Raw genomic sequence first — 45,547 nt, 5'->3', positions numbered from 1 at the left:
GGCCTGCCGCGCGGCACCCCGCTGCGGGCGAGACGGTGCAGAACCCGAGCCGTGCGGCCGAGGAGTCGGGCGATCATGCTCACCGGGTAGACGGCCGTGTCGTCGGCGGGGCCGGACCACGCCGCGGCGCTTCGCAGGCTCGGCGGGGTGAGTCCGGAAACAAGCGTGAGCGCGACACGCAGTTCCTCGGCCGCGCGGCACAGGCAGCCGGCGCGGGCAGGGTCTGCGCGCCAGGACTCCACCGCGCGCAGCGCCACCTTGAGCGATCGCGCCGCAGCGGCCAGGCCTTGTCCCGTGGTGGCGGCCACGGCCAAGTCGTCGTCGAGATCGGCCAGGGCGACGGCGTTGTGGGCGCGAACCGGGATCATGACGGGCTCCCTTCAAGGGCGGCCGCCGAACGACGGTCGGACGCCGCCCGGTTGCCTGACTGAACGACGCCGGTGTGACGCCATGACCCCACGATCGCTCACCCGGCACCGCGGTCTGAACCACATCACCCGGTTCTGTGGACAACCCGACAGACAACCCTCGTTCGAGTGACGGAGCTTCGACGTTCTCCACAGGAACCGAGGCGTAGCGAGCACGGAGCCACGGATTTGCGGTACGTTCCCGCGCCACGACGACTCCCCGGCGCCACCGCGTCGGGTCCGTCAGCCCACCGCCGGCTGCCCGTCCTGTGATGCCAGCACAAGGAGTTCGTCGACCGACCACTGGTCGTAGACGTGCTCGCCGAATTTGCAGGCCACGACGGTCCCGGTCGGATCGATGAGGAAGTCGGCCGGCAAACCGAGCCGCCCTTGCGGCTGCTTCGACTCGGGCAAGCGGTCGAGCCCCCGCAACACACGAACGACGCTGCGCCCCAAGGACGCCAAAATCGGCCCCCAGGCCCGCGGGCTGAGCAACGCGCGCGGTGAGGACTCGACACCGAATTCGCGATACAGGAGCTTGTCCGGGTCCGCGACCACGGCGAACGGCAACGCGTGGACGTGCTCCCTCAGTTCGGCGGCCGGGGAGTGGAAGACGACGACCTCGGTCACACCCGCCGCACGAATCTCGTCGTGCCGTCGCTCGATCGAGCGCAGATGCAGATTGCACACGGGACACCCCGCGAATCGCCGGAACTGAAGATGAATCAGGCGTCCCGGTTCCGGAACGGACACGGCAGCGGCGGTACCACCCACAGCGGCCAACTCGCGTGCGGAGACTCGGCTGCCGACCTCTATCGGGCGTTTTGCGGTGGGCATGGCGAAATAACCCCCTCAGTTAAGCGTGCAGCGTACGCCTACGAAGCTATTGGCGTACGTTGTACGCTGTCAACCCATGCCACGACCACGTTCCCTCACGCACCCGCAGATCGCCGCCGCCGCACTCCGCGTCCTGGACCGGGACGGCCTCGACGCCCTCACCATGCGGGCCGTCGCGAACGAACTGGACATGGGCACCATGTCCGTCTACCGCTACGTCACCGACAGGGCGCAACTGGAAGCTCTGTTGGTCGATCACGTCCTGAGCGCTGTCGACACCGACGTCGCGGACACCGAAACCGCAGGCACCCACACGAACGCCGGAGCGGGCACCGACTGGATCACGCACATCGAGACCCTGGTGAACCGCGTCCGTGCCACCGTCGGTGCCCACACCGCGGTGATCCCCCTGCTGCTGACCCACCGCCACACGTCGCGGCATTCGATGCGGTGGGGCGACGCGGTCCTCGGTGTTCTCGCGTCGGCGGGTTTCGACGCACGGCAGCGCGTCGTCGCGTTCCGAGCACTGCTCGCGTACGTCTTCGGCGCACTGCAAGTGGAGTATTACGGCCCGCTCCCCGGCCCCGGCACCGCCGCACTGGCCGCCCTCGATCCGGACCAGTTCCCGCATCTGGCCCACACCGCGCAGGAAGCCCGAGACATGGGCGTCGACGAGGAGTTCGGCGGCGGACTGCGCCTTCTCCTGAGCGGACTCGCCGCCGACGCCCGTGCCGCGCAAGCGGACTGACCGCGCAGCGGGGCTGTCAGGCGGCCGAGCCGCCCGTCAGCGCTGCTTCGGTGCCTTCGGTGCGGGCTCCAGCACCGCGATGCACTCCACGTGATGCGTTTGCGGGAAGAGATCGAATGCGCGCAACGCCCGCAAGCGGTAACCGCGTTGGGCAAAATATCCGACGTCGCGGGCGAGGGCCGCGGGATCGCAGGCCACGTAGACGATCCGACGCGGCGTCAGACGGGCGATGCGCTCGACGACCGTCTTGCCGGCGCCCGCGCGCGGCGGGTCGAGAACGACGATGTCGGCACGCCGCAGGAAACCGGGACGGGTCAGCACGCGCTCGACCCGTCCCGCCTCGAAGCGCGCCCCTGGGACCGCCCGCAGATTGTGCCGGGCGTCTTCGACCGCGTCGCGCGACGACTCGACACCGATGACGGTGTCCGAATCGGCGAGCCGGTCGGCGATCGCGCCCGCGAACAAGCCGACGCCGCAGTACAGATCGAGTGCGACGTCCCCCGGTCGCGGCTCCAGGCCGTCCAGCACCGCGGCGACCAACGTGTCCGCCGCCGCCGGATGCACCTGCCAGAAGCCGGCTCCGGACACCCGCCACGTGCGCCCCGCCGCGACCTCGCGAACACCCGCCCGCCCGTGCACGCGCTTGGCACGGCCGCGCTCGTCGCCGCGGAACACCGCCACCGGGCGGTCGAGTTCGACGATCGGCATGCGCCCCTCGTGCTCCGCGGGCGTCACCACCACCGCTCGGTCGAGAGAACCACTTGCCGCGACCGCCTCGATCGAGGCCACACCGCGCCAATCGCGCCGCTCGATCCCCAGTTCCTCCACGCCCGGTGCCGCGATCGCGCACGCGTCGATCGGCTGCACATCGTGCGAGCGGTGTTTGCGCAGCCCCACCGCTCCGCTGTCCGGATCGACCGCGAACTGCACCCGCGTACGCCACCCCAGTCCTTCGGGCAGCCCCGGAGGCCCGTCCACGGCCTCGACCTGCACGTCCAGGTCCAGCCCCGCCAGTCGGCGCAACTGCTCGGCCACCACCGCCGCCTTGAGCGCCCGCTGCGCGGCCGGCGTCGCGTGCTGCCAGTCGCAGCCGCCACAGCGCCCGGGACCCGCGTACGGGCACGGCGGCTGCACGCGGTCGGGCGACGGCGTCAGCACCTCGACCACGTCGGTTCGCAGGAACCGCGAGGTCTCGGCACCCTCGGTCACCTCGACCACGACGCGCTCCCCGGGCAGTCCGTGGCGCACGAACAACACCCGGCCCTCGTGGCGTGCGACGCAGTGGCCGCCGTGCGCGACGGGCCCGACCTCCACCTCGTACCGCGTGCCGACCAGCGACTCGGCCGCGTCATCGGCAGTGGACGGCGGCGATCCGGCGGATCGGAACGTGGGCACGGAACTCCTCGGAGACGACAATTTGCACGCGACACGAGTCACGATCGGAACGAGACCGGCGGGAAGGCGACACGGACAACGCACCCGATCACCGCACGACCTCCCAGCCTAGGGGGTCGCGGCCACACCCGAGACCGCCGCCGTCCCCGGCGGCGCGCATGCGGTCTGCTCGGCCGTCAGCCGCTTCGGCGCGTGTCGATGATCGCCACAATCCGACGCGGGCTCCGACGGGCACGTCGCCGCGCGGGACGACAAGGGCACACCGCCGAGTCGATCCGGAGCCCACGCGAAGGCCCGAAACGCCGCCCCAGGACCGTCAGGATCCCGACCGATCCCCGTCGTCCTCACCCGCGCGCGGGTTGACGCGCGGCGCCGGCTCACCGCGACGGACCGCGCCCGGCGCGTTGTAACCCTTGGCGTGCTTGACCCGGTCCGACGACGCAAGCTGCCACGGCACCGACGCGACGACGACGCCCGGCGTGAAGAGCAACCGCCCCTTGAGCCGCAGCGCGCTCTGGTTGTGCAGGATGTGCTCCCACCAGTGCCCGACGACGTACTCGGGGATGTACACCGTCACCACATCGCGCGGGCTCGACCGCCGCACGTTCTTGACGTAGTCCACGATCGGCCGGGTGATCTCCCGGTACGGCGAATCCAGCACCTTGAGCGGCACCTCGATCCCCCGGTCGTCCCAGTCCTGCCGCAACGCCTCGGTCTCCGCCGCGTCCACCCCGACGGTGACCGCCTCCAGCACACTCGGCCGCGCCGCCCGCGCGTACGACAGCGCCCGCAGAGTCGGCTTGTGCAGCTTGGAGACCAACACGATGCCGTGCACACGCGAGGGCAGCTTCATGTCCTCGTCCGGGTCGGCCACAAGCTCGTCGGACACCCGGTCGTAATGCCGCCGAATGCCCTTCATCATCACGAACAGCACGACCATCGCCAGGATCGCGATCCACGCGCCGTGCAGGAACTTGGTGAGCAAGACGATCACCAGCACGCTTCCGGTCATGCACAGGCCGAACGCGTTGATCGCCCGACTGCGGACCATGTGCCGCCGCGCGGCCTGGCCGTCCTCGGTCCGCAGCAGCCGCGTCCAGTGCCGGATCATGCCCGCCTGGCTCATCGTGAACGACACGAAGACACCGACGACGTAGAGCTGGATCAGCTTCGTCGGCTCCGCGTTGAACGCGACGATCAGCAGAATCGCGGCACCCGCCAGCATCATGATGCCGTTGCTGAACGCCAGCCGGTCACCGCGCGTGTGCAACTGCCGCGGCAGGTAGCGGTCCTGCGCCAGGATCGAGCCGAGCACCGGGAAGCCGTTGAAGGCCGTATTGGCCGCGAGCACGAGGATCAACCCGGTCACCGCGAGGACCAGGTAGAACATCGGCGACGCGAAGGTCCCGCCGAACACCGCGTCGGCAACCTGCGCGACGACGGTCTTCTGCTCGTAGTCGTCCGGCGCCCCCACGAGCTGGTGGTCCGGATCCTCCGCGAAATGCACCTTGGTGATGTTCGCCAGCGCCAGCATGCCCATGAGCATCGTGACGGCGACCGTCCCCATGAGCAGCAGCGTCGTGGCCGCGTTCCGGCTCTTGGGCTTGCGGAACGCCGGAACGCCGTTGCTGATCGCCTCGACACCGGTCAGCGCCGCACATCCCGAGGAGAAGGTGCGCAGCAGCAGGAAGAACAGGGCTATCCCGGTGAAGGCGTCCTCTTCCTTGATGTCGAACCCGGCGCTCTCCGCACGCATCTCGGCACCCGTGAAGTACCGGAGGAAACCGAATATGGTCATGCCGATCACGGCGAACATGAACAGATACGTCGGCACCGCGAAAGCCGACCCGGACTCGCGCACCCCGCGCAGGTTCATCCCCATCAGCAGCAGCACGAGCAGTACGGCGTACAACACCCTGTGCTCGCCTATGGCCGGGATCGCCGACGCGATGTTGGCCACACCCGACGAGATCGACACCGCGACGGTCAGCACGTAGTCGACCAGCAGCGCGCTGCCCACGGTCAGGCCCGCGTTGGGCCCGAGGTTGACGGTCGCCACCTCGTAGTCGCCGCCACCGCTGGGGTACGCGCGGACGTTCTGCCGGTACGACGCCACCACCGTCAGCATGACCACGACCACCGCGAGGCCCACTTGCCAGCTGAAGTGGTACGCCGCCAACCCGGCCAGGGACAGCGTCAGCAGAATCTCGTCGGGCGCGTACGCCACGGAAGACAAGGCGTCCGACGCGAACACGGGCAACGCGAGCCGCTTGGGCAGCAGCGTCTCGTGCAGCCTGTCGCTGCGCAGCGCGCGCCCGACAAGAATCCGCTTGGACAGTCCACCGAGTCTTGACACGCGGGCGATCGTACGCCGTGGCGGTCCGGCGCCACGCCGGGCGGGCGGCCACTATCCGCTCGGCGCCGACGCCGACCGCACCACCGACACCGCCCACGTGTAACGTCGCGCGAACGTCTGTCACCCTGGTGACAGGCCGTGAGGGCCGACGGGCCGCAGCCACGACGGCGGCCCGGACAAGCCGGGCAATACCAGCCGAACGCCGGAAGGACGGCCGTGCACATCGTCATCATGGGGTGCGGGCGCGTGGGGTCCACGCTTGCCCATACCCTGGAGGAACAGGGACATTCCGTTGCGGTGGTCGACCGCGACGCCTCGTCGTTCCGCCGACTCGGCGCCCACTTCTCCGGACGCCGCGTCACCGGTGTCGGCTACGACCAGGACACCCTGCGTGCCGCGGGCATCGAGGAGGCGGGCGCGTTCGCGGCGGTCAGCAGCGGCGACAACTCCAACATCATCGCCGCCCGGGTGGCTCGCGAGACCTTCGGCGTCGAGAACGTCGTCGCCCGCATCTACGACCCGCGCCGCGCAGAGGTCTACCAGCGCCTGGGCATCCCGACCGTGGCCACGGTCCGCTGGACCGCCGACCAGATGCTGCGGCGGCTGCTGCCCAGCGGCGCCGAGCCGCTGTGGCGCGACCCCAGCGGCAGCGTGCAGCTCGCCGAGATCCACGTGAACCCCGAGTGGGTCGGACACCGGATCTCCCGGCTGGAGGAGGCGTCCGGAGCGCGTATCGCGTTCCTCACACGCCTGGGCGAAGGCATCCTGCCCGGCGTCGACACCGTCCTCCAGGAAGGCGACCTCGTGCACGTCGTCATGCACTCGGCCGACGTGGTCGCCGTCGAGGCGGCCTTCGAGAAGGCTCCGGAGGAACACTGATGCGTGTCGCGATCGCGGGAGCCGGCGCGGTGGGCCGGTCCATCGCCGGCGAGCTCCTGGAAAACGGCCACGAAGTCCTGCTCATCGACAAGGCCCCCGAGGCCATCCAGGTCGAGAGTGTGCCGCAGGCCGAATGGCTGCTGGCCGACGCCTGCGAGATCTCCTCGCTCGACGAGGCGGCGCTCCAGCGCTGCAACGTGGTCATCGCGGCGACCGGCGACGACAAGGTCAACCTCGTCGTTTCGCTGCTCGCCAAGACCGAGTACGGCGTGCCGCGCGTGGTCGCCCGGGTCAACAATCCGAAGAACGAATGGCTGTTCAACGAGGCCTGGGGCGTCGACGTCGCCGTCTCGACGCCGCGCCTGATGTCGGCGCTGGTCGAGGAGGCGGTCAGTGTCGGCGACCTGGTCCGCCTCATGCGGTTCAGCCAGGGCGACGCCAACCTCGTCGAGCTGACGCTGCCGGACGACACGCTGCTGGTCGGCACGCGCGTCGGGGATGTCGCGTGGCCGCAGGACACCGCACTGGTGACGATCATCCGCGAGGGCCGCGTGCTGGTGCCGAGCAAGGACGACTCGCTGGAGGCCGGCGACGAACTGCTGTTCGTGGCCGCGCCCGATCGCGAAGAGGAACTGGAGGACCTGCTCTCCCCGCCCGTGGACCGGGCGCGGGACCTTCGCGGCACCGGGCCCGGCTAGCGGAATCCCGGCCACGCGGCCCCTGGCGCCCGTCGCCACGCCCGTCGCGGTGCCCGTCACACCGCCATCCCCGCGTACAGCTCCTCGGCATGCTCATTGAACTCGCGGACGACGCGTTCGCCCGCGTACGGCCTCAGTTGTGCGCGAAATGCGCGCAGAAAGTCGTTGCACTGCGACGAGTTGAGCCGGCTGGCGATGTCCAGCGCCTCCCCGGCCTTCGCGCACGCCTGGTCGAGCTCCCGCTCCACCAGGTGCGCGGCGGCCATGAAGGTCGTGTCCTGTGCGCAGCGGCGCGTGTAGCCGTCGGCGCGAATCCCTATGGCCTCGTGAGCGAACCGCTGGGTGGCCTGGGGCAGCCCGAGGTCGCGGTGGCAGTGCGCGAACTCGTGGGCGAGCTCGGCCTTGTCGAAGTACTGGCACCACGCCGGGTCGTCGTCGCCGTCCGCCGCCTCCAGACTGCGCTCGGCGGCCCGCAGCGCCTCCGAACACGCGCGCTCGTTCTTCATCGCCGCGTGCCCGCGGGCCTCCATCGCCAGCACGAGCGCCTGCCCCCGGTGCGTGAGCGAACCGCGAGCGCCCTGCTGCGCTGCACGGGCAAGTTGCACGGCCTCCCACCCGTGCCCGAGGTAGACGGCCTGGCACGCCATGTTGGCCATGACGTACGCGCCGTACGCCCGGTCGTCGGCGGCCTGCGCGAGCCGCAGCGCCTGGATGTGGTAACGCTGCGCAAGCGCGTGGCGGCCGGAGTCGAAGGACAGCCAGCCGGCCAGCTCGGTGAGCTCGGCGACCGCGCGGAACAGGCCGCGGCCGACGTCCTCGCCGTACGAGCCCGAGAGTTTCGTGCAGGCGATCTTGTTCAGGTGGTTCACCACGGTGTCGCGCAGATCGCCGCCGCCCTGCGCGCGGTCGAGCTTGCGGAACATCACGACGGTCTGGCGGATGCGCTCGACGTCCGCCTCCCGCACACGGCCGTTGCCGCCGTGCTCGACCGGCTCGGGCTCCGCCCCGCTCGCGGTCGACCAGAAGAGCGCGGGACTGGAGAAGGCCGCGGCCCCGAAAGTCGACCCGAGCAGGAAATTACGGCGGTTCATGTCTCTCCCCGTCAGCTCGACCACGGCCCGCCGAATATCGGACACCGTGCGAGCGACGCTCAATCCGTCGAACGGATCCGCCGCAGGCGGGCGCCGGTCGCGCAAACCCAGGTCGCTGACCGTCAGTTCGTAGCCCAATTTGCGGCCGAGCACCTCGGCCAACAGATCGGGAATGGGCCAACGCGGTTGGGCGCCGTCGAGCCAGCGGGCGACCGAGGTGTGGGTGCACCCCAGGTGTTGCCCGCGTCGCTCGGCCACCACGTTGACCCAACGGGCGATTTCACGCCTCGTCAGGCCGGCCTCTTCGACCAGCGCGCGAAGGTCACCGTTTCCGGCCACCGTCCCCGCCTCCTTTCACACGAGGCATAACCGGGACGCTAGTTGCCGGGATACGGCCGAACGGGGAAATAGTCAGCAAATAACCACTGTGGTCGACAAAGTGAACGGCCGCTTGCGAAAGCGGCCGTTTGGGTGCTCCTGTTGATCAGCGGGCGGTCGTTTCTTCACTCGATGAGCGGCACGTCACCGGCGCGGCCCAGTGTCCGATCTCCGACCGTCGCCCGGTCCCGAGGCACCGTCGCCCACGACGGCTCCACTGTCCGCGGCCCCGTCGTCGGCCCCGTCCTCGGCGGCGTCGTTGTGATGGGCCTTCGTCGGGGGTGGCGCCTTGGACATGATGAGCCACGTCAGGTAGATCGCCACGAGCCACGGCGGCACACCGAGCGCCACCTTCGCCGCGCCGAGCCACGTCACCTTGTCCGCGAGATACAGCGGCACCTGCACGACGATGCGCAGCACGAACAGCGCGACCCACACCCACGTCGCCTTCGTGTACGCCGCCGCCCGCTCGGGGTTCTTCCGCCACGTGAAGTTCTCGCCGAGGATCGGTCCGAGCACGACGCCGATGATCGGCCAGCGCACCAGGATCGAGACGATGTACGCCAGCGCGTACCCGCCGGAGATGAACACGCCCAGCAGGTAGAAGTTCTCCGCTTTCCCGGACTTGACCGCGACGTAGGCCGCGATGGCCACGCCGAGGAAGCCACCGAGAGCGTGCATCAGGGTCTCGCGGCGGACCAGCCGCACGACGGCCAGTACCCCCGCGACGGCCACCGCCGCGTACGAGGACGTGGTGGTCTCCCGCGAAATGGTGAACGCGATGACGAACACCAGTCCGGGGACCGTCATGTCGATCATGCCGCGGACCCCGCCGAACGCAGCGATCAGCGACATCGCGCTGTCGGGGCCACCCTCCGCGGCGACCGGCTTGCCGGTGGGCGCAGAGCCGGCGTCGGGGCCGACCGCCCGCGAACCCGTCCCGCCGCCGGCGGGGCGCGGCCGCTCCTCCCCCGCAGTCACAAGCTCATCCATTCCCGACCGGCCGCAGTTCGTATTTGGGGTTGAACAGCACCGGGCGGCCGTAAGCGGTGGAGACACGGCCCTGCGCGACGAGTTGGCGGCCCGGCTCGATGCCGGCGATCCTGCGGCGGCCCAGCCACACCACCGAGAGGGCACCCGATCCGTCGTACAGCTCCGCCTCCAGCGCCGGCACTCCCGCGCGCGGGCGGAACGTGACGGTGCGCAGCGTGCCGCCGACCGTGACGAGGTCGCGCTCGACGACGGTCCCTATCGCCGTACACCCGAGCTGCCGGCAGTCCTGCTGAAGCTCTTCTGCCTCCAGCTCCTCGTGTGTCGAGGTCAACCGGTTGATCATCCGGCGGAAGCGGCCGGGCTCGCGCTCGACTCCGGTGGTACCACTCATGCACGCGAGGGTACCCGCTCGGGCGCGCACCCGGGACCCGCGCCGAACACGGTGATGGCCGGTCCGCGACGCCCCTCACGGCCGGTCACGACCGGTCACGGCACGAAGGGCGTTCACGGCTCGAAGCGGTAGCCCATCCCCGGCTCGGTGCGCAGGTGCCGGGGGTGCGAGGGGTCGGGTTCCAGTTTGCGGCGCAGTTGTGCCATGTAGACGCGCAGATAGTTGGTCTCGGTGCTGTATTGCGGCCCCCAGACCTCCTGGAGCAGGGCGCGCTGGCTGACGAGGCGCCCGGCGTGCCGGACGAGCACTTCGAGCAGGTGCCACTCGGTCGGGGTGAGACGTACGTCGCGGCCGTCGCGGTGGGCCTTCTTCGCCGCGAGGTCGACGGTGAAGGCGTCGGTGACGACGACCGGCGCCTCGTCGGCCGGTGCGGCTCTGCGGACGGCGGCGCGCAGGCGGGCGAGCAGTTCGTCCATGCCGAAGGGCTTGGTGACGTAGTCGTCCGCCCCGGCGTCGAGGGCCGCGACCTTTTCGTCGGAGGCCTGGCGCGCGCTCAGGACGATGATGGGCACCTTGGTCCAGCCGCGCAGGCCGCGGATCACCTCGACACCGTCCAGGTCGGGGAGGCCGAGGTCGAGGAGGACGACGTCGGGGTGGCGTTCGGCGGCTGCGGCGAGCGCACGGGTGCCGTCGGCGGCGGTGTCGACGTCGTAGCCGCGTGCCTTGAGGTTGATGGCAAGGGCCCGGACGATCTGGGGCTCGTCGTCCACGACGAGCACGCGTGTCATCGCACAGCCTCCCTGTGTTCGGCTTCCGTTCGCTCGGCAGCCGAACGCCGGCAGCCACCGAAGTGTTCACTCGATCGTGGGGTTCCTGCGGCGTGGCGTCGACACACACTTCGAACTTGTATTCGAATATGGAGTGTGAGCATTCGGCCCTCTTCCACGGTTCCCCCTCTCGCGGACACCACTGCCGCGGACCCGTTGTCCCCGAACCCGTCTCCCGCCGCCCCCGGCGAACCTCCGGCGCGTGCCGCCGCCCCCGCGGCGTGGCCCGTCCTGCTGCGGTATCCGGCCCGGCGGATACGCCGCATCATGGCGCCGCCGACACGGACGTCCCTGCGCCGATCCCGGGCGGCGGACCCGGCACGGGCGGACGGCCGCCGGACATCGGGAGCGCCAACACCATCGTGAGCCCCCCGCCGGGGGTGTCCTCGGCGACCAGCGAGCCGCCCAGCGCCTCGGCGAACCCGCGCGCGACGGCCAGGCCCAGGCCGACGCCGGTGCCCGCGGGTGCGTCGCCGTGGCGCTGGAACGGTTCGAATATGCGCTCCTTCGCCTCGTCCGGTACGCCCGGCCCCCGGTCGACGACGCGCAGCTCGACACGGTCGCGGACCAACTCGGCCCGCACATGGACACGCCGGTCCGGCGGATTGTGCTTGACGGCGTTCTCTATGACGTTGGCCAGCACCCGGTCGAGCAGCCCCGGATCCGTCCACACCGTCGGCAGCGTCTCGGGCACGTCCAGCACCACCGCCGACTCCGGCACGCCGAGCAGCGCGCCGGGCACGACCTCGTCGAGCGCGACCTCGCCGAGCAGCGGCGTGACGGTGCCGGTCTGCAGCCGACTCATGTCCAAGAGGTTGCCGATCAGCGCGTCCAGCCGGTCGACGCCCTCCTCGATGGCCGCCAGCAGCTCCGCCTCGTCCTCGGGTGACCAGCTCACGTCCTGCGACCGCAGCGACGACACGCTCGCCTTGATCGCGGCCAGGGGTGTGCGCAGGTCGTGCGACACGGCCGCGAGCAGCGCCGTGCGGATCCGGTTGCCCTCGGCGAGGCGACGGGCCTCGGCGGCCTCGGCGACGAGTTGCCGGCGTTCCAGCACGACGGCGGCCTGGGCCGCGAAGGCGCCGAGCACGCGGCGGTCGGCGGCCGGCAGCACGCGCCCCGACAACGCGAGGGCCACCGTCTCGGAGACCGGCACCTCGACGTCGGCGTCCTCGGGCCGGTGCACGGGACGGGGGCCGGCCGCGCCGACGACGGCCCACGGACTGTGCGGCGCGGGGCGCTGCAGCAGGGCGACCGACTCCATGCCGAACGCCTCGCGCACGCGTTCCAACAGGGCGGGAAGGGCTTGTTCACCGCGCAGCACGCTTCCGGCCAGGAAGCTCAGCGTCTCCGACTCCGACCGACTGCGGGCCGCCTGGTGGGTGCGGCGGGCCGCGATGTCGACCACGGTCGCGATCGACAGCGCCACCACGACGAAGACGGCCAGCGCGAAGATGTTCTCCGGATCGCGGATGGTCAGCGTGTACAGGGGCGGCGTGAAGTAGTAGTTCAGCAGCAGCGACGCCAGGACCGCGGTGACCGCGGACGCCCACAGCCCGCCGAGCAGCCCCACGACCACGGTGAGCAGCAGGTAGAGCAGCATTTCGGTGGGCACGGTCAGGTGGCCGCGGAAGTTGACCATGACCGAGGTCAGCAGCACCGGCCCGGTCAGGGCGACGAACCACGAGGTCAGCAGCCGCCGGCGGCCCAGCACCGAGCGCGGTACGGGCACCGTGCGCCCGACGCCGGCGTGCTCGTGGGTGACGATGTGCACGTCGATGTCGCCCGACGACGCAGCGACCGTCGCGCCGACCCCGGGGCCGAGGATGTACTGCCACGGCCTGCGGCGGCTGGAGCCGAGCACTATCTGCGTCGCGTTGACGCCGCGTGCGAAGTCCAGCAGCGCGGTGGGCACGTCCTCGCCGATCACGGAGTGGAACGTCCCGCCCAGGCGTTCGACGAGGCTGCGCTGCTGTTCGAGGGCCTCGGGGGACGCCCCGGTCAGGCCGTCGCTCTTGGACACGTAGACCGCGAGCAGCTCGCCGCCGGACCCGCGCGTCGCGATGCGCGCAGCCCGGCGGATCAGCGTGTCGCCCTCCGGGCCGCCGGTGAGGCCGACGACGATGCGCTCGCGGGCCGGCCAGGTGGCGCTTATGCCGTGGTCGGCGCGGTACTGCCGCAGGTATTCGTCGACGCGGTCGGCGACCCACAGCAGCGCCAGTTCACGCAGGGCCGTCAGGTTGCCGACGCGGAAGTAGTTGGCGAGGGCCGCGTCGACCTTCTCGGGGGCGTACACGTTCCCGTGGGCCATGCGCCGCCGAAGGGCCTCGGGCGACATGTCGACGAGCTCTATCTGGTCGGCGCGGCGCACGACGGCGTCGGGGACCGTCTCGCGCTGCGGCACCCCGGTGATCGACTCGACGACGTCGTGCAGCGATTCCAAGTGCTGGATGTTGACGGTCGAGATGACGTCGATCCCGGCGTCGAGGATCTCCTCGATGTCCTGCCAGCGCTTCGCGTTGCGCGAGCCGGGCACGTTGGTGTGGGCCAGTTCGTCGACGAGGGCGACCTTGGGACGCCGGGCGATCACCGCGTCGACGTCCATCTCGGTGAACGACGACCCCCGGTGCACCATCACGCGGCGCGGAACGGCCTCCAGGCCGTCGAGCATTTCCTCGGTGCGGGGCCGCCCGTGGCACTCGATCAGCCCGACCACCACGTCGGCACCCCGGTCGCGACGGCGCCGGCCCTCGCCGAGCATGGCGTACGTCTTGCCGACGCCGGGGGCGGCTCCCAGGTAGATGCGCAGCCTTCCGCGTCCCATGGCGTCCATTGTCGTCTGTGGTCCTCGGTCGTCCTCTGCGGAGCGCGCGGCACTAGCCGCGAGCCTGTCGGTCCAACGCGATGTTCAGTTCCAGGACGTTGACGCGCTCGTCGCCGAGGAAGCCGACGACGCGGCCTTCCACGTGGTCCTCGACCAGCTTCCGGACGAGCGCCGGGTCGAGTCCGCGGGCGCGGGCGACGCGGTCCACCTGGATGAGCGCGTACGCCTCGGAGATGTGCGGATCCAGCCCCGATCCGGACGCGGTGACCGCGTCGGCCGGGACCCGGTCCTCCGGCACGTCGTTGAACGCGGCGACGGCGGCCTTGCGGTCCTTCACCAACTCGATGAACTCGGGGTTCTCCGGCCCGTAGTTGGACGCGCCGGAGGCGAGGGGGTCGTACGCGCCGGCCGACGGCCGCGGCTGGAACCATTTCGGGTCGGGCTGCCTCGACACGCCTGCCGCCTGCTCGTCGGTGAGCGCGGCTCCCCCGTCGAGGTACGTGTAGGCCGTCGTGCCGTCCGCCGCCTCGTGGGCGGCCACCTCCCGTCCCGCGGCGTCGAACAGCCGAGGGCGGCCGTCCGCGTCGACCAGGTCGAAGTTCTGGCCGATCAGGCTGGAGCCGACCTCCCGGCCGTCGACGGTGGCCTTCGAGCCGTTCGCCTGGTCGGGGAACGCGGCCTGGGCGAGCCCGGTCATGGCCAGCGGATACGCGGCGCCGAGGAGGACCGTGAGGACCAGCAGGGCGCGCAGTCCCGCCAGGAGCACGCGGATGCGGGTGCTTGTGTGGGTGGCCATGTGATCAACCGATTCCTGGGATGAGCGAGACGAGAAGGTCGATGAGCTTGATCCCGACGAAAGGCGCGACGAGCCCGCCCAGGCCGTAGACGCCCAGGTTGCGCGACAGCATCTGGTCGGCGGACATGGGCCGGTAGCGCACCCCGCGCAGTGCCAGCGGGATCAGCGCGACGATGACGAGGGCGTTGAAGACCACCGCGGAGACGATCGCGGATTCCGGCGTCGCCAGGTGCATGATGTTGAGCTTGTCCAGCGGCTGGAGTGCCGCCGGGCCGCTGGCGACCGCGAACATGGCCGGGATGATCGCGAAGTACTTCGCGACGTCGTTGGCGATCGAGAATGTGGTGAGCGCGCCGCGCGTGATCAGCAGCTGCTTGCCGATCTCGACGATCTCGATGAGCTTGGTCGGGTCGGAGTCTAGGTCGACCATGTTGCCGGCCTCCTTCGCGGCCGACGTGCCGGTGTTCATGGCCACCCCGACGTCGGCCTGCGCGAGCGCGGGCGCGTCGTTGGTGCCGTCGCCGGTCATCGCGACAAGTTTGCCGCCGGCCTGCTCGCGCTTGATGAGCGCCATCTTGTCCTCGGGCGTGGCCTCGGCGAGGAAGTCGTCGACCCCGGCTTCGTCCGCGATCGCCTTGGCGGTCAGCGGGTTGTCGCCGGTGATCATGACGGTCCGTATGCCCATGCGGCGAAGCTCGTCGAAGCGTTCGCGCATGCCGTCCTTGACGACGTCCTTGAGATGGACCACGCCGAGGACGCGGGCGCCGCCGACGTCCTCGACCGCAACGAGCAGCGGCGTACCGCCTGTCGCGGAGATGGCGTCGACGATTTGGCCGGCCTGCGCCGGCACGGTGCCGCCCCGCTCGGCGACCCACGCGGTGACCGCGGACGACGCGCCCTTGCGCACGCGACGGACCGTGCCGCCGTCGTCGACGTCCACGCCGGACATGCGGCTCTGCGCGGAGAAGGCGATCCAGTCCGCGTTCGCAAGCTCGCCGTCGCGGCGTTCGGGCCGGCCGTACGCCGACTGTGCGAGCACGACGATCGAGCGCCCTTCGGGTGTCTCGTCGGCGAGCGACGAGAGCTGCGCCGCCTCGGCGAGTTCCGCCGGCGCCACACCCGCGACGGCGACGAACTCGGCGGCTTGGCGGTTTCCGTACGTGATCGTCCCGGTCTTGTCGAGCAGCAACGTGCTGACGTCACCCGCCGCCTCGACCGCGCGGCCGGACATCGCCAGCACGTTGCGCTGCACGAGCCGGTCCATGCCGGCGATGCCGATCGCGGACAGCAGTGCCCCGATCGTCGTCGGGATCAGGCACACGAGCAGCGCCACGAGGACGACGATCGACTGCTCCGCACCCGAGTAGACCGCCAGCGGCTGCAGCGTCACCACCGCGAACAAGAAGATGATCGTGAGCGACGCGAGGAGGATGTTGAGGGCGATCTCGTTCGGGGTCTTCTGCCGGGCCGCGCCTTCGACCAGGCCGATCATGCGGTCGATGAACGTCTCGCCGGGCTTCGTGGTGATCTTGACGACGATGCGGTCGGACAGCACCTTCGTGCCGCCGGTGACCGCGGACCGGTCTCCGCCGGACTCGCGGATCACCGGGGCGGACTCCCCCGTGATGGCCGACTCGTCGACGCTGGCGACCCCCTCGACGACGTCTCCGTCACCGGGGATGACGTCGCCGGCCTCGCACACCACCAGGTCGCCGATCCCCAGATCGGTGCCGGGTACGCGCTCCTCGCGCCCGTCGACCAGCCGCCGCGCGACGGTGTCGGTCTTGGCCCGGCGCAGCGTGTCGGCCTGCGCCTTGCCGCGGCCTTCCGCGACGGCCTCGGCGAGGTTCGCGAACAAGACCGTGAGCCACAGCCAGACCGTGGTGACCCATGCGAAGACGCCGGGGTCCTTGACCGCCAGGTATGTGGTGAGGACGGAGCCGATCTCGACCACGAACATGACGGGCGTACGCACCATCACACGCGGATCGAGCTTGCGGAACGCCTCCGGCAGCGATGCGACGAGCCGCCGCGGCTCGAACAGGCCCGCTGCCACACGCCCTGGGGCCGGCGCGTGTTCGGACGGCGGAGCGGGAGGCCGGGAAGGAACTCGGGTTGTCGTGGACATGGTCAGCGCCCCTCCGCGAGCGGGCCGGGTATCGAGCCGATGGTCAGGTGGCCGGCTTCGGCGGCCGTCGGGGTTGCACGCACGTGGGTCACGCCAGTCCCTCCGCGAGTGGGCCGAGCGCCAGCGATGGGAAGAACGTCAGGCCGGTGACGATCACGATCACGCCGACGAGGGTTCCGACGAAGAGCGGCCGGTGGGTCCGCAGCGTGCCGACGGTTTCGGGAACCGGCCGCTGCGCGGCCAGCCGGCCGGCCAGGGCGAGCACGAGGGCGATGGTGAGGAACCGCCCGATCAACATCGCCATGCCGATGGTCGTGTTGTAGTACTCGGTGTTCGCCGACAGGCCCGCGAAGGCGGAGCCGTTGTTGTTGGCGCCCGAGGTGTACGCGTACAGCACCTCGGTCAACCCGTGCGGCGAATCGGAGTTGAGGATCGACGCGCGCTCGCCTGGCAGAGCCAGCGCGATGCCGGTCATCGTCAGGATCGTGGCCGGGACGACGAGGATGTACAGCGCGACGATCTTCATCTCGCCGGTGCCGATCTTCTTGCCCAGGTACTCCGGCGTGCGGCCGACCATGAGCCCCGCGACGAACACCGCGAGGATCGCCATGATCAACATCCCGTAGAGGCCGGAGCCGACCCCGCCGGGCGCGATCTCGCCGAGCATCATGCCGCCCAGCGCGATCCCGCCGCCGAGGCCGGTGTACGACGAATGGAACGAGTTCACGGCACCTGTCGACGTCATCGTGGTCGAGACCGCGAAGAGCGACGAGCCGGGGACGCCGAAGCGCTGTTCCTTGCCCTCCGTCGCGCCGCCGGCGATCTCCAGGGCGGTCCCGCTGTGGTGCATCTCGGTCCAGGTCATCAGGACCACAGCGACGAACCAGATCGCGAACATCGCGGCGAGAATCGCGCGGCCCTGCCGGGCCGAGCCGACCATGACGCCGAAAGCGCGGGGCAGCGAGAACGGGATCACCAGGATCAGGAAGATCTGGAACAAGTTCGAGAACGCGTTCGGGTTCTCGAACGGGTGCGCGGAGTTGGCGTTGTAGAACCCGCCGCCGTTCGTGCCCAGCTCCTTGATCACCTCTTGCGAGGCGACCGGACCGCCGGTGATCGTCTGGGTGCCGCCGTTGAGCGTGGTGACCGTGTGCGGGTCGGCGAGGTTCTGGATCGTGCCGGACGCCACCAACACGATCGTGCCGACTACCGCGACCGGCAGCAGGATGCGGACGGAGCCGCGGGCCAAGTCGACCCAGAAATTGCCGATTTCGCCCGAGCGCACCCGGATGAACCCACGGATCAACGCCACGGCGACGGCCATGCCCACTGCGGCGGAGACGAAGTTCTGCACGGTCAGGCCGGCCATTTGCACCGTGTGGCCCACGGCCGACTCGCCCGAGTACGACTGCCAGTTGGTGTTCGACGCGAACGACGCCGCGGTGTTGAACGCCTGGTCGGCCTTCATCGGCTCGAAGCCAAGGCTCCACGGCAGCTTGTCCTGCAGCCGCAGCAGCGCGTAGAGGCCGAGCACCGAGAACATCGAGAAGGCGAGGACGCTGCGCAGGTAGATGCCCCACCGCTGACCCGAATCCGGGTTCGCGCCTATGGCCTTGTAGATCCACCGCTCGGCGCGCAGGTGCCGGTTCGAGGTGTAGACCTCGGCCATGTAGTCGCCGAACGGGCGGTGCACGGCGGCGAGTACGGCGATCAGCGCGGAGGCCTGGAGTATCGCCGCGACCGTGGCGCTCACTGGAACTTCTCAGGGAAGACCAGGGCGAGCACCAGGTAGCCCAGCAGGGCGACGGCGACGCAGAGGCCGACCACGGTATCGGCGCTCATGCAGCCGCCTCGCTTCGCTCGGCACCACATTCGCGAAACTCGGTTCGCTCGCTCGGCGCGCTCACAGTTTCGCCACCCCCTTGGCGAAGGCCACGACGAGCGCGAAGAACGCGACTGTCACGAGTACGAAGGCCACATCAGCCATCGCTGCTCTCCTCGGATGGGAATCGGGACGATTGCGTGTCCTTGGTAGCAGTCCCGAGCTCCACGAAATCCCATCAAAAAGGGCAAATCACTAGGCGCTAGCGGGCCCTTGACGCGCACCGGCGTGATCTTGACGCGTCCCTGACGGTCCGGTTCCGGGCGTTCCGGGCAACGCGAAGGGGCCCGGTCCCACCTCTCGGTGGATCCGGGCCCCGCGGAGCAGAAGCCGTACCGCAGCCGCTCGCGGCTACCGCACTTCGGTGATCTCCGGGCCGCGCTGGAACGGGCTCAGCGTGCCGCTGTAGCGGCTCTTCGGCGGCGCTGCGGCCTCCTCGGGAGCCGCCGGCGCGACACCGCTCGCCGGGTCGATCTGGGCGTTGTCCGGCAGACGGAGCAGGATCGGGTCGCGCGGTGCCATCGGGTCCGACCCGCGCACCACGACCGTGTCGCGGAAGATCTGCTCCAGTTGCGCACCGGTCTCCGGATCGACCGCGGCCCGCCCGGAGATCACCCCGCGCAGGAACCAGCGCGGACCGTCGCAGCCCACGAAGCGCACCAACTGCGCGCCCTGCTTCCCGTCCGGCAGTTGCACCGGGACCTGCGCCCGCAGCTCCCAGCCGAGCCCGCCGTCGAGCTCGTCGACGAGGCCGCCCTGCTGCGTGATCCCGCCGGCGATCTCCTTGCGGATCTCGTGCCAGAGGCCCTCGCTGCGCGGTGCCGCGAAGGCCTGCACCTGCACCGCACTGTCACCGAGGACCACGGTGGCGGCGATGATCATCTCGTTGGCGACCTCGACGCGCAGCTCCATGCCCTCGACCGCGGGCACCAACAGGCCCCCCAGGTCGATACGGCCCTCGCGCGGCTCGTCGAGCTCGTCCTCGTCCCACGGACCGTCGGGGCGTGGCGCGGGCGGCAGTGGGCGGTTCATCGCCTCGTCGTCCGTGATCTCGTCCGACGCGGCCTCGTCTTCGTCGAGCTCGTCGAGGTCGTCGAGCTCGTCGACGGGCTGGTCGGCTTCTTCGTTGCGTCGGCGACGTCGGAACACGTCAGATCCCTTCCCTGTCGGAAGCCGAGTTCTCCACTGTGTCGGCGCCGCTCACGGCGCCGTTTGCCTGTGCGGCCACGACGGCGGCGTGGCCCCCGGTCGACCCGAAGCCGCCCTCGGCCCGGTCCGATCCCGGCAGGACGCCGACCTCGTGGAACTTCGCCCGCTCGACGCGTTGGATGACGAGCTGGGCGATCCGGTCGCCGCGGCGGAACGAGACGCTCTCACGGGCATCCAGGTTCACCACGATGACCCTGATCTCGCCACGGTATCCCGCATCGATCGTGCCCGGGGCGTTGACCAACGACACTCCGCAACGTGCCGCGATCCCGGAGCGCGGATGAACGAACGCGGCGAAGCCGTCGGGCAGGGCGATCGCCACCCCTGTCGGCAACACCGCGCGCTCCCCCGGGCCCAGCTCCGCGTCGACCGCCGTGACCAGATCGGCCCCCGCATCGCCGGGGTGGGCGTACGACGGCATCGGCAGACCGGGGTCGAGGCGCCGGACAAGGATGTCCACCGGAGCCGTCACGAGTGCACCTCGTAACCGCGCACAACCTTCATGGTCGCGGGGTCCGCCTTGGCCCGCTCGACGTCCTCGGCGCGGCCGTGGGTCGTGAAATGGTCCAGATCGACTCGCACGAACAGCGCCGCCGCCTCGACCGCGATCGGCCCGTCGGGCGCGTCGACGCGCCCGGTCGCCCGGGCGAAGACCTTGCGCCCGTCGACGCCCGTACACCGCGCGTGGATGAACAGCGTCGCGCCGACCGGCACCGGTCGGCGGAAGTCCGTCTCCAGCCGCGCCGTCACCACCGGTCGGTGCAGCAGGAAGGAAAGCGCGCCCAGGGCCTCGTCGAACGCGCAGGTCAGCAGGCCGCCGTGCGCCAGCCCAGGAGCGCCTTGGTGGCCTTCGCCCACCACGAACTCCGTGTGCACACTGACGCCCTCGCCGACCCGGCTGCGCACTCTCAGGCCGTTGTCCTGTACGTCACCGCAGGCGAAGCAGCCGTCGTAGTGCTCTCCGATCGCCGCGCCGACGGCCGGGGCGCCGGGACGCGGCTCCGGAACCACGGCACCGGCGGGCGGGCTCAGGGAAGTAGGTCGACTCACCGGGTGGACATTACTGCCTTTTGGCGGGTCGGCCGCGCCGGGGCCACCCACCCCGGGCCGCCTGCCTGTTGCACACCTCACGGGCCCGGCCACTACGGTCGTGGCGGAGCATCCGGGCGGGCGCGGATGACGCGAGGGGCGCGGACGCGCGCGGACGAAAGGACGCACATGACCAAGAGCGTGGTCGTGACCGGCGCGACCAGCGGAATCGGCCTCGCCACCGCCCTGGAGCTGGCCCGCGCGGGCCTCGACGTGATCGGCACGGCGCGCACCGAGGACAAGGCGCAGCGGCTGCGGGAGGCCGCCGAGCACGAAGGCCTCGGCGTACGAACGGTCCTGCTGGACGTTTGCGACGCCACCTCGACCGTGCGCGCCTTCACCGAGATCGCGACCATGACCGGCGGCGGCCCATGGGCGGTCGTCAACAACGCGGGTCTCGCCCAGCCCGGCGCCGTCGAGGACGTCGACGACGAGCAGGCGCGCCTGCAACTGGAGACCAATCTCGTCGCGCCCGCACGCATCGCACGCTTGGTCCTGCCGCAGATGCGGCAGCGCCGCAGCGGACGCATCGTGAACATCTCGTCGGTTTCCGGCCGGGTCGCGGCGCCCTTTCTCGGCTGGTACTGCGCCAGCAAACACGGGCTCGGCGCGATCACGGACGCCCTGCGGATCGAGGTCGCGCAGTTCGGCGTCAAGGTGGTGTTGATCGAGCCCGGCAGCTACGGCACGGACATCTGGGAACGGAGCATGGAACGCCTGCCGCCGCGCAAGCACTCCGCATACCGGGACTCCTACGAGCGTGCCGACGACATCCTGCGCCGCTCCGCGTCGCTGCCCGCGCCCGCGCCGGTTGCCGCGGCCGTCCGCCACGCACTGCTGACCGCCCGGCCGCGGCCCCGCTACCTCGTGGGTTCGGACGCCAAGGCGGGTGCCGTGCTCGACGCGCTGGCCCCTCGGGCACTGTCCGATTACGCGAAGGGCGTCGCGACCGGCCTGCGGACGCCTCCGGAACGCGTCGTGCGGCTGCTCGAAAAAGCGACCCGGCGCCGAGCCGCGCGGTGACCCGGGAGTCTGCCGGCTTCCCCTGAGATGACAGGCTGTTCCCATGCAGGCTTATAACGAGCGGCTCTCCGTTCCGACTTCATGGTGGTGGCTCGCGGCCGGCTCCGGCCTCGTGGGCGCGATCATGCTGCTGCCGGTCGGTCCGGCGGCGGCCGGTGTCGCATTCGTGGTGGCCGCCGCACTCGCGGCCTGGATGCTGTCCTCGTACGGCTCCGCCCGCCTGCGCGTCACCGAGGCGCATCTGGAGGCCGGCCGCGCGCGTCTTCCGCTGGCGGCTCTGGGGGACGCCACCGCGCTCGACCGGGAGGCCGCGCGGGCGCTCCGCATGGAGGACGCCGATCCGCGCGCGTTCATGCTGCTGCGCAGCTACGTGCCCACAGCCGTCCGCGTCGACGTCACCGACCCCGACGATCCGACGCCGTATTTGTACCTCTCGACCCGGAACCCGGCGCGGCTGGCCGAGGTCCTGGACGCGCTGCGGCGCCGCGATGCGCACCGGACGTGAGCGGCGGCCGGGACGAGCGCCGAGTCACGGGCCCGGACATGCGAGAACGCCCGCGTCTTGGGCGGACGTCCTGGGTGTGGCGGAGGTGGGTGTGACCGAGTCGGCTGTGACTGAGTCGGGTGTGGCGAAAAGCCGCGTCCGCACCGCGGCAACGGTTTCGGAACGCACCGGCAGATCTGCCGGGACGCCGTGGTACCTCGTGGGGGGCGAGGTACCGGAGCGGCGAGTGCTCGTATCGATCATCGGCAGGGGCGGTCCGCTCCTGCCAGACCCGGTCGCGTGCGCAGGGTTCCGCTTGCCGATGATCGATCCTGAGCCGGCCCGACGGCCTCAAAGGATCGGACGTCAGGCGCAGTCGACGCAGATGGCCTGGCCGTCCTTCTCGCCGGCCAGTTGGCTGCGGTGATGCACGAGGAAGCAGCGCGAGCAGGTGAACTCGTCCGCCTGCCGGGGCAGCACGCGCACGGACAGCTCTTCGTTCGAGAGGTCCGCACCGGGCAGCTCCAGGCTCTCGGCCTGGTCGAACTCGTCGACGTCGACCGCCCCCGCGGACTTGTCGACGCGCCGGGCCTTCAGTTCCTCGATGCTGTCTTCGTTGACGTCGTCTTCTGTCTTGCGTGGAGTGTCGTAGTCAGTCGCCATTTACCTCTCCCCCTCCGGGTGGATCTGCTGGCTGATGCGTCGGTGAACACGTCCTTCAGCGCACGTAACGCATCAGGGGCCGGAGTTGTGCCCGACCTGAGGCGCAGATTCTGCCTCATCGCAAGGCTTGTTACTCAATCGACACCCAACCGAACCCCCGAAGAGGTGACTTGGTTGGATGGTCGCCAACTGTAACTCTCCCTGTCTGTCGGTATAACAAGGAGGAATCGTGACGGTTTACGCGCTCGGTGAACTAGTACCCGTCGTGCACCCGGACGCTTATGTCCATCCCGATGCCGTCGTGATCGGCAACGTGGAAATCGGCGCAGGGTCGACCGTCTGGCCGTCCGCGGTGCTGCGTGGAGACAACGGCCCGATTGTCGTCGGGGAGCGTACATCGATCCAGGACGGATCGGTTCTCCATGCCACTGCGGGGCTGGTCACATATGTAGGCAACCGGTGTGTGATCGGACACATCGTGCACCTGGAAGGCTGCACGATCGAGGACGACTGCCTGGTCGGCAACGGGGCGATCGTGCAGCACCGCGCGATCATCCGCAGCGGCGCCCTGGTCGGCGCGAACGCCTTCGTGGGCAACGGCGTCGAGGTTCCTTCGTACGCGATGGCCCTCGGAGTGCCGGCCAAAATCCGACCGGACTCCGTCAAACCGGGCCATGTCGACCAGGCCGTGCAGCACTACGTGGAGAACGGCCGGCGCTTCCGGCAGGAACTGCGCCGCATCGACTGACGCGTACCGACCGGCCCGCCTCGGGGGACGGCCGGTCCACGCAGACCACCCCACCGAGGACCGGTCCGGACCAGTCCGGTCCGGCCCAGACCAGGGACAAGAGTGCTGGATCTCATAGGACTCGGCAAACGATTCGGCGGAAAGGTCGTGCTCGACGGCCTCTCCTTCTCCGTCGCGCCCGGCCAGATGTTCGGCTTCGTCGGCACCAACGGCGCCGGCAAGACGACCACGATGCGCATCGCCCTCGGCGTGCTGGCCGCCGACCGCGGCGAAGTGCGCTGGCAGGGCCGGCCGGCCACCGCCGCCGTCCGGCGGCGGTGGGGCTACATGCCCGAGGAACGCGGCCTGTACGCGAAGATGCGCATTCTGGACCAGCTCGTCTACTTCGCCGAACTACACGGCATGCCCCGTGCCGACGCCCGCCGCGCAGCGGGCGAGTGGTTGCGCACGCTCGGTGTCTCGGGCGCGCCGGGCGACCGGCTGGAGACGCTGTCCCTGGGCAACCAGCAGCGCGTCCAGTTGGCCGCGGCGCTCGTGCACGGGCCGGAACTGCTGGTCCTCGACGAGCCGTTCTCCGGGCTCGACCCGGTCGGTGTCGACGTCATGGCGCAGGCGCTGCGGAGCCGGGTCGAGCAGGGGGTCTCGGTCGTGTTCTCCAGCCACCAGCTCGATCTCGTCGAGCGGCTGTGCGACGCGGTCGGCATCATCAAGGACGGCCGCATGCACGCCGTCGGGACGGTCCGCGAGCTGCGCGGCGACAACCGGGCGGTGCGCTACCGGGTGGGTGTGGACGCGCCGGCCGGGTGGGCGCATCTCGTCCCGGGGGTCACCGTGCTGGCCGACGACCGCGAGGGCACCTTGGTCGAACTGCACCCCGGGACCAGCGAGCAGGGGCTGCTGGACGCCGCGCGCGCGGCCGGACGGGTGCGCGCGTTCGCTCCGGTGAATCCCTCGCTGACCGAACTCTTCCGCGAGGCGGTCAACGGCCCGCGACCAGCCCGTCGGCACCGCCGAGAACACCGAGGACACCGAGGACACCGTTGATGCCGAGGACGGCCCGCTCCTCGCGGACGCCGCCGGCCGTGAGGAGCCCCGACCGTGACCAGCCCGAAGCAGACCGACCCGACCGAGCGGTTCTGGGCCTCGGTGCACCTGGTCGCGCGGCGCGAGTTCACCGAGCGAATCCGCGACCGGGGTTTCCTGGTGTCGGTGGCCGTGATGCTCGTGGTGCTGCTGGCGGCCGTCGCGATCCCGGCGGCGGTCGGGGGCGGCGACGACGATTACGACGTGGCGTTCGGCGGCCCGCAGCAGGCGAGGCTGGGCCAGGTCGCGAGTGCCCAGGCGGCGCTGTTGGACACCGGTCTGGCCGTGAAGTCGTATCCGGACGACGCGACCGCCGAGCAGGCGGTCGAGGACGGCGACCTGGACGCCTATGTCGCCGGCGGCAGGATCATCGTGCACCGTGAGCTGCCGAACCGGTTGGCCGCTGTGGTGCAGAGTGCGTACGCGACCGTCGAACGCGACAATCGGCTCGCCGCCCAGGGCATCGACACCGCGGCGGTCGACGCCGCCATGCGCGTGCAGCCGCTGGTCGAGGACAAGCTCGACCCGGACGCCGACGAGCGCAGGGCGCGGCAGGGCATCGCGATCATCGGGACGATCATGCTCTACGGCATGCTGATGCTCTTCTGCGTGTGGGTCGCCAACGGTGTGGTCGAGGAGAAGTCGAGCCGGATCGTCGAGATCCTGCTGGCCGCCGTGCCGGCCCGCGCGCTGCTGACCGGGAAGGTCATCGGCATCGGCCTGCTGGGTCTGGCCCAGATGGCCTTGACCGCGGTGGTCGGGCTGGCTGCGGCATCCGCGTTGGGCACGATCGATCTCACCGGCTCGATGGTCTATCCCGCGGTGCTGGTGGTCGTGTGGTTCGTGATCGGCTACGCCATCTACGCGTGCATGTTCGCCGCCGCGGCGGCTCGTGTCTCGCGCATGGAGGACCTGCAGAACGTCATCACTCCCATGACGTCGTTGTTGATCGCGTCGTTCTTCGTGGCGATTTTCTTCGGTCAGTCCGGGGGCACGTTCGCGCAGATCCTCGCGTACGTGCCGCCGTTCTCCGCGATGCTGCAACCCGTCCTCACCGCCGGCGGCGAAGTTTCGGTATGGCAGAACCTCGTCGCCGCGGGCGTTTCGCTGGCCGCCTTGGTGGCGCTCATGGGAGCGGCGGCGCGGATGTACGAGAACGCCGTCCTGCGCACCGGCGGCAAGGTCTCCGTCAAGGACGCCTGGGGCCCGCGCTCCTGAGCGGGTCGCCGGGGCCTGCTCCGGATCTCCGGGGCCGCGTCGCCGGCCTCGTGAGGCCCGGCCCCCGCGTCGGGTCGGGGCGCCGGGCATCGTCGGACGGCGGTCAGGCGCAGCGGGCGGCCTGACGCGCCCTGCGGGCCTCCAGGCGCTCGTCGAACTGCGCGGCCTTGACCGCCAGGTCCGTCAGGAACGCGGCGAGGTCCTCACGGGCGCGCTCGCCCTCCGGGCCGAGGTCGGTGCGCTCCATGACCTTCAGGTGCCGCAGCACCGGCTGGAGTACATCGTCGTGGTGGATGCGCAGGTTGTAGACGCCGCCGATCGCGATCTTCAACGAGGCGCGCTCGAAGCCCGAGATGCCGTGCCCCGGCATGCGGAAGCCGGTGATCATGTCGGTGACCGCGCGCATCGCGGTGTCGGGCGCCAGTTCGAACGCCGCCTTGAGCAGGTTGCGGTAGAAGACCATGTGCAGGTTCTCGTCCGCCGCGACGCGCGCGAGAAGCTGCTCGGCGAGCGGGTCGCCGCACTCCCTGCCGGAATTGCGGTGCGAGACGCGTGTCGCCAGCTCCTGGAACGTCACGTACGCCACGACGTGCAGGGGGTTGTCCATGTGGTCGCCCTGGTAGCCGGCCTCCATGTGCTCCATGCGCGAGCGTTCCAGCTCCACGGGGTCTACCGCGCGGGCCGCCATGAGGTAGTCGCGGATCGCGATGCCGTGGCGTCCCTCCTCGGCCGTCCACCGGTGCACCCAGGTGCCCCACGCCCGGTCGCGGCCGAACATGCTGGCGATCTCGTAATGGTAGCTCGGGAGGTTGTCCTCGGTCAGCAGGTTGAGGGTGAGCGCGATGCGCCCGACCTCGGTCAGCCCGGACTCCTCGGGGCGCCACTCCTCGCCGCCCAGCACCCCGTCGAAGTCCCGGCCGCGCGACCACGGCACGTACTCGTGCGGGAACCACTCTTTGGCAACGCTCAGATGGCGGTCGAGCTCGACGGCAACCACCTGCTCCAGCTCGTGCAGCAGGTCGATACCCGTCGTTTCAGGGGCGATCAAGGTCACAGCGACTCCAATGCGTGGGTGCGGCGGGACAGTGCGCGGAATGCGGACGCAGCGGCTTTTCGACTTCTTCGGACAAGGGCTGCGTCGGCTGCCGCGCTCCTGGCTTCGGCGCACAACGCGTTCCTACGATGACGTAACTTACGACACCGTAGGTTGTTGGGAGGCCTGTGGGCAACCGCGCCGGTCAGACATGCCGGATTACCCCGTTCGGCTCCCCCGGGGCGCGTCGCCGCGAAGCGCCCCAACCACCCTTTCGGCCCAATGAGGGCTCGATTCCCGCTCAGGCCGGGCTGATCAGGCAGCCGATGTTCGGCTCGGGGCCGGCTCAGGCCCTGCCCGATTTCTGCTCCGCGGCGGTTCGGTCGGGGAAGCCGATGCGCATGATCAAGCCACCTTCGGCCCGCGGCTCGGCCTCGATCCAGCCGCCGTGCGCGCGGACCACGGACCGTACGATCGACAGCCCCAGGCCGACGCCTTTCTCGCTCGCGGTGCGGTCGCCGCGCATCCGCCGGAACGGTTCGAACAGCGTCTCGACCCCGTCCGCCGGAATCACCGGACCGCTGTTGGCGACGGTCAGCAGCGCGGTGCCCTCGACCGTGGAGGTCGCCATCTCCACCCAGCCGTCGGGCACGTTGTAGCGGACCGCGTTCTGGGCCAGATTGAGCGCGACGCGCTCCAGCAGCACGGCGTTGCCGGAAACCGTCGCCGGCTGGAAATCACCGCGCAGTTCGACACCGCGTTCGGCGGCTTCCGCCCCCGTCTGCTCGAATGTGCGCCCGGCGACCTCGGCAAGGTCGACCGGCTTTCGGTCGGTCAGTTCGTGCTCGCTGCGGGCGAGCAGCAGCAGCCCCTCGATAAGGCGTTCGCTGCGCTCGTTGGTGGCCAGCAGGTTGTCACCCAGGTCTCTGAGCTGGGGCGGCATGTCGGGATCGCCGAGCGCGACCTCCAGCAGGGTGCGGTTGATCGCCAGGGGCGTGCGCAACTCGTGGGACGCGTTGGCGACGAATTTGCGCTGTGAGTCGAACGCCCGGTCGAGCCGCTCCAACATCTCGTCGAATGTGTCGGCGAGCTCCTTGAGCTCGTCGTCCGGCCCGTCCAGGTCGATGCGCCGGTGCAGCCCCGAACCGCCTGTTCCGGCCACCGACCGCGCCGCCGCGGTAATGCGGCCCAGCGGACTCAGCACCCGGCCGGCCATCAGGTAGCCGAACCCGAAGGCGATCAATGACAGCAGCACGAGGGCGAGCAGGGATTGCTGGAGGAGTTCGTGGAGCACGATGCCGCGCTGGTCCGTCTGCCAGCGTTCTTGCATGCGGGTGAGTTCCTGCGGCGTGATCTCGACGCCGCGCCCGTCGATGATGTGCACGTTCTGCGCGAAGCGGATGTCCAGAAGCTGCTGGTTCGCAAGGCTCCGGCCCACCAGCAGGTACACGCTGCCGAGCAGCAGGACCCCGGCGATCAGGAACATGCCGCCGTACAGCGCGGTCAGGCGCATGCGGATCGACGGCCGCAACCAGTCCGGCGCATAACTGAGCCGGGAGGTGTACGGAGTCCCCGGATCGGCGCCGAGAATGAGCCGCCGGGCCGAAGGCGCCCGGGTGGGCGCGGGGGGCGCCTCCGGACGGGGTGGCGCTTCGTCGGCGCGGTGGCTTCCGCCCGCGTGCCCGGATGCTCCGGCGACCGGCGGCCGCACCGGCCGAGGCGGGTGTGACGGACGGCGCGGCGGAGAGGCACCGGGACCACGGGCGTGGGCTTCCGTGCGAGGCGCTCGCGAGGCGTCCGAGGCCGCAGCCTCCCCGGGGACCGGACGAAATTCCGGCGTCTTCGGGGTTTTCTTCGCCTCGGCGTCTCGACGGCTTCGGTCGTTGTTCTTCTCAGGCATATCAGGCATACCAGAAACCTCGGCGGACCCGAAGATCGCGAATTTCTCGTTTTTCGAGCAAGCGCCCGGTCACGCCTGATCGCCGATGCGGTACCCGGCGCCGGGCACGGTCATGATCACGGCGGGCTCGCCCAGCTTGCGCCGCAGCGTCATCACGGTGACGCGCACGACGTTGGTGAACGGGTCGGTGTTCTCGTCCCACGCCTTTTCGAGCATCTGCTCTGCGGAGACCACGGATCCGTCGGCGCGCATGAGCACTTCGAGGACCGCGAACTCCTTCGGCGACAGGTGGACGGTCGTACCGTCGCGGACCACCTCGCGCCGGTTGGGGTCGAGCCGGATCCCGGCGCGTTCCAGGACCGGCGGCAGTGCGGTGACCGCCCGTCGACCCAACGCCCTGACACGGGCTGTGAGTTCGCTGAAGGCGAAGGGCTTGGGGAGGTAGTCGTCGGCGCCCAGCTCCAGCCCCTCGACGCGGTCGCTCACGTCACCGGACGCGGTCAGCATCAAGATGCGCGTGGGCAGCCCGGTGTCGATCACCGCGCGGCACACGTCGTCGCCGTGCACGAGCGGCAGGTCGCGGTCGAGGACGACGACGTCGTAGTCGTTGACGGCCACGCGTTCGAGCGCGGCCTCACCGTCGTACACGACGTCGACGGCCATGGCCTCGCGCCGCAGACCCGTCGCCACCGCATCGGCCAGCAACTGTTCGTCCTCGACGACGAGAACCCGCACCCTGAGCGTCCTTTCGGATGAGATCAAATGAAGAACGAATGACCGCCGGGGAAATCAAAACCGGCGAAGACTCGACGAAACCGAAAACAAATTTGGACCGTCGGCCGCCGCCCGCGGCCTGACTGTCCGCCCTGCCTCGAAGGGACGGCGCCGACGGTGACTCCATCTTGCCTCGCGCTACGGTAAAGCGTCGGTAAGGGCATCCGGCCGCGAATGCTTCCTGTCAGGGCAAGAACTCCCATACCGCCCCCCATCAGTGCGACGCACGTCACACTGACAGGTGGCAACTTGGTTTTCGTGGCGCGAACCCAAGGGTAGGACCCGGGGAGCCACCGACCATTCGAGTCACTTGGGGCCCCCAACATGGACTACTTCACCGCTGATTTGACGCGTCGGATACGCGAGACCGAGCAGGCCCTCAAGCAGGCCGTCGACAGCGGCGACGACTTCTTGGCCGAAGTACAGCACGAAGAGCTTCAGGACCTCGTACGCATGGCCTCGGACCACGGCGTACAGGTACTGCCCGAGACCGCCGCTTGATGCCGCGACAAGACCGAGAAAGCGGCAGCCACCCCGGACACACAAGACGGAGCCACCCGGCGACGCCTCCCCCGGCCGAACGCGAACAGCGTCGGTCGGGGGTTGTCGTTTCCGGGGCCACGGCCGCCGTGCCGAACTGCCGACGTGCCCGGCCGCCGTCGATCAGGCGTCCAGCGCGGCCAGGGCCGCTTCCAACTGCGCGTACAGCTCCGGCGCCGCAGCCACGGTCAGATTCGACCCGTCGGCTTCGGCGCGGATCTCCTCCACCCGCGCGCCGGCCTCGCGCGCGATGAGCGCACCGGCCGCGACGTCCCACGGGTTGAGCCCGCGCTCGTAGTAGGCGTCCACCCGCCCGCAGGCCACCGCGCACAGGTCCATGGCCGCCGACCCGTAGCGGCGGATGTCCCGCACCTCCGGCAGCATCCGCTGCACGACGCCGGCCTGCCGCCGACGGCGCTCGACCGTGTACCCGAAACCGGTGGCGACCAGCGCACCGGTCATCGGCACGGCGGCGTTGGCACGGACCGGAACACCGTTGCGGAAGGCACCCGCGCCCCGCACCCCGTGAAACGTCTCGCGCAGGGTCGGCACCTCGACGACGCCGACAACCGCCCCCTCGGCATCCTCGGCGGCGATGGACACACACCACGCCGGCAGGTCGTACAGATAGTTGACCGTGCCGTCGATCGGGTCGATCACCCACCTGATGCCGCTCTCGCCGTGCTCGCCTCCGCCCTCCTCGCCGAGGAAACCGTCACGCGGCCGTCTGGCACGCAGAAATTCGACGATGAGCTTTTCGGCGGCCGTGTCCATCTCGGTCACGACATCGGTCGGGCTGCTCTTGGTGGCCGCGACACCGAGGTCCGCGGGCCGGTCCGCGAGCAACATCCCGCCCGCGAGCCGCGCCGCATCAAGCGCGAGTTCCAGCAGGTCGGCGGTGTCGCCGTCAATTGCGGTGGTCACGGATCCATCCTGGCAGGCCGCCCCCGACCACCGCGCGGGAACCCATAGGCGGTGCTAGCCGAGCGGATTTCCGTGCAGGGCCGCCCCCCGCAGGCCGGGTCCCTTGCCGCGCGGATCGGGGCAGCATCCGCGCGGACACACGTCGTGACTCGGCCCGAGCGTGCCCAGCGCACACCGTTGCGGTGCCTCGCCGCGCAGTGTCGCCGCCCGCTCGACCACCAGATCGCGTACGGCGGCGGCGAACCGCGGGTCGCTGCCCGTCGTCGCCGCCCGCGCGAGCGGCAGGCCGAGCCGCTCGGCGGTCGCGGCGGCCTCGACGTCGAGGTCGTACACGACCTCCATGTGGTCCGACAGAAACCCGATCGGCACCAGCACCGCGCCCGGAACCCCGTCGCGGTGCAGTGCTTCGAGGTGGTCGTTGACATCGGGTTCCAGCCACGGCACGTGCGGGGGGCCACTGCGGCTCTGGAACACCAGATCCCACGGGACGTGCGGACGACCCAGCGCACGGCCGACGCCCCGCGCGACCAACCGCGCGGTCTCGGCGTGCTGACGCAGGTACGCGTTCCCTTCCGGCCCGGCGGTCTCCGCGGACGACATCGGGATCGAATGCGTGGTCATCACGAGCCGGGCGCCCATGCGCGCCTGCGCGGGCAGTTGCTCCAGCGCGGACACCACGTGGTCCACAAGCGGCTCGACGAAGCCGGGGTGGTTGAAGTAGTGCCGCAGCTTGTCGAGTTCGGGCGCTCCCTCGCCGACCGCGGCCCGCGCCGCCAGCAAGTTTTCGTGGTACTGCCCGCAGCCGGAGTACGACGCGTACGCACTCGTCACCAACACCGCCGCACGGCGTACGCCGTCGTCCGCCATGCGCCGCAACGTGTCGGTCAGATAGGGCCGCCAGTTGCGGTTGCCCCAGTACACCGGCAATCGCGGCCCCTTCTCGGCGAACACCCGCTCGATCGCGGTCACCAGCGCGCGGTTCTGCTCGTTGATCGGACTGACGCCGCCGAACAGCGCGTAGTGCGCGCCCACTTCCGGCAGGCGTTCGGGCGGCACACCGCGCCCGCGCGTGACGTTCTCCAGGAAGGGGATGACCTCGTCGGGTCCCTCGGGCCCGCCGAAGGAGAGCAGCAGAAGGGCGTCGAAGGGGGCGGCTTCGCGGTGGGGCGCAACGTCGTGCATGCCGCCGATCCTCGCATTTCCCGCACCCGGCAGCGGACGGGTCGCACCGACACTGTCCTCAGCGGATGCCCTGCCGGAGGACGTGTACGAGTTCAGCTCAATACTCGATCGCATCCGCGAACTGCACAGGAAAATGGCGGAGTTCGTATTCCGTCGGCTCTCTGCGTTCCGAACACCGGTTCGACGACGACCACTTCCGGAGCCTCACGGCCCGACGACCGCCGGCCCGGCCCACCGCCGGCGACCTTCTGGAACACGTTCTTTGCACTCGATCGGCTGATGTCGGGCTCCGCTTCACGCCGCCCGCTCGCACGGACAACCAACGCCGCCAAGGCTGTTCCCCCTGGTGATCTTGTGAGGAACCTCACCGGGCGCCGAACGCGGGCCGAATTGTTTCGCCCGGATGTGGACGCGCCGTTACGGCGCGGTGCGACCCAGCCCCGGCCTCGAATGGAGTACTGTTCAGCGAGGTTCCGGAAAGACCGAGATGGGTGGAGGGGGGAAGCGACCGATCGCACGTGGTCGGAGCGGCTGATTCCTCAGGAACCGTCACTCAAAAAGCCCACGACATACCGGCGCAGGAGATACGACAATCCGACACGCCGGGACACATCGGTCAGGTTGTGGCACGCCGGCACTGGGCAAGTCACACTCGTAACGGGAGCAACGACGCAGGTGACGTCGGCAGGCACCACCCGGGAGGTCCCCATGCCCGAACTGCGTGTCGTGGCCGTCAGCAACGACGGCACACGGCTGGTGCTGAAGGCTGCCGACGGTACCGAGTTCAACCTTGCCATCGACGAGCGGCTGCGCGCCGCCGTGCGCGGTGATCGCGCGCGCCTCGGCCAGATCGAGATCGAGGTCGAGAGCCAACTGCGCCCCCGCGACATCCAGGCGCGTATAAGGGCAGGGGCCACCGCGGAAGAGGTCGCCCAGCTCGCCGGGATTCCGGTCGACCGCGTGCGCCGGTTCGAGGGTCCCGTCCTCGCCGAGCGCGCGTTCATGGCCGAGCGCGCCCGCAAGACCCCTATTCGCCGGCAGGGCGAGACGACGGGTCCGCTGCTCGGCGAGATCGTCGCCGAGCGCCTGCACTTGCGCGGCGCGGACTCCGAGTCCATCCAGTGGGACTCCTGGCGCCGCGACGACGGCAGTTGGGAGATTCTGCTCCTCTACCGCGCCGAAGGCGAAATGCACTCGGCGAGCTGGAGTTTCGACCCGCCCAGGCGCCTGGTGACCACCAACGACGACGAAGCCCGGTCGCTCGTCGGCGAGCAGGCGACGGGCGCCGAGGCCCCGTTCCCGTTCCGCCCGCGTCTCGCGTCGCTGCCGCGCAACACCAGCGACGACGCGATCACCAGCCTGCTGGACGCGGTTCCCGGGCTGCGCGGCGAGTCGAGCCCGCCGCAGCGCGAGCCGATGCGCATCGACGTCCCGGCGATCGGCGGCGAGCGCAGCCGCCCGGTGCCCGCGCCGGTGCCGGACGAAGAGGAGCCCGAGGAGCCGGCCGCCGCGGCCGCCGCGGGTGCCGCCGCCTCGTCGGCCGGGTCCGCGTACGAGAACGTATTGGTGCCGCGTGTCGTCGCACCGCACCGGGACCGGCTCATCGGGGCGACCGACCGCCAGGCCGAGGCCGACGGCGTGCGTCCCGGCCGACGCGCAACGGTTCCCAGTTGGGACGAGATCGTCTTCGGCAGCCGCCGCAAGAAGCGCGACTGACAGACGCCCGCCGGCCCCGTCACCCGCGGACCCGGTCACCGCGCGGAAACATCGCCGCAGCATCCGGGCGGCAGAATCACCGATGAGCGGATCAAGCGGGCGCAGTGCGAGCAGCGGGGCCTGCGATGGCCGGGCCGTCCCGTGGGCACGTCGGGACGCTTCCCGGCAGGCGAGTGACCTCGCCGATCTTGGTCAGACCCTGCTGATCACTTCCTCATTCGCCCTCGGGGGCCCTACTGTGTCCGCTAGGCCGAGTCGGAATTACTCCGCGGTACCTTCCGGGAGACGGTGCGTAATGGGAGTGGGAACGTCGGATCGGGTCGCTCACCAAGACGAGCGCGCCCTGCTCACCGAAGTCCGGCTCTTGTTCGGCGCGATCGACCCGTGGCTCGCGGAGTTCATGCGCGCCGCGACGTCCCCCGACGGCCCGTCGGCCGGGCCCCCGCGCCGCGGCTCCGCCTCGTGAGGCGCCCGGGGCCGAGCCGGTCACCCGGCCCCTGCGCGGCTCCGCTTACTCCCCGGTCGCGACCGGGCGCGTCGGGTCGGTGATCCAGCCGCTCCAGGACGATGCGTACAACGCGGCGCCCGGGAGGCCCGACCGTTCGAGCACCAGCACCGTGTGCGACGCGGTGACCCCTGAGCCGCAGTACGCGCCCACCGCCGCGCCGGGTGTCAACCCGAGGGCGGCGAACCGTGCACGCAGTTCTTCCGGCGCACGCAGCCGCCCGTCGGCTCGCGCGTTGTCGGTCTCGGGTGCGTTGACCGCGCCGGGGATGTGGCCGGCGACCGGGTCGACGGGTTCGCTGTCGCCGCGGAAGCGTTCGGCCGTGCGGACATCGAGCAGAACACCGTCGCGCGCGAGTGCGGCGGCCCCGTCGGCGTCGAGGAGGGGCATCCCACCCGGCTTGGCGGCGAAGTCGCCCGCGTCCGGCGTCGGTTCCTCGGTCGTCGTCGGCATGCCGGCGGCCGTCCAGGCCTGGTAGCCGCCGTCGAGCACGCGTACCTCCGCGTGGCCGAAGTAGCGCAGCAGCCACCACGCGCGTGCCGCCGCCACGCCATCGGCGCCGTCGTACGCCACCACAGGCCTGCCGGTCGACACTCCCGCGCGGCGCATGGCCGCCGCGAACGCGTCCGGGTCAGGCAGTGGATGCCGGCCGTCGGCTCCCGGAGTGGCGGAGAGCTCGCGGTCGAGGTCGCAGAAGCAGGCGCCCGGGATGTGGCCCTCGCGGTAGGCGTCGATGCCGGGCGGGCCGCCGAGCTTCCAGCGCACGTCGAGCACTACGGGCGGGTTCGGTGAGCGCAACGCCGCGGCAAGTTCTGTGGTGTCGATGACTGGGTTCACATGTGCATCCTGCCGTGTCCCGGCGCCGATCCGGCGGCGTTCGGTTCCCCGCGACACTGCCGGGGCCGCATGCCACGATCGAAATAGTGTCGAAACGGTGAAAACATCCAGAAAAGCGCCGCGCTGGAGGCAGCGATGACCGAGGTGACAAGCCCGTACAAACACGGGGTGCCGTGCTGGGTCGACATGGGGTCACCCGACCTGCGCGCGTCGCTGGACTTTTACCACAGCGTTCTGGGCTGGTCGGGGGAGATCGGGCCGGAAGAGCTCGGGTTCTACACCAACTGCACGATCCGCGGGAAGCGCGTCGCCGGGATGATGAAGCTGCCCGAGCCGGACATGCCCATCGCCTGGACGACCTACCTGGCGGTGGACGACGCGGACGCCGCGGCCGCCAGGGCCCAGGAGGCCGGTGCGACAGTCGTGGTTCCGGTCATGGACGTCATGGACCTGGGCCGGATGGCGCTTCTGCGCGACCCGACGGGAGCGGTGGTCGGCCTGTGGCAGGCGGGCACGCACATCGGCGCCGAACTGGTCAACGAGCCGGGCGGGCTGGTATGGAACGAGCTGATGACCCGGGACAGCACGACCGCGCGCGACTTCTACGCCGCCGTATTCGGCTACACCTACGAGGACATGAGCTCGGACGGGTTCGAGTACCACGCGTTCCTTGTCGACGGGCGGCCCACCGGCGGCATCATGACCTTGGACGCGAACTGGCCCGACGAGGTGCCGGCGCACTGGGCGGTGACGTTCTCCAGCGACGACACGGACGCGGCGGCCGAGAAGGTCCGACAGGCGGGCGGCATGGTCACGGCCGAGCCGAGTGATTCGCCGTACGGCCGGTACGCGAGCTTCAAGGACCTCCACGGCGCGATGTTCTCGGTCATGCAGAACACCGGAGAGGACGAAACCTCCGCCACACCGTGACGCTCCCCACACCCCGCGCTTCGGCGGATCGGCCGCGCACGGCGGCGGACCTCATCGCCTAGAGTCGGAACCGCCGGGCAGCGCCCGCAAGTTGACGCCACGTCACCCGAAGTGGCGGCGTCGCCTCAGGGCGTGACGATCGGTCCGGCACCGACCAGTCGAGGGGGTTCCCCACCATGGGCAAGCTGTTCAAGATCGTCCTGCCGGTCGCCGTCGTCGCGGCCCTGACCACCGTCCTGCTGAAGAAGCGCAGGCAGGCGGTCTGAGCCACGGTGCACCACGCGGCACGGAGGGCGTTCTCCCGGCAACGACCGGGCGGGGCGCCCTCCGTGCCGTTGAGCGTCGCGTAAACGGCGAGAGGCGCCGGTCAGGCGTGCACTTCGAGGAGCGGGACCAGTTGTTCCGCCGGTGTCATCGACCCGTGCAGGCCGACCATGCGCGATTCGTTGGGTTCCTTGTGCGTCGCGACGATCGCGACGTCCGCCCACGGCGCCGCGACCACGTCGCCGATCCGGAAGTACACCCGGTCCTCCACCTCGCCGAACCAGCCTGCGGCGATCGCCTCGTCGCGGGAGAGGACCCAGCAGCTGTCGGCCAGCACGTCCTGCCAGATCGCGAGCACGTCCGACGCCGCGCCGGGCACCGCGTAGACGTGCCGCGCGCGTCCCTCGCCGCCGAGCAGCGCGACGCCCGCCGAGAGCTCGGGGTCGGTGTCGACGTCGATGCGGTCGGCCATCGGCACGTCGATCATGCCGTGGTCGGCGGTGACGTAGAGCGAGGTCCCGGGCGGCAGTTGCTCGGCCAGGAGACGCACGAGGCCGTCGGCGCGGGCGAGTTCGACCCGCCAGGCGTCCGAGTCGACGCCGTTGCCGTGGCCGGCCTTGTCGAGCTCGCTCAGGTACGTGTAGACGAGCACCGGGCCGGGGCCGGCCAGTTGGTCGAGGACGCCGCGTACGCGCGGCTCGCCGACCGGGCATCCGACGTACGTGCCGCCCTGCAGCGCCACCTGGGTCAGGGGCGTGTGTTCGAACATCGGGTCGGACACCTGGGCGACCGTGATGCCCGCGGCAGCCGCCCGCTCCATCAGCGGCGGGTAGGGCTGCCATTCGCGCGGCGGCACGTAGGGGTCCCACCGCAACTGGTTCATCAGCCGTGCGTCGCCGGGGATCGCGACGGTGTACCCGAGCAACCCGTGGGCGCCCGGCGGCAGACCGGTGCCGAACGACGCGAGGCTCGTCGCGGTGGTGGCCGGGAAGCCCGCGGTGAGCGGCCTGCCGCTGCCGCCCCACGCGCCGGGAACGAGCGATATCAGGAACGGCGCCCAGTCCGGGTTGGCCTTCAGCAGCTCCCAGCCCAGTCCGTCGATGAGGAACACCACGGCGCGCTCGGTCTCGCGCAACCCGAGTACGTTCGCCTCGCCGGGCATGCCGAGCGACGCCGCGACGGACGGCAGGAGGTCGGACAGCGCCCCGGCGCCGTAGCGCGGGACGGGGACGGGCGGTGCTTCCGGATACCGGTCGGCGGCGCTCACCGGCCGGAACCGGACGGACCGGCGGAACCGGCGATGGCCTCGGAGAGCCTGCGGGCGAACGCGAGCGTGCGCTCGACGGCGTCGGGGCCGTCGGCCGCCTCACTGACCCGCAGGGACAGGTCGTCGGCGGTCATCGCGCCGGTGTAGCCGTGGTCGACGTCGCAATTCGGGTCCGCGCAACCGGCCGGCTCCAGGTCGATCCGGCCGACTGCGCCCCAGCCGATCGTGAGGACGACCTCGCGCGGCGGGGCGCCGGGCACGTACTCCGCGGGGTTGCCGACGACGCGGCTCACGACGACCGACTCGATGCGGTCGATGCGGACCGTCTCGGTGGACGTGGTCGCGTACGGAGTCGGCGACGTGTCGTCCGGGGCGTGCTCGTCGGTGTGGCTGACCAGGAAGCGGCCGGGGGTGAGCACGAGGACCGTCACATGCCGCCGGACCTCGTTGGAGTCGAACGTCGTCTCCTGGTGCACCAGGAACGCGTCGACATGCTCGGTCCCGATCGTGGACTCGACCGCGTCGGCGACGAGGCTCGGGTAGTAGCCGCTGCGCTCAATGGCCGTACGCAGGCCCTGGGTCGAGGTGGTGGTCTTCGCCATGCCCCCATCCTGGCACCTCCCGGGGCCCGTGTGCGCCATGTGGGGCCTCGGGAAGGGGATCCGTCCCATTCGGCGGACATCGGACGGACAACCGCGAGGCACAGCCCGCAGCCGTGCGATAACTCTTTGTCGATCTCACGACAGCCCCCGGAAGAGTGACAGTGAGGCGCACTCGCGGGGATTACTCCAAGAAGCGCAACCGCGCGCCCCACACGCGCCCTCCCCAGAGGCTTTCCGGCGCGGTTGACTGTCGGTGTGCAAGACGGACGGGCCGACAGGGACGCACCGCTCGCGGTGACCCGTCCGACGCGCATGGTGTCCCTGCTCTCGCGCCGGGAGCACGGGCACAACCGCACCACGCCGGTCGGATCGGGGAAACCCGGCGGGGCGCGGTTGATCCGGACGGGCTGGTCGGCATGGGTGCGGTCCCGGGGAGGGCGTGCACCGGAGGGGCATGGCGGCGAGCGCGACCGGAGGCCGCAGCAGCGGCGCGGGTGCCACGGCTCGGGGTGGCATCGGCGCCGCAGCGGCCGAGCCTGCGGCGGTATGCCCCGGAGACGGGTCCGTACCGCCGCGGCTCGCGTTTGCGCACCGCGCCGGCGTCAGTGCCGGGTCACAGCGGCTGACGCATCGAACGCGGGCCCAGATCCGTACGCGCCGGGGGCCGCGACAACCGTATGCGCGCGTCGAGCACATTGAGTCCTTCCTCGGTGACCACGACCGGGTCGAGGACCACCGACGTGACCTGCGGCAGGTCGTCGGCCAGGGCGGAGAGCCGCAGCAGCAGTTGTTCCAGCGCGCCGACGTCCACGGGCGGCGCGCCCCGGTAGCCGAACAGCACCGGCGCCGCTCGGATGTCCCGTACGAGCTCCGCGACGTCCCGGTCGGTCGCGGGCACCGCGCGGTGCGCGACGTCGCCGAGCAACTCCGAAGCGGGTCCGGCCAGTCCGAAGTGCAGCATCGCGCCGAACGACTCGTCGTAGGTGACGCCCACCGTGGTGGCCACGCCGCGCGGTGCCATGCGCTGGACCACCAGCCGCGCCTGGTCCGGGCCGCCGAGCCGGGCGGACATGCGCCGGAACGCGCGGCGCAGGCCGACCTCGGTGCCCAGGTCGAGGCGTACGCCGTCGAGGTCGACGCGGTGGCGCAGGTGCTCGGCGATGGTCTTGAGCACGACCGGGTAGCCGAGTTCCGCGGCGGCGGCCACCGCGGCGTCCTCGCTGTCGACGCGCACGGCGGGCAGGGGGTGGATGCCGTAGCAGCCCAGCAGTTCACCGGCTTCCCGGGGTGACAGGCCGGCCGCGTCCGCGCCGCCGAGACGCGCGCGTACCAAGCCGCGCGCGGCGTCGGGGTCGGTGTCGGGGAACTCGACGACGTCGCCGATCGGCCGGCGGCGCCAGGCCGCGTAGCGGACGACTTCGGCGAGGGCGCGCACGGCGTTCTCGGGAGCGGGGTACGACGGCACCGACCCGGGCGCGGGCACGCCGTCGTCGTCGAGGCGCCGCAGTTGGTCCGGCAGGCCCTCGTGGGCGAGATAGGTGGTCAGCAGAGGCTTACCGGCCGCCACCGCGCGGTCGGCCATCTCGGCGAGGACGGCCGCGACTTCGTCGCCCGGCGTGGTCAGCGGTGGGATGAAGACCGTGACGACCGCGTCGACGTCGGGGGACGCGATGACGCCGCCGAGCGCCTCACGGAAGTCCTCGGCCGTCGCCGAGGTGGTCAGGTCGACCGGGCGCAGCGGCTCCAGGCCGGCGCTCGTGCACGCGTCCTGGGCGAGCAGACCGAGCGAGTCGGAGTTGCCGACGATGGCGACGCGGTCGCCGCCCGGCAGCGGCTGGTACGCGAGGAGCTGTGCGACATCGAACATCTCCGCGACCGTCGGCACCCGGATGACCCCGGCCTGCCGGAACAGCGAGTCCACGGCGTGGTCGGGCAGCGTCAGAGCTCGCGTCCCGTGGCCGCGCGGGACGCCGCCCGCGTGGCGCAGGCTCTTGACGACAACGACCGGCTTGCGGCGGGAGACTCGGCGGGCGAGACGCGTGAACTTGCGCGGGTTGCCGAGCGATTCGAGGTGCAGCAGGACGACGTCGGTGGCGGGGTCGTCCTCCCAGTACTGGAGCAGGTCGTTGCCGGAGACGTCGGCGCGGTTGCCCGCGGAGACGAACGTCGACAGGCCGATGCCGCGTTCGACGGTCGATTCGAGGATGGCGATGCCGAGCGCGCCGGACTGCGCGAACATCCCCACGCGGCCGCGGCGGGGCATCCTGGGCGCGAGGCTCGCGTTGACGCTGATCGCGGGATCGGTGTTGAGGAGCCCGAGGCAGTTGGGGCCGATGACGCGCATGCCGTGGCTGCGTGCGGTGCGCACGAGGCGGCGCTGGCGCTCGCGGCCGTCGGCGCCGGTCTCGGCGAAGCCCGACGTGACGACGACGAGGCCGTGCACGCCGTGTCGGCCGCAGTCCTCCACGACCTGCTGCACCGCGGCGGCGGGGACGGCCACGATCGCGAGGTCGACCTCGCCGGGGATGTCGCCGACGGTCGGGTACACCGCGACGCCCTCGACGGGCTCGTTTCCGGCGGCCGGGTTGACCGCGTACACCGGCCCGGTGAACCCGCTTGCGGCGAGGTCGCGCAGGAGGGTGTTGCCGACGGTGCCCTCGCGGCGTCCGGCGCCGATGACGGCGACGGAACGGGGGGCGAGCAGGCGCGCGGTCGAGCGGGCCTCGGCGCGGTGTTCGCGGGCGAGCATGACGGCGGTGGAGCTGTCGGTCGGCTCCAGGTCGAGGGTGAGGCGTACGACGCCGTCCTCGAACGCGGACTGCTGCGTGTAACCGGCCTCGGTGAAGACCTTCATCATGCGGCGGTTGCTCGGCAGGACGTCCGCGATGAAGCGCCGGATCCCGCGCTCGCGGGCCACCGCCGCGATGTGTTCCAGCAGCACCGAACCGACGCCGCGGCCTTGTTGGTCGTCCTGGACGAGGAAGGCAACCTCCGCGGTCGACGAGCGCCCGCTCGGCCCGGTGCGGACCGCGCGGCCGTCGGGTCCGATGCGGTCGTAGCGGACGATCGCCACCATGTCGCCGCCGACGAAGAGCCCGAGGGCGACGCGGTCGACCCAGTCGTGATGGGTGAAGCGGCGTACGTCGCGGTCGGAAAGCCGGGGGTAGGGCGAGAAGAACCGCAGGTACTTCGACTCGGCGGAGACCCGGGCGTAGAACTGCACGAGCCGGTCGGCGTCGTCCGGCGCGACCGGGCGAAGGTGTGCGGTCGAGCCGTCGCGCAGGACGACGTCGGCCTCCCAGTGCCGGGGGTGCTCGGGGACCGGCGGCTTGTCCGGTGGCGTCTGCGGTTCGGTGGGCTCCACGCTGCCGACACTAAGCCACTTCGCCGTATCGTCGGATTTTCCCCCGCGTTCTCCGGGTGGGCGGCCAACGCCGAGTCCTGTTCGGGCGGATCGGCCGTCCCGCTCGCTTCGGGGCGGACGAGCGGTACGGTCGCTCCCGTGAATCTCCTGGACATCCACCCCGAGGTCGCCGACGCGATCGCCGGCGGACAGCCTGTCGTGGCCCTGGAAAGCACCATCGTCACGCACGGACTGCCGCGACCGGACAACCTGGTGACGGCCCGTCAGGTCGAGGAGGCGGTGCGCGCGGAGGGAGCCGTGCCCGCGACGGTCGCCATCGTCGACGGCCGGGCGCGCGTGGGCCTGGACGCAGCAACGCTCGAACGCATCGCCGCGTCCGACACCGTCGCCAAGGCGGGGCTGCGCGACCTGGCTCCCGTAGCCGCCGTCGGCGGCAGCGCGTCGACCACCGTCGGCGCCACCGCGCACCTCGCCCGCCAGGCGGGGATCCGGTTTTTCGCGACCGGCGGCCTGGGCGGGGTGCACCGCGAGGCGCGCGAGACGTGGGACGAGTCCGCGGACCTCGACGCCCTCTCCCGCTGCGGCATCGCCGTCGTCTGCTCCGGGGTGAAGTCGATTCTCGACGTCGCCGCGACGCTCGAACGCCTGGAATCGCTCAACGTGGCCGTGGTCGGGTACGCCACGAACCGCTTCCCCGGGTTCTACCTCACCGACAGCGGCCATCGGCTCGAATGGCGCGTCGACTCCCCCTCCGAGGCGGCCGCGCTCGTCGGCGCCCGCGACGCGCTCGGCCTCTCCGACCGCGCGGTGGTCTTCGCGAACCCGCTGCCGCCGGCCGACCAGCTCGACCCGGCCCTGCACGACCGCGTCCTGGCCGCCGGGCTCGCGGCGTGCGCGGTCGGCGGCGTGCACGGCAAGGACGTGACGCCTTTCCTGCTCGACTACTTCCACCGCGAGACCGCGGGCGCCAGCCTCACCGCCAACATCGCGCTGATCACCCGCAACGCCGCGCTGGCCGCCCGCATCGCGGTCGCGGCGGCCGCGCGCTGACGCGCGGCCGCGTCACGCCTGCGGGGCCGGCCAACGGCGTCCGATGTAGCGCCAGACCACCTCGATCGCGAGGGCGGCGACGACCGCGATGCCCACGGCCGTCCACGGCATCGTGGTGCCGACGAGCTTGAGTTCGAAGAATTCCTGGAAGTACGGGACGGAGATCACCAGGGCGAAGCCGAGCGCCATCGTCAGGACCAGCGCGACACGCCACCACGTGTACGGGCGGGCGACGATCGCCAGCACCCACAAAGCCACCAGGAACAGCGTCAGCGTCGCGATCGACGTCTCGGCGCTGCGCGTGTCGTCGGTGCCGCCGTAGTAGTCGCGGGCGAGCAGGTAGGACGTGAAGCACGCCGTCCCGGCGATGAAACCGGCCGGCGCGGCGGTGCGCAGGACCCGGTCGACGAAACCGGGGCGCGCCCGCTCCTTGTTGGGTGCCAGGGCCAGGAAGAACGCCGGGGTGCCGATGGTGAACCAGGCAAGCAGCGTCAGGTGGCGCGGGAGGAACGGGTAGGGGACGTTGACGATCACCACGAGGATCGCCAGCAGCACCGCGTAGGCGGTCTTGGTGAGGAACAGGTTCGAGACGCGTTCGATGTTGCCGATGACGCGTCGGCCCTCGCCGACGACCGACGGCAGCGACGCGAAACTGTTGTTGAGCAGCACGATCTGCGCGACACCGCGGGCGGCCTCGCTGCCGGAGCCCATCGCGACGCCGATGTCGGCGTCCTTGAGGGCGAGCACGTCGTTGACGCCGTCGCCGGTCATCGCGACGGTGTGGCCGCGGGCCTGGAGCGCGCCGACCATGTCGCGCTTCTGCTGCGGGGTGACGCGGCCGAAGACGGTGTTGTTCTCCAGCACGTCGGCCATGGCGTCGCGGTCGTTGGGGAGCGTGCGGGCGTCGACCGGGTGCTCGGCGCCGGGGATGCCCAGTTTCGCGGCGACCGCGCCGACCGAGACCGCGTTGTCGCCGGAGATGACCTTGGTGGCGACGCCCTGCTCGGCGAAGTAGCGCAAGGTGTCGGCGGCGTCGTGGCGCAGCCGTTGTTCGAGGACGACCAGCGCCGCGGGACGCCCGTGTGCGGGGTCGTACGCCGCCGTGAGGTCGTCGATCGGGGTGTAGGTGCGGACCAGCAGCAGCACGCGCAGGCCGTGCGAGCCGAGGTCCTCGGCCTCGGCGAGAATCGGCTCGTCCGGGCCGGCCAGCACCTCGGGCGCGCCGAGCAGCCAGGTCTGGCGTACGCCGTCGCACTCGAACGTCGCACCGGAGTACTTGCGGGCGGACGAGAACGGGATCGTCGCGGCCTCGGTCCAGTCGGCGGGCGCCGGGCATTCCTCGATAATCGCCTGGAGGCTCGCGTTGGGCCGCGGGTCGGTGGTGCCAAGAGCGCCGAGCGCGGCGCGCACCGGCAGGTCGGCGTCGAGCACGCGGACCTCGGTGACGTTCATGCCGCCCTCGGTCAGGGTGCCCGTCTTGTCGAGGCAGACGACGTCGACGCGCGCGAGCCCTTCGATCGCGGGGAGCTCCTGCACGAGGCACTGTTTGCGGCCCAGCCGGATGACGCCGACCGCGAACGCGAGCGAGGTCAGCAGCACGAGGCCTTCGGGGACCATCGGCACGACGCCCGCGACCATGCGGCGGATCGCCTCGGGGATGTCGTCCTCGTTGATCCGGTACTGGCTGATGACCAGCGCGATCGCGGCCGGGATCAGCACCCATGTGACGTACTTGAGGATGGTGCTGATGCCGCCGCGCAGTTCGGAGGCGACCAGCGTGAACCGCGAGGCCTCCTCCATCAGTTGCGCGGCGTAGGCGTCCTTGCCGACGCGGGTGGCGCGGAACGAGCCGCTGCCCGCGACGACGAACGAGCCCGACATCACCGGGTCGCCCGGCTGCTTGAGCACCGGGTCGGCCTCGCCGGTGAGCAGCGACTCGTCGACCTCCAGGCCCGATGCCTCGGTGACGACGCCGTCGACGACGGCCTTGTCCCCCGAGCCGAGTTCGATGATGTCGTCGAGAACGATCTCGTGCGCGGACACCGACAGCGTGGTCCCGTCGCGGCGTACGCGCGGTTTGGCCTCGCCGATCACCGCGAGCCGGTCGAGGGTCCGCTTGGCGCGCATCTCCTGGATGATGCCGATGCCGGTGTTGGCGATGATGACGAAGCCGAACAGGCCGTCCTGGATGGGCCCGACGACCAGGATGATGACGAAGAGCACACCGATGATCGCGTTGAACCGGGTGAGCACGTTGGCCCGGACGATCTCGCCGACCGACCGGCTGGAACGCACCGGCACATCGTTGATCTCGCCGCGCGCGACCCGTTCTGCGACGTCTGCGGCGGACAGCCCTCGGACCACGTCGATGCCGTGGTCCACCGCCACGTCGTCGGTCTGCGTCTCCTGCGTCATGGGCATCACCGTAGGGGGCTGGAGAGAGCGGCGTACGAGTCGGGGCGACTTTCGTACGCGGGTAGCAGCGCGCCTCCGCCGTACGGGCGACGGCGGA

At 70.8% G+C, this 45,547-nt stretch carries 40 protein-coding genes; 13 read left to right on the top strand and 27 right to left on the bottom strand.

Translation table 11 applies throughout. The features are described from left to right. Together ACRX5W_RS24190 and ACRX5W_RS24185 are read right to left on the bottom strand one after the other, a co-directional pair. Window positions 1-368 (bottom strand): hypothetical protein (locus tag ACRX5W_RS24190; protein ID WP_436790375.1); only part of this gene is annotated, 368 nt, incomplete at its 3' end. 282 nt (window positions 369-650) lie between these two features. Next, a complete protein-coding gene (locus ACRX5W_RS24185) occupies window positions 651-1,244 on the bottom strand; it encodes a peroxiredoxin-like family protein (RefSeq protein WP_436790374.1) in 594 nt (197 codons plus the stop codon). A 76-nt stretch (window positions 1,245-1,320) separates the two neighbouring features. On the opposite strand from ACRX5W_RS24185, the gene ACRX5W_RS24180 reads away from it, so the two are divergent. Continuing rightward, window positions 1,321-1,992 carry a TetR/AcrR family transcriptional regulator gene (locus ACRX5W_RS24180; RefSeq protein WP_436790373.1) on the top strand — a complete coding sequence of 224 codons (672 nt, stop codon included), beginning with the start codon at window positions 1,321-1,323 and terminating at the stop codon, window positions 1,990-1,992. 36 nt (window positions 1,993-2,028) lie between these two features. Here the strand turns inward: ACRX5W_RS24180 and ACRX5W_RS24175 are convergent, their stop codons facing one another. Next, window positions 2,029-3,387: a class I SAM-dependent RNA methyltransferase gene (locus ACRX5W_RS24175; RefSeq protein ID WP_436790372.1), complete on the bottom strand. Its 1,359-nt coding sequence runs from the start codon at window positions 3,385-3,387 to the stop codon at window positions 2,029-2,031. 316 nt (window positions 3,388-3,703) lie between these two features. Further along, window positions 3,704-5,743 (bottom strand): APC family permease, encoded by a 2,040-nt coding sequence (locus ACRX5W_RS24170; RefSeq protein ID WP_436790371.1) that lies wholly within the window; start codon window positions 5,741-5,743, stop codon window positions 3,704-3,706. Between the two features lie 216 nt (window positions 5,744-5,959). On the opposite strand from ACRX5W_RS24170, the gene ACRX5W_RS24165 reads away from it, so the two are divergent. After that, complete coding sequence (locus ACRX5W_RS24165; protein ID WP_436790370.1) at window positions 5,960-6,622, top strand: potassium channel family protein; 663 nt, start codon at window positions 5,960-5,962, stop codon at window positions 6,620-6,622. Continuing rightward, on the top strand, window positions 6,622-7,320 hold the full coding sequence (locus ACRX5W_RS24160) for a potassium channel family protein (RefSeq protein WP_436790369.1): 699 nt from the start codon (window positions 6,622-6,624) through the stop codon (window positions 7,318-7,320). Before ACRX5W_RS24165 ends, ACRX5W_RS24160 begins: the two co-directional genes overlap by 1 nt. 56 nt (window positions 7,321-7,376) lie before the next feature. Here the strand turns inward: ACRX5W_RS24160 and ACRX5W_RS24155 are convergent, their stop codons facing one another. The 12 genes from ACRX5W_RS24155 to ACRX5W_RS24100 form a co-directional block, all read right to left on the bottom strand. After that, window positions 7,377-8,750, bottom strand: coding sequence for a transcriptional regulator (locus tag ACRX5W_RS24155; RefSeq protein ID WP_436790368.1), 1,374 nt, complete (start codon window positions 8,748-8,750; stop codon window positions 7,377-7,379). A gap of 183 nt (window positions 8,751-8,933) precedes the next feature. Then, complete coding sequence (locus ACRX5W_RS24150; RefSeq protein WP_436790367.1) at window positions 8,934-9,770, bottom strand: DUF3159 domain-containing protein; 837 nt, start codon at window positions 9,768-9,770, stop codon at window positions 8,934-8,936. A gap of 4 nt (window positions 9,771-9,774) precedes the next feature. Next, window positions 9,775-10,173 (bottom strand): OB-fold nucleic acid binding domain-containing protein, encoded by a 399-nt coding sequence (locus ACRX5W_RS24145; protein ID WP_436790366.1) that lies wholly within the window; start codon window positions 10,171-10,173, stop codon window positions 9,775-9,777. Window positions 10,174-10,286: 113 nt separating this feature from the next. Then, window positions 10,287-10,961 carry a response regulator gene (locus tag ACRX5W_RS24140; protein ID WP_436790365.1) on the bottom strand — a complete coding sequence of 225 codons (675 nt, stop codon included), beginning with the start codon at window positions 10,959-10,961 and terminating at the stop codon, window positions 10,287-10,289. 304 nt (window positions 10,962-11,265) lie between these two features. Continuing rightward, on the bottom strand, window positions 11,266-13,824 hold the full coding sequence (locus tag ACRX5W_RS24135) for an ATP-binding protein (RefSeq protein ID WP_436790364.1): 2,559 nt from the start codon (window positions 13,822-13,824) through the stop codon (window positions 11,266-11,268). 52 nt (window positions 13,825-13,876) lie between these two features. Beyond that, window positions 13,877-14,620 carry a potassium-transporting ATPase subunit C gene (locus ACRX5W_RS24130; protein ID WP_436790363.1) on the bottom strand — a complete coding sequence of 248 codons (744 nt, stop codon included), beginning with the start codon at window positions 14,618-14,620 and terminating at the stop codon, window positions 13,877-13,879. 4 nt (window positions 14,621-14,624) lie between these two features. Next, window positions 14,625-16,748: a potassium-transporting ATPase subunit KdpB gene (gene kdpB / locus ACRX5W_RS24125; protein WP_436790362.1), complete on the bottom strand. Its 2,124-nt coding sequence runs from the start codon at window positions 16,746-16,748 to the stop codon at window positions 14,625-14,627. 88 nt (window positions 16,749-16,836) lie between these two features. Further along, complete coding sequence (kdpA, locus tag ACRX5W_RS24120) at window positions 16,837-18,501, bottom strand: potassium-transporting ATPase subunit KdpA (RefSeq protein ID WP_436790361.1); 1,665 nt, start codon at window positions 18,499-18,501, stop codon at window positions 16,837-16,839. Then, a complete protein-coding gene (gene kdpF, locus ACRX5W_RS24115; protein ID WP_436790360.1) occupies window positions 18,498-18,590 on the bottom strand; it encodes a K(+)-transporting ATPase subunit F in 93 nt (30 codons plus the stop codon). The genes kdpA and kdpF overlap by 4 nt, the downstream gene beginning before the upstream one ends. A 391-nt stretch (window positions 18,591-18,981) precedes the next feature. Further along, window positions 18,982-19,779, bottom strand: a complete 798-nt coding sequence (locus ACRX5W_RS24110) for a DUF3710 domain-containing protein (protein WP_436790359.1) — start codon at window positions 19,777-19,779, stop codon at window positions 18,982-18,984. 1 nt (window position 19,780) lies between these two features. Then, the gene (gene dut, locus ACRX5W_RS24105; protein WP_436790358.1) at window positions 19,781-20,311 is read right to left on the bottom strand and encodes a dUTP diphosphatase; all 531 of its coding nucleotides are present in this window, start codon (window positions 20,309-20,311) and stop codon (window positions 19,781-19,783) included. Continuing rightward, window positions 20,308-20,889 carry a PaaI family thioesterase gene (locus ACRX5W_RS24100; RefSeq protein WP_436790357.1) on the bottom strand — a complete coding sequence of 194 codons (582 nt, stop codon included), beginning with the start codon at window positions 20,887-20,889 and terminating at the stop codon, window positions 20,308-20,310. The genes dut and ACRX5W_RS24100 overlap by 4 nt, the downstream gene beginning before the upstream one ends. Window positions 20,890-21,057: 168 nt before the next feature. On the opposite strand from ACRX5W_RS24100, the gene ACRX5W_RS24095 reads away from it, so the two are divergent. Both ACRX5W_RS24095 and ACRX5W_RS24090 read left to right on the top strand, forming a co-directional pair. Beyond that, on the top strand, window positions 21,058-21,951 hold the full coding sequence (locus ACRX5W_RS24095) for an SDR family oxidoreductase (RefSeq protein WP_436790356.1): 894 nt from the start codon (window positions 21,058-21,060) through the stop codon (window positions 21,949-21,951). Between the two features lie 43 nt (window positions 21,952-21,994). After that, the gene (locus ACRX5W_RS24090; protein WP_436790355.1) at window positions 21,995-22,456 is read left to right on the top strand and encodes a DUF3093 domain-containing protein; all 462 of its coding nucleotides are present in this window, start codon (window positions 21,995-21,997) and stop codon (window positions 22,454-22,456) included. 345 nt (window positions 22,457-22,801) lie between these two features. On the opposite strand, the gene ACRX5W_RS24085 is transcribed toward ACRX5W_RS24090, so the two are convergent. Next, entirely contained in the window at window positions 22,802-23,098 is a 297-nt protein-coding gene (locus ACRX5W_RS24085) for a DUF4193 domain-containing protein (protein WP_436790354.1), read from the bottom strand. 229 nt (window positions 23,099-23,327) lie between these two features. On the opposite strand from ACRX5W_RS24085, the gene ACRX5W_RS24080 reads away from it, so the two are divergent. The 3 genes from ACRX5W_RS24080 to ACRX5W_RS24070 all read left to right on the top strand — a co-directional run bounded on the left by ACRX5W_RS24080 (window position 23,328) and on the right by ACRX5W_RS24070 (window position 26,147). Next, window positions 23,328-23,846, top strand: a complete 519-nt coding sequence (locus ACRX5W_RS24080) for a gamma carbonic anhydrase family protein (protein WP_436790353.1) — start codon at window positions 23,328-23,330, stop codon at window positions 23,844-23,846. Window positions 23,847-23,948: 102 nt separating this feature from the next. Then, the gene (locus ACRX5W_RS24075; RefSeq protein ID WP_436790352.1) at window positions 23,949-24,890 is read left to right on the top strand and encodes an ABC transporter ATP-binding protein; all 942 of its coding nucleotides are present in this window, start codon (window positions 23,949-23,951) and stop codon (window positions 24,888-24,890) included. A gap of 54 nt (window positions 24,891-24,944) precedes the next feature. Further along, window positions 24,945-26,147, top strand: coding sequence for an ABC transporter permease (locus ACRX5W_RS24070; protein ID WP_436790351.1), 1,203 nt, complete (start codon window positions 24,945-24,947; stop codon window positions 26,145-26,147). A gap of 103 nt (window positions 26,148-26,250) precedes the next feature. Here the strand turns inward: ACRX5W_RS24070 and ACRX5W_RS24065 are convergent, their stop codons facing one another. From ACRX5W_RS24065 to ACRX5W_RS24055, 3 genes are all read right to left on the bottom strand, one after another. After that, window positions 26,251-27,201, bottom strand: coding sequence for an acyl-ACP desaturase (locus ACRX5W_RS24065; protein WP_436790350.1), 951 nt, complete (start codon window positions 27,199-27,201; stop codon window positions 26,251-26,253). Between the two features lie 325 nt (window positions 27,202-27,526). Next, complete coding sequence (locus ACRX5W_RS24060; RefSeq protein ID WP_436790393.1) at window positions 27,527-29,080, bottom strand: sensor histidine kinase; 1,554 nt, start codon at window positions 29,078-29,080, stop codon at window positions 27,527-27,529. A 69-nt stretch (window positions 29,081-29,149) separates the two neighbouring features. Then, window positions 29,150-29,815, bottom strand: coding sequence for a response regulator transcription factor (locus ACRX5W_RS24055; protein ID WP_436790349.1), 666 nt, complete (start codon window positions 29,813-29,815; stop codon window positions 29,150-29,152). A 363-nt stretch (window positions 29,816-30,178) separates the two neighbouring features. Between ACRX5W_RS24055 and ACRX5W_RS24050 the strand changes: the two genes are divergently transcribed. After that, window positions 30,179-30,355, top strand: coding sequence for a hypothetical protein (locus ACRX5W_RS24050; RefSeq protein WP_436790348.1), 177 nt, complete (start codon window positions 30,179-30,181; stop codon window positions 30,353-30,355). 162 nt (window positions 30,356-30,517) lie between these two features. On the opposite strand, the gene ACRX5W_RS24045 is transcribed toward ACRX5W_RS24050, so the two are convergent. Together ACRX5W_RS24045 and ACRX5W_RS24040 are read right to left on the bottom strand one after the other, a co-directional pair. Next, on the bottom strand, window positions 30,518-31,318 hold the full coding sequence (locus ACRX5W_RS24045) for an inositol monophosphatase family protein (RefSeq protein ID WP_436790347.1): 801 nt from the start codon (window positions 31,316-31,318) through the stop codon (window positions 30,518-30,520). 54 nt (window positions 31,319-31,372) lie between these two features. Beyond that, entirely contained in the window at window positions 31,373-32,500 is a 1,128-nt protein-coding gene (locus ACRX5W_RS24040) for a ferrochelatase (RefSeq protein ID WP_436790346.1), read from the bottom strand. Between the two features lie 675 nt (window positions 32,501-33,175). Between ACRX5W_RS24040 and sepH the strand changes: the two genes are divergently transcribed. Further along, a complete protein-coding gene (gene sepH / locus ACRX5W_RS24035; RefSeq protein WP_436790345.1) occupies window positions 33,176-34,216 on the top strand; it encodes a septation protein SepH in 1,041 nt (346 codons plus the stop codon). Window positions 34,217-34,511: 295 nt separating this feature from the next. Then, complete coding sequence (locus ACRX5W_RS24030) at window positions 34,512-34,682, top strand: hypothetical protein (RefSeq protein WP_436790344.1); 171 nt, start codon at window positions 34,512-34,514, stop codon at window positions 34,680-34,682. A 45-nt stretch (window positions 34,683-34,727) separates the two neighbouring features. Here ACRX5W_RS24030 and ACRX5W_RS24025 read toward each other — a convergent pair whose 3' ends face one another. Next, window positions 34,728-35,558: a sulfurtransferase gene (locus ACRX5W_RS24025; RefSeq protein ID WP_436790343.1), complete on the bottom strand. Its 831-nt coding sequence runs from the start codon at window positions 35,556-35,558 to the stop codon at window positions 34,728-34,730. 135 nt (window positions 35,559-35,693) lie between these two features. Here ACRX5W_RS24025 and ACRX5W_RS24020 point away from each other — a divergent pair, with 135 nt between their 5' ends. Further along, window positions 35,694-36,488 (top strand): VOC family protein, encoded by a 795-nt coding sequence (locus ACRX5W_RS24020; protein ID WP_436790342.1) that lies wholly within the window; start codon window positions 35,694-35,696, stop codon window positions 36,486-36,488. 367 nt (window positions 36,489-36,855) lie between these two features. Here the strand turns inward: ACRX5W_RS24020 and ACRX5W_RS24015 are convergent, their stop codons facing one another. From ACRX5W_RS24015 to ACRX5W_RS24005, 3 genes are all read right to left on the bottom strand, one after another. Next, window positions 36,856-38,019, bottom strand: coding sequence for an alkaline phosphatase family protein (locus ACRX5W_RS24015; protein WP_436790341.1), 1,164 nt, complete (start codon window positions 38,017-38,019; stop codon window positions 36,856-36,858). Then, window positions 38,016-38,621 (bottom strand): DUF5998 family protein, encoded by a 606-nt coding sequence (locus tag ACRX5W_RS24010; protein ID WP_436790340.1) that lies wholly within the window; start codon window positions 38,619-38,621, stop codon window positions 38,016-38,018. Before ACRX5W_RS24010 ends, ACRX5W_RS24015 begins: the two co-directional genes overlap by 4 nt. Window positions 38,622-39,234: 613 nt before the next feature. Beyond that, window positions 39,235-41,985 carry a bifunctional acetate--CoA ligase family protein/GNAT family N-acetyltransferase gene (locus tag ACRX5W_RS24005; protein ID WP_436790339.1) on the bottom strand — a complete coding sequence of 917 codons (2,751 nt, stop codon included), beginning with the start codon at window positions 41,983-41,985 and terminating at the stop codon, window positions 39,235-39,237. 138 nt (window positions 41,986-42,123) lie between these two features. Between ACRX5W_RS24005 and ACRX5W_RS24000 the strand changes: the two genes are divergently transcribed. Then, the gene (locus tag ACRX5W_RS24000) at window positions 42,124-43,035 is read left to right on the top strand and encodes a pseudouridine-5'-phosphate glycosidase (protein WP_436790338.1); all 912 of its coding nucleotides are present in this window, start codon (window positions 42,124-42,126) and stop codon (window positions 43,033-43,035) included. A 12-nt stretch (window positions 43,036-43,047) separates the two neighbouring features. Here the strand turns inward: ACRX5W_RS24000 and ACRX5W_RS23995 are convergent, their stop codons facing one another. Next, the gene (locus ACRX5W_RS23995; protein ID WP_436790337.1) at window positions 43,048-45,450 is read right to left on the bottom strand and encodes an HAD-IC family P-type ATPase; all 2,403 of its coding nucleotides are present in this window, start codon (window positions 45,448-45,450) and stop codon (window positions 43,048-43,050) included. Window positions 45,451-45,547 lie beyond the last annotated feature (97 nt).

Origin of the sequence: Yinghuangia sp. YIM S10712 (genome assembly GCF_051388935.1) — a bacterium.
Taxonomy (GTDB): domain Bacteria; phylum Actinomycetota; class Actinomycetes; order Streptomycetales; family Streptomycetaceae; genus Yinghuangia.
The sequence above is the reverse complement of the archived record's forward strand: the minus strand, read 5'-3'. Positions and strand labels throughout refer to the sequence as shown.

Bases quoted from the DNA above. Each gene is read 5' to 3' on its own strand.
- ACRX5W_RS24185 (WP_436790374.1), bottom strand. From the start codon at position 1,244: ATGCCCACCGCAAAACGCCCGATAGAGGTCGGCAGCCGAGTCTCCGCA.
- ACRX5W_RS24180 (WP_436790373.1), top strand. From the start codon at position 1,321: ATGCCACGACCACGTTCCCTCACGCACCCGCAGATCGCCGCCGCCGCA.
- ACRX5W_RS24160 (WP_436790369.1), top strand. From the start codon at position 6,622: ATGCGTGTCGCGATCGCGGGAGCCGGCGCGGTGGGCCGGTCCATCGCC.
- ACRX5W_RS24145 (WP_436790366.1), bottom strand. From the start codon at position 10,173: ATGAGTGGTACCACCGGAGTCGAGCGCGAGCCCGGCCGCTTCCGCCGG.
- ACRX5W_RS24140 (WP_436790365.1), bottom strand. From the start codon at position 10,961: ATGACACGCGTGCTCGTCGTGGACGACGAGCCCCAGATCGTCCGGGCC.
- ACRX5W_RS24135 (WP_436790364.1), bottom strand. From the start codon at position 13,824: ATGGGACGCGGAAGGCTGCGCATCTACCTGGGAGCCGCCCCCGGCGTC.
- ACRX5W_RS24130 (WP_436790363.1), bottom strand. From the start codon at position 14,620: ATGGCCACCCACACAAGCACCCGCATCCGCGTGCTCCTGGCGGGACTG.
- kdpB (WP_436790362.1), bottom strand. From the start codon at position 16,748: ATGTCCACGACAACCCGAGTTCCTTCCCGGCCTCCCGCTCCGCCGTCC.
- kdpF (WP_436790360.1), bottom strand. From the start codon at position 18,590: ATGAGCGCCGATACCGTGGTCGGCCTCTGCGTCGCCGTCGCCCTGCTG.
- ACRX5W_RS24095 (WP_436790356.1), top strand. From the start codon at position 21,058: ATGACCAAGAGCGTGGTCGTGACCGGCGCGACCAGCGGAATCGGCCTC.
- ACRX5W_RS24090 (WP_436790355.1), top strand. From the start codon at position 21,995: ATGCAGGCTTATAACGAGCGGCTCTCCGTTCCGACTTCATGGTGGTGG.
- ACRX5W_RS24085 (WP_436790354.1), bottom strand. From the start codon at position 23,098: ATGGCGACTGACTACGACACTCCACGCAAGACAGAAGACGACGTCAAC.
- ACRX5W_RS24060 (WP_436790393.1), bottom strand. From the start codon at position 29,080: ATGCCTGAGAAGAACAACGACCGAAGCCGTCGAGACGCCGAGGCGAAG.
- ACRX5W_RS24050 (WP_436790348.1), top strand. From the start codon at position 30,179: ATGGACTACTTCACCGCTGATTTGACGCGTCGGATACGCGAGACCGAG.
- ACRX5W_RS24040 (WP_436790346.1), bottom strand. From the start codon at position 32,500: ATGCACGACGTTGCGCCCCACCGCGAAGCCGCCCCCTTCGACGCCCTT.
- ACRX5W_RS24030 (WP_436790344.1), top strand. From the start codon at position 34,512: ATGGGAGTGGGAACGTCGGATCGGGTCGCTCACCAAGACGAGCGCGCC.
- ACRX5W_RS24020 (WP_436790342.1), top strand. From the start codon at position 35,694: ATGACCGAGGTGACAAGCCCGTACAAACACGGGGTGCCGTGCTGGGTC.
- ACRX5W_RS24010 (WP_436790340.1), bottom strand. From the start codon at position 38,621: ATGGCGAAGACCACCACCTCGACCCAGGGCCTGCGTACGGCCATTGAG.
- ACRX5W_RS23995 (WP_436790337.1), bottom strand. From the start codon at position 45,450: ATGACGCAGGAGACGCAGACCGACGACGTGGCGGTGGACCACGGCATC.